The organism is Ruegeria sp. BHSC223, assembly GCF_059613025.1.
The window spans coordinates 55,513-112,799 of sequence record NZ_JBXWRR010000010.1 but is presented as its reverse complement, the minus strand read 5'-3'; the positions used below and the strand labels follow the sequence as shown (position 1 = coordinate 112,799).

Here is a 57,287-nt window from a genome sequence, read left to right as displayed (position 1 = left end):
ATTATTTGGCGGTCCAGAACGACCTGCTGACGCGCGGCCTGTTGCGCACCGACGGGGGCGGCCCCGACACGCCCTATGATGCCGAGGATCTGGAGCGCAACTTCATCAACATCGCCTTCTTCAACGAATATGACAGCGGCGCCGGTCTGCCTACCGGCGGCCGGTCGCAAGGCTTTCTCAGCCGCTGGCCCGGCCCGGTGAAGGTGGGGGTCGAGTTCGGTCCCTCGGTACCGCTCGACCAGCGCGCCAAGGACAAGGGCGCGGTCGAGAACTACGCCGCCCGGCTGGGTCGTCTGACCGGGCACCCGGTCTCGGCGGTGACGCGCGGCGCTAATTTCCACGTCTTCGTGGCCGGGCTGGATGACGGCCCCTTCGTGCAGGAGCGTCTGCGGCATCTGGTGCCAGGCATTCGCGACCAACAGCTTGACCTGTTCGTGAACCTGCCGCGCGATATCTATTGTTTCGTCTTCGCCGCCGCCGAACCCGACCGGCCTTATGGCTATATGCGGGCGGTGGCGCTGATCCGGGCCGAACATCCCGACCTGGTGCGGCTCAGCTGCGTGCACGAGGAGATGGCCCAGGGTCTGGGGCTGGCCAATGACAGCCCGGCGGCACGCCCGTCGATCTTCAACGACGATGACGAATTTGCCCTGCTCACCGATCAGGACGAGAAACTCTTGTCCATGCTCTATGATCCGCGCCTGACGCCGGGCATGAGCGCCGAAGAAGCCCGCCCGGTGATCCGCATCATCGCGCGAGAGAAACTGGGGCTGTCGCTCTGACCCCCACTTGAGAAAGGACCACTCGACATGGGTATATTCGATTTCCTGTCCGGCCAGTTCATCGACGTCATCCACTGGACCGATGACACCCGCGACACGATGGTCTGGCGGTTCGAACGCGAGGGCCACGAGATCAAGTACGGCGCCAAGCTGACGGTACGCGAGGGGCAAGCGGCGGTGTTTGTCCACGAGGGGCAATTGGCGGATGTGTTCACGCCCGGGCTCTACATGCTCGAAACCAACAACATGCCGATCCTAACCACGTTGAACCATTGGGACCACGGGTTCAAATCGCCGTTCAAATCCGAGATCTATTTCGTCAACACGACCCGGTTCAACGACCTCAAATGGGGTACCAAGAACCCGATCATGCTGCGCGACCCGGAGTTCGGACCGACCCGTATTCGCGCCTTTGGCACCTATTCGGCTCGGGTCACCGACCCGGCGCGCTTCCTCTCCGAGATCGTCGGCACCGATGGCGAATTCACCATGGACGAGATCAGCTTCCAGATCCGCAACATCATCGTGCAGGAATTTTCGCGGGTGATCGCGGGTTCGGGCATTCCGGTCCTGGACATGGCCGCCAACACCGCCGATCTGGGCAAGCTGATCGCGGCGCAGGTGGCGCTGCCACTTACTGAATACGGGCTGGAGATGCCCGAATTCTATATCGAGAACATCAGCCTGCCACCCGCGGTCGAGGCCGCGCTCGACAAGCGCACCTCGATGGGTCTGGCGGGCGATCTGGGCAAGTTCACCCAGTATTCGGCGGCCGAGGCGATGACGGCCGCCGCCTCCAACCCTGCCGGTGGTGGGATGGCCGCCGGCCTTGGCGCCGGCATGGGCATGGCCATGGCCCAGCAGATGGCCCAGCCCGGCCCCTGGGGCGCTGCCCCCGCTGCGGCCGCGCCCGCTGCCCCCCCGCCGCCGCCTGTCGAACACGTCTGGCACATCGCGGTCGACGGGCAGATCTCGGGCCCGTTTTCCAAGGCCAAGATGGGCCGAATGGCAACCGAAGGCACTCTGACCCGTGAAACCTATGTCTGGACACCGGGCCAGGACGGATGGAAACGGGCCGAGGATGTACGCGAACTGGCTCAGCTTTTCACTGTTCTGCCGCCGCCGCCACCACCGCCCGGAGCGTGAAGCGACGGAAATCACCGGCTGGTCCGTTGCATCCGGGCATGACTTGTCAGAGGAGCTTCTGAAATGACCTCACGCGCCGCCTACTCTCGTCTTCAGATCGCGCTGCACTGGGTCATCGCGATCCTGATCCTTGCCGCCTGGCTCACGCATGAGAACATGGGTCGCGCCCTGGAAAGCCGGATCAAGTCCGGCGCCACCGGGTTCGAGGGCAACACGCCGCATGTCTGGCTGGGCATCACGGTCTTTGTCCTCGTGCTGATCCGTATCGTGGTACGCCGCGTGCTGGGCGCCCCAGGCCCGCTGCCCGGCTCGACGCCATTGATGGAGATGGCCGCCACCTGGGGTCACCGCCTGCTCTATCTGCTGATGGTGCTGACGCCGGCCTTGGGCGCGGTGGCCTGGAACGCCCATTCCGAAACCGTGGGCGAGCTGCACGAGACGGTAGGAAGCGCCCTGATGCTGGTGGCGCTAGCACATGCGTTGGTTGCGATCTGGCATCAATATGTCAAAAAGGACGGAAGCTTGACCCGGATCACCAGACCACAGGGCTGAGGCATGACCGATCTCCCCCCGCTACCGCCCGGTGCCGCCCCGGCACCGGTGCAGGAACACCGCTTTCCCTGCGCCCAATGTGGCGCCGACTACCGGTTCAATCCGGGCGCGGGTACGCTGGTCTGCGACCATTGCGGCCATACCGAACCCATGAGTGGCAACCCGTGGAAGGGCGCCAGCCTGCGCGAGCTGGATTTCGAGGCCGCCATGGCAAAGGCCCTGCCCGAGGCCGAGATCGAGGAGACCCGCGTCCTCTCCTGCCCCAATTGCGCGGCGCAGGTGGAGTTCGATCCCGACACCCATGCCGCCGAATGCCCATTCTGCGCCACACCGGTGGTGACCGATACCGGCATTCATCGCCATATCAAACCGCGCGGCGTACTGCCCTTCTCTCTGGATGAACGCAGCGCCCACCAAGCCATGATCGACTGGCTGGGCCGTCTCTGGTTCGCACCGAACGGGTTGCGCGACTATGCCCGCAAGGGGCGCCGGATGCAGGGCATCTATGTGCCTTACTGGACGTTCGACGCCGATACCAAATCCAGCTATCGGGGCGAGCGCGGCACCATCTATTACGAGACCCGCACCATGGTGCGCGACGGCAAGACCGTGACCGAACAGGTACCCAAGATCCGCTGGTCACCGAAATCGGGCCGGGTGGCGCGGTTTTTCGACGACGTTCTGGTGCTCGCCTCGCGCTCGCTGCCAAAATCGCACACCGATGCGCTGGAACCCTGGGATCTGGCCGCGCTCGAACCCTACCGGCCCGAATATCTGGCCGGGTTCCGGGCCGAGGGATATACCGTCGACCTCGCCGAGGCGCATGGAGAGGCGCGCGCGCAAATGGCCCGCGTCATCGAACGCGACGTGCGTTTCGATATCGGCGGCGACCAGCAACGCATCCATGCCATCGACACCACGGTGTCGGACGTGACTTTCAAGCATATCCTGCTGCCGGTATGGCTCGCCGCCTACAAGTACCGCGGCGCCACCTATCGGTTCGTGGTCAACGGGCGCACCGGGCGTGTTCAGGGCGAACGCCCCTGGTCGGCGATCAAGATCGTCATTGCCGTGACGCTCGGTCTTCTGATCGCGGTGGCGGTCGGCTACGTGATGGCTCTCAACCAGTAACGCCCCTCATTCCACTTGCCGAAAACATTCCCGCAGGAGGCCGAAGATTTTTCGTCGAAAAATCTTCGGCACCGCAAGGTCCGGCCCGCGCGCACCGCGCGGACCGGACCCACAGGGTCAACCGCGTGAGATCGCGATCTTCTGCGCCACGGCCGGGGCCTCCTTGGCCCGTTTGGGCACGCGGACATGCAGCACCCCGTCCTTCATCGTTGCCTCGGCCTTGCCACCTTCGGCATCCTCGGGAAGGCGGAACGAGCGTCGGAACGCACCGTATTGCCGCTCCGAGAAATACCAGGTGTCGCCCTTCTTCTCTTCATGGGTGCGCTTCTCGCCCCGGATGGTCACGACCCCGTTCTCCACAGACAGTTCGATATCGTCCTCGGACACGCCCGGCAGCTCCATGGCGATGTCATAGGCATTGTCATTGCCCGAGGCCTCTGTCGCGGGGCTGAGCCAATCCGCCAGCCGCGCACCGAAATTGCGGAACGGATCGTAAAGCGACGGCCAGAGGCCAGCGTGATCTGATTTTTCAACCATTGTCGGTCCTCCTTTGATGGTTTGGCCCAATTCTGACACAGCCGCCGTCGCGCCTCCTTGATCCGGCGCAAATTGCCCGCCGATCAGCTTGCGTCCGCCAATGCTCCCGGCCATTGTGCCGGCAAGAGGAGACCTGTCCGATGACCCTGACCGAGCTTGAAGCGCTGCTCAGCGCGCGCCACTCCTGCCGTGCCTTTCGCGCCGATCCGGTGCCGCGCGCCGAAATCGAGCGGATCGTCGCTGCCGCCTGCCGTGTACCCAGCTGGTGCAATGCGCAGCCCTGGCAGGTGACGCTGACCAGCGGGACCGAGACCGATGCCTTTCGCGCCGCGCTGATGAACGAGGCCATGACCGGCACACCCGGACCCGACCTTGCCTTTCCCTCCGGTTATTCCGGCGTCTATCAGGATCGCCGCCGCACCTGTGGCTGGGCGCTTTATGAGGCGGTGGGCGTCGAAAAAGGCGACCGCGCCGGATCGGCGGAACAGATGATGAAGAACTTCTCGCTGTTTGACGCACCCCATTGCGCCATCATCTCCAGCCCGGCCGAGCTGGGTGGCTATGGCGCGATGGATTGTGGCGGTTTTGTCGCGGCCTTTACCCTTGCCGCGCAAGCGCTGGGGGTGGCGACCATCCCGCAAGCCGCCGTGGCCTCTTATGCGCCGTTCCTGCACCGCTACTTCGACATCCCCGAGGATCGGCTGATCCTCTGTGCCATCTCCTTTGGCTATGCCGATACCGAACATCCGGCCAACAGCTTTCGCACCGAACGCGCCGCAGTCGACGAAATCGTCGACTGGCGCGGATAAGGGGCCGCGATGCGTGCCCTGATCCAGAGAGTCTCTCATGCCTCGGTCACTGTTGACGGTGCGGTGGTTGGTCAGACCGGGCCCGGCCTGCTGGTGCTAATCTGCGCCATGGCGGGCGATGGCGAGGCGCAAGCCGACCAGTTGGCCGCCAAGATCGCCAAGCTCCGCATCTTCAAGGATGCGGCGAACAAGATGAATCGCTCGGTCCTGGATATCGGCGGTGGGGCGCTGGTGGTCAGCCAGTTCACCCTGGCCGCCGATACCCGCAGCGGCAACCGTCCGGGTTTCTCCAGCGCCGCCCCTCCTGCCGAGGGCGAGCGGCTTTATGAGTATTTTGCCGCGCAACTGGCGGCACAGGGAGTGCCGGTCGAAACCGGCCGGTTCGGCGCCGACATGAAGGTCGAACTGCTGAATGACGGGCCGGTCACCATCTGGATGGACATATGACACGGGCCTGCGAGCAGGCATTGGCGATATGGCAGGCCGGGGTCGATGCGGTTGGCGGCTATGCCGCCACCCGCGCCGCGCTGGACGACCTGCCCCGCCCCGACCAGATCCTTGCGGTGGGCAAGGCCGCCGCCAGCATGGCGCGCGCGGCGTTCGACCACTTCGGACCGTTGCCCTGTCTGGTGGTCACCAAGGACGGCCATGGCGCCGAGCTGCCCGCCTCTGTCCAGTTGATCGAGGCCGCGCATCCGGTGCCCGACGCCCGCAGCCTGATGGCGGGCCGCGCCCTGCGGCAGGCGGTCGGGGCGATGACCGAGGGCAGTCACCTGCTGTTGCTGGTCTCGGGCGGGGCCTCCTCGCTGGCCGAGGACCTGGTGACGGGCAAGACGCTGGACGATCTGGCAGCGCTCAACCGCGCGATGCTGGCCGAAGGGCTGGACATCACCGCGATGAACGCCCGCAGGCGGCAGATTTCTCGGATCAAGGGCGGCGGACTGCTGGCCGGTTTCAAGGGCAAGCGCGCCGATGTGCTGGCGATCTCGGATGTGCCGGGCGACGACATGATGGTGATCGGCTCGGGCATCGGGGCGCTGCCTGATGCGTACGGTTTTGCCGCCAGCACACGCATCGTCGCCTCGAATTCGGTAGCACGGGCGGCGGCCTGCGATCATGCGCGCGCGCTTGGTCTGAACGTATTGGGCGACGCGGAAACGTTGCATGACGATCTGGCGGCGCTGGTGCCCCGCATCGGGGCGCGGCTGCGGGCGATGCCGCGGGGTGTGCTGGTGCTGGGCGGAGAGCCGACCGTGGTCCTGCCGCCGAATCCGGGTCGGGGTGGTCGCAATCAGGCGCTGGCCCTGGCCCTGGCCCGAGAGATCGCGGGTGACCCCGGACTGGTGGTGGTGGTCGGCGGCACGGATGGCACCGATGGTCCCACCGATGCGGCGGGCGCCATCGTCACCGGCCAAACCTGGGGCAAGGGCGCTGCCGAGGCGCTCACCGCAGCCGATAGCGGCAACTGGCTGGAACGGGTCGGGGCGCTATTGGTCACCGGACCCACCGGCACAAACGTAATGGACCTACTGGTCGCGCTTCGCACCTGAAACGTCGCAATCCAACCCCGCCTTCGGGCGACCGCCTGAGAGAGTTGCGCATGACGCAAAAGAACACCCTGCGCGAGATCGAAGAACTGGCCGATATGGGCATCACCCTGTCCGACGGTACCCGTCTGTCGGCCCGGGTCTGGCGCCCGGTCGATGCGGGTGACGATCCGGTGCCCGCGATCCTGGAATACCTGCCCTATCGCAAGCGCGATGGCACCTGCGCCCGCGACGCGCTGACCCATCCGTGGATGGCCAAGCGCGGCTATGCCTGCATCCGCGTCGACATTCGCGGTAACGGCGACAGCCAGGGGCTGATGGAGGATGAATACACCCAACAGGAACTGGACGATGCCGTCGAGGTGATCCACTGGCTGGCCAAGCAACCCTGGTGCAGCGGCGCCGTTGGGATGATGGGGATCAGCTGGGGCGGGTTCAACTCGCTCCAGGTTGCCGCCATGCAGCCCGAGCCGTTGAAGGCGATCATTACGCTCTGTTCCACCGTCGACCGCTATGCGGACGATATCCATTTCAAGGGCGGGTGCCTGCTCAACGAAAATCTGGGTTGGGGGGCCACGATGTGGTGTTTCTCGTCCCGCCCGCCCGATCCGGCGCTGGTGGGCGATGCCTGGCGCGAGATGTGGCTGGAGCGTCTGCGGGCGCAACCCTTCCTGCCCGAGACCTGGTTGCGGCACCAGACACGCGACGAGTATTGGCAACATGGCTCGATCTGCGAGGATTTCGGCGCGGTCAAAACGCCCACGCTGGCCATCAGCGGCTGGGGCGACAGTTACATGAACACGGTGCCTCATCTGGTCGACAACCTGCAAACGGTGGTCAAGGGCATCAACGGGCCATGGATTCACAAATACCCGCATTTCGCCATTCCCGGACCCCGGATCGGGTTCTTGCAAGAGGCGCTGCGCTGGTGGGATCGCTGGCTGAAGGGCATAGAGAACGGCGTCGAGGATGAGCCCGATTACCGCGCCTATGTGATGGACGGCATTGCGCCCGAGACCAAGAGCCTGTTCCGTCCCGGACGTTGGATCGCGGAACAGACGGGCTCGACCCGCCACTTCCCGATGGAAACCCTGCATCTGAGTGATGACGGGCTGGGACCCAAAGGACCGCTGACCGCGCAGGTCAGCACCCCCTTGCACGCGGGCATGGATTGCGGCGAATACGGGTCGTTCTGGGCCGGGCCGGAGTTGCCTGGCGACCAGCGGCTGGACGATGCGCTGTCGGTCACGTTTGACAGCGCTCCCCTGCCCCAGCGCATGGATATCGTCGGCGCCCCGCGCCTCCGGCTGCGGCTGAGCGCGGACAAACCGCAGGCGCAGATCGCGGTGCGGCTGAACCATGTGCTGCCCGATGGCACCTCGGCCCGGATCACATGGGGCGTGCTGAACCTGACCCATCGCAACAGCCATGCGGCACCGCAGGCGCTGGAGCCAGGGCGGATCTATGACATCGCCTTCGACCTGGATCATATCGGATATCGCGTTCCCGCCGGGCACCACCTCAGGGTGGCAATCTCGTCGTCATACTGGCCGATGATCTGGCCCTCGCCAGAGCGCACCTGCCTGTTTCTGCACGAGGCTGCCATCGACCTGCCGCAGCGGCCGGCAAGCGAGACGGACGAATGGGTCTTTCCGCCCGAAGATGCAGATCCGCCCTGGAAGATACGCACCCTCCGCGAGGAGTCGAACATTCGACGCACCGAGATCGACAAGGCCACCGGCCATGTTCGGCTGAGCATTATCGACGACGCCGGGTTGGTCGAGGACATGGAGCATGGCGCGCGCTCTGGCACCATCGCGCGCGAGGAATGGGTGATTCACCCCGACGATCCGCTTTCGGCACGGGGCTGCTGCCACTGGACGGCGGAAACCGGGCGTGGCGATCTTTCTTTGCGCACCGAAACCCGGTGTGAAATGTGGTCGGATGCCGAGCATTTCCACCTCAAAGCCGCTATAGAGGCGTATGAAAACGACACATTGATATACGAAAACGTCAAGGCCAGCAAAATCCGACGCAACATGCTCTGAGTGCAGGAGAGACCACCGCCCGACATTCCCGCTTGCCCGAAAGGGCGAAATACGCAAACCTTGATTCGTCAGTCAACAAAAACCGCGCAGCCAAAACGCGCGACCACTCAACAGGGGAGAAATCCATGAACGAACAACTCGAACACATGGCCGGCCGGGTCACCGCCGGCAAGATGACCCGCCGCGAATTCATGGGCAAGGCCGCCGCATTGGGCGTGTCGGCCGCCGTGGCCAGCTCGATCTTTGCGCAGGCGGCACAGGCCGCCGACCCGAAAAAGGGCGGCGTGGTCAAGATCGGCTCGGTCGGTGGTGAATCGACCAACTCGCTCGACCCCGCCACCTATGCCAGCCAGGTGCCCTACCACAACGGCCGCCAGTTCGGCGATACGCTGGTCGAAGTGGCCGCAGACGGCTCGATCGAGCATCGTCTGGCCGAAAGCGTCGAGGCCAGCGCCGACGCCAAGACCTGGACCTTCAAGCTGCGTCAGGGCGTGGAATTCCACAACGGCAAGACCATGACCTCGGAAGACGTGCTGAAAACCATGCAGCGCCACTCCAACGAGGATTCGAAATCGGGTGCCCTTGGCATCATGAAGGGCATCGAGTCGATGAAGGCCGATGGCGAGTATTTCTCGGTCACGCTGACCGATGCCAACGCCGACCTGCCCTATCTGATGGCCGATTATCACCTGATCATCCAGCCCGATGGCGGCATGGACGATCCGGGTGCGGGCATCGGCACCGGCCCCTATCAGGTCGAGGTCAACGAGCCCGGCGTGCGCCATGCCTACAAGAAATTCGCCAATTACTGGGGCGATGATGCGCATTTCGACGGTGTCGAGATCCTGGTGATCAACGATGCCACCGCCCGGACCGCTGCGTTGCAGTCGGGCCAGGTGCACATGATCAACCGCGTCGAACCCAAAGTCGCGGGTCTCTTGAGCCGCGCGCCCAACCTGACCGTGCAATCGACCCCGGGCCGGGGACACTATGTGTTCATCATGCATGTGGACAAGGCGCCGTTCGACAACAAGGACCTGCGCCTGGCACTGAAATACGCTATCAACCGCGAGGAGATGGTCGAGAAAATCCTGCGTGGCTATGGTTCGGTCGGCAACGACATGCCGATCAACGCGGCCTATCCGCTGTTCGACAGCTCGATCCCGCAGCGAGAGTTCGACCTGGAAAAAGCGGCCGAGCACTACAAGAAGTCGGGTCACGATGGCTCGCCCATCATCCTGCGTACCGCCGATGGCGCCTTCCCGGGTGCCGTGGACGCGGCGGCGCTGTTCCAGCAGACGGCGGCGCAGGCCGGCATCCCGCTGGAAATCAAGCGCGAGCCCAATGACGGCTACTGGTCCGAAGTCTGGAACGTGCAGCCCTTCTGCGCCTCGTATTGGGGTGGCCGTCCGGTGCAGGACCAGATGTATGCGACCGCCTATCTGTCGACCGCCGACTGGAACGACACCAAGTTCAAGAACGCCGATTTCGACGCCATGCTGATGGCCGCCCGCTCCGAGCTGGATCCGGCCAAGCGCAAGGAAATCTACTCGAAGATGGGCATGCTGCTGCGGGATGAGGGCGGCCTGATCTGCCCGATGTTCAACGATTTCGTCGACGCGGTCAGCAACACCCTGTCGGGCTGGGAAACCGACCCGAACGGCGAGCTGATGAACGGTCAGGTGACCCGCAAACTGTGGTTCTCGTGAGCCACCGGGACACGCAAACATGCACCCCGTCGTGAAACTTGTGTCCCAGCGCCTTGCGCTGGGACTCATGCTCCTCTTTGGCGCTTCGGCCCTGATTTTCGGCCTGACCGAAGCCCTTCCCGGAGACGCCGCGCAAGCCGTCCTGGGACAGTCCGCAACCCCCGAGTCCCTGGCGAACCTGCGCGAGGAAATGGGCCTCGACCGTCCTGCGCTGACGCGCTACTTCGAATGGCTGGGCGGCATTCTGCAAGGTGATCTGGGCAAATCGCTGACCAACAAGCTCGACATTGCCGAATCGGTCGGCAGCCGTCTGGGCAACACGCTATTCCTCGCCTTCTGGGCCGCCATCGTGTCGGTGCCGCTGGCGATCTTCCTGGGTCTGCTGGCCGTGCGCTATCGCAACCGCTGGCCCGACAAGGTGATTTCGGCGGTGACGCTGACCACCATTTCCATCCCCGAATTCCTGATCGGTTACGTTCTGGTCTATTTCATCGCGGTGAAGCTGGGCATGTTCTCGCCGCTGGCGATGATCAATGACAGCATGAGCCTGGGGCAGAAGCTGAACGCCATCGCCCTGCCGGTGATCGTGCTGACCATGGTGGTTCTGGCGCATATGATGCGGATGACCCGCGCCGCCATCCTGAACGTGATGCAATCGGCCTATATCGAGACTGCCGAGCTGAAGGGGCTGACCAACTTCAAGATCATCTATCGCCACGCCTTTCCCAACGCGATCGCGCCGATCGTCAACGTGGTGATGCTGAACCTTGCCTATCTGGTGGTGGGCGTCGTGGTGGTCGAGGTGGTGTTCGTCTATCCCGGCATGGGGCAGTATCTGGTCGATCACGTGACCAAGCGTGACGTGCCGGTGGTGCTGGCCTGCGGGGTCATCTTTGCCGCGATCTATATCGGGCTGAACATGGTCGCCGATATCGTTGCCATTCTGGCCAACCCCAGACTGAGGCATCCGAAATGAAGAACATTCCAATTTCCGCTGCCATCGGCCTGGTCCTGACGGCAATGTATTTCATCGCGGCCATCTTTGCGCCGCTGCTGGCCCCCTATGGCATGGCCGAAGTCGTTGGTGATGTGTGGGAGCCGTCGAGCAGCGAATACCTGCTGGGCACCGACAATATCGGGCGCGACCTGCTGAGCCGGATGATCTATGGCGGGCGCACCACCATCTTTGTCGCCACCATGGCCACCATCCTCAGCTTCACCACCGGGTCGATCCTGGGCTTTCTGGCCGCCGTGCTGGGCGGCTGGGCCGATCAGGTGATGTCGCGCACGGTGGACCTGATCATGTCGATCCCCTCGCTGATCACCGCGCTGGTGGTGCTGGCCATGGTGCCGGTGACCATTCCCGTGCTGATCCTGGTTATGGGCTTTCTCGACGCCACACGTGTCTATCGCCTGGCCCGCGCCGTGGCGGTCGATATCAACGTGATGGACTATGTCGAGGCCGCCAAGCTGCGCGGCGAGGGCCGCGTCTGGGTCATCTTTCGCGAGATCCTGCCCAACGCCCTGTCACCGCTGGTGGCCGAGCTTGGCCTGCGCTTCATCTTCATGGTGCTCTTCATCTCGACCCTGTCGTTCCTGGGTCTGGGCGTGCAACCGCCACTGGCCGATTGGGGCGGCATCGTGAAGGAAAACAAGGATGGCATCGTCTATGGCATCGGCGCGGCGCTTTACCCGGCCGTGGCCATCGCCACCCTGGCCATCTCGGTCAACCTGGTGGCCGACTGGGTGCTGAACCGCACCACATCGCTGAAAGGAGGCCGGGGATGAGCGAACCGCTTCTCAAGGTCCGTGGCCTCAAGATCGGCGCAACCGTCTATCCGCCGGGCGAAAAGCCGCATGACATCGAAATCGTGCACGGGGTCGATTTCGACCTCGAGCGCGGCAAGGTGCTGGGGCTGATCGGGGAATCCGGGGCCGGTAAATCGACCATCGGGCTGGCCTCGATGGCCTATGGCCGCGGCGGTGTGAAAATCACCGGCGGCGAGGTCTGGGTCAACGGGCGCGACATTCTCAAGACTTCGATCAAGGATGTGCGCGGCCTGCGCGGCGGCGAGGTCACCTATGTCAGCCAGTCGGCGGCGGCCTCGTTCAACCCGGCCAAGAAGATCATGGAACAGGTGATCGAGGCGGCGGTGGAACAGAACAAGTTCACCAAGAAAGAGGCCGAGGCGCGCGCGCGCACCCTGTTTGCCAAGCTGGGCCTGCCCGATCCCGACAATATCGGCGAGCGCTATCCGCACCAGGTCTCGGGCGGGCAGTTGCAGCGCTGCATGACGGCGCTGGCGCTGTGCCCCGAGCCTGATCTGGTGGTGTTCGACGAGCCCACCACCGCGCTGGACGTGACCACCCAGATCGACGTTCTGATGGCCATCAAGGAGGCGATCCAGGATACCGGCGTTGCCGCGCTCTACATCACCCATGATCTGGCGGTGGTGGCGCAGGTCAGCGACGACATCATGGTGCTGCGGATGGGCGACATGGTCGAGTACGGCGAGACCGACCAGATCATCAACCGCCCGCAGCAAGAGTATACGCAGGCGCTGGTCTCGGTCCGCTCGATCGAGCATGAGGAGAAACAGCCCACGCCCGACCCGGTGCTGTCGGTCAAGGGCATCTCGGCGCGCTACAAGGGGCTGGCCTTTGACGTGCTGCATGACGTCACCGTCGACCTGCATCCGGGCCAGACCCTGGCCGTGGTGGGGGAAAGCGGCTCGGGCAAGTCGACGCTGGCGCGGGTGATCACCGGCCTGTTGCCCCCGCGCGAGGGCGAGATCGACTTTGCCGGGCGCAAGCTGAGCCGCGATCTGGCCGGGCGTTCGCGCGAGGACCTGCGCGAGTTGCAGATGATCTATCAGATGGCCGACACCGCGATGAACCCGCGCCAGACCGTGGGCACCATCATCGGCCGGCCGCTGGAGTTCTATTTCGGCCTGCGCGGCGCCGAAAAGCGCAAGCGCATCATTGAGTTGCTGGACGAGATCGAGATGGGCGAGACGTTCATCGACCGCTATCCGGCGGAACTCTCGGGCGGTCAGAAACAGCGTGTCTGCATCGCCCGCTCGCTGGCGGCCAAACCCCGGATGATCATCTGTGACGAGGTGACCAGCGCGCTTGACCCGCTGGTGGCCGACGGCATCCTGAAGCTGCTGCTCGACCTGCAAAAGATCGAGGACGTGGCCTATCTGTTCATCACCCACGATCTGGCAACGGTGCGGGCGATCTCGGATTCCATCGCGGTAATGTATCAGGGTCGGGTGGTCCGCTACGGACCCAAGAGCCAGGTGCTGAGCCCGCCGTTCGACGACTATACCGACCTCTTGCTCAGCTCGGTGCCCGAGATGCGCCTCGGCTGGCTGGAAGAGGTGGTCGCCCATCGCAAGATGGAAAGCGCCGGCAACTGAGGCCCTCTCCCTCTCCGCCCGTGCGGCGGAGAGGGAACGCGCCGTTCAGAAGGTCAGCTTGATCCCGCCGATGACCGTGTGCGAGCGCACCCCGTTCACCGCGGTGACGGTGGGCATGATCAACGGCACGAACCCGTCGTTGAACATGTATTCCGCGCCGATCGTCAGATGCGGGTTCAACGCCATCTCCATCCCCAGGATCACCTGATCCATCTTGCGCCAGGCGGTACCCTTGGCGCCCTGGATGCCACGGCTGGCAGCCAGGGAATAGGTCACCGGCTTGCCCAGCAGGCTCGCCCGATAACGCCCCTGTACCGTGGTGGCGTTGACGCTGTGACCGGTGGCGGGCCAGACCTCTTCGGTCTGGGTGAATTCCGCCATCAGGTCGAAATTGCTGCCGCTCAGCGTGGCATTCACGTTATAGGCGCCGTTCCAGCTCCGGTTGATGCCGGTGCCGGGCGGGTGATGCGCGATGGTGCTGTCATAGATGGTACCGCGCAGGTACCCCGCCCCCAGTCTCAGCGACATGTCTCCACCCAGATCGACGCGGTGCGAGGCATTGACCGCGAAATTCTCGTAATCGCCATTGTTCTTGCGGCTGCTGACCACCCGCAACCCGCGATGGGCCGGCAGCAGCGACAGCGCCAGTTCGGTGCGGTCGGTGACATATCCCAGCTCGATCAGGGGATCGTCGCTCTGCGCCCAGAAATAGTGGCTGCTGTGGGTATGGGTAAACGGCGCATAGCTGGCGAAATTTCCGAAATTCACCGTCTTGCGCCCAACTGCCAGATAGAACGGGCTCTGGTTCAGGTCGCCCAGCGCGATCCAGTACTTGCGCAGCTGCGTCGCGTCCTGTCCGGGATATTCAACCTCGGTATACTCGCCCTGCACAAAGGCGGTGACCCAGGGCAGGGTCAGCGTCGCGTTCAGCGAGGCCTCGTTCACCACGCCATAGGTGTCCGAGGTGCCCAGCGTATGGGTGGGCGGCAGGCGCGACAGGATCGGGAACTTGCCCGCTGTATTGGTGCTTTCATGGATGACGCTGCCCAGGAAACGACCGCCCAGATACAGGCGGTAATCCTGCAACGCACCGCTTTGCCGGGCGCGCAGCGCCAGCACCGTCTTGTTGGTCACATTGTCCTGACGGTCGAACATCCGTGCGGAATAATCCGCATCGGTGGACACTGCCTCCGGCACGATGTCATAGCGGCCATCCCAACCCTGCGCGTGAGCGGAAGCTGTGGAAAAAACCATTGAAAAACAAACGGCTGAAATCGCCGCGACATGTCTGACAGGCACTTGGACCCCCATTTTGAACACAACAGAAAATACAGACCCCAATGTTTGGGTATCACGAACTCGTTACCAAGCCAACGGATATGTCCATCCGTCCGGAAACAACCCGCAAGTGTGACGCCGATGCACCGTTTCCGGTCGCGGTCAGACAGGGCTGGATCCGGGGCGAGGGATAGCATTGGATACGGCCGGAGCGCAGAAAGGGAATCGCACATGGACCGCAAGCTTCTTCTCATCATCCTCGATGGCGTCCCTTTTCGGAACTTCCGGCGTTTGTTCGGCAATCTCGAAGGCTGGGTGGACAGTGGCGAGGCACGGATGTGGAAGCTGCGCGCCGTGCTGCCCTCGATCTCGGCCAGTTGCTATGCCTCTATCCATACCGGGGTCAGCCCGCAGGAACACGGCTGCACCGGCAACGGCAACGTGTTCCGGCTGGAACACAAGGATATCTTCAGCCAGGTCCGCGCGGGCGGCGGTGTGACCGGCGCGGTCACCCACAGTTTCTGGTCGCAATTCTTCAACCGCCACCCGTTCGATTATGTGCGCGACATCGAATATGACGAGCCCGACAGCGCCACGATCAACCATGGCCGGTTCCATACGATGACCGGTTACGGTCATGACAACCAGATGACGCCCTCGGATGTGGACCTGTTCGCGACCCTCACCAATCTGTGCCTGCGTTTCGGGCTGACCTATGGCGTCCTGCACACCTGCACGCTGGACAGCATGGGACACCGGTTTCACCACGACTGTACCGAGATGGATCACGCCTGTTTCGTGATGGACGAGATGCTGGCCCCCTTCATCCCGCGCTGGCGGCAGCTGGGCTATGACGTGATCGTCACCGCCGATCATGGCCAGGACGAGCGTGGCCATCACGGCGGGCGCCACCCGTTGCAGCAGGAAACCGCGCTCTACTACTTTGGCGATGCCGAAGGGCCCGACGCCGATACCGTGATCGATCAGCTGCAACTTGCGCCCACCATCCTCAGCCGTCTGGGCGCGCCGGTTGCCGAAACGATGAAGGCAGGGTCTTTCCTGAAATAGCCGGGCGTGTCAGGCTGGCGGTGTTTCGATCAACCGCATAGTCACCGGAGAATTTACGATGCGCCGCCTGCTGTCCCTGCTCTTTGCCCTGCTCTTGCCCCTGCCCGCCCTGGCCGATGACGGCTGTCACGACCTGTGGTTCACTCGCAACCTGATCATGGACCGGGCCGGGTATTGTTTCGGCTCGACGCTGGGTCAAGCGGTGTTCGACAATCGCGGTTGCACCGGAAAATCCGTTAGCCTGGGCGCCGCCGAGCAGCGACTGGTCACGCAGATCCGCGCGCTGGAGCAAAGCCATGGCTGCCGGGTGAACACCGAGCAGCCATGGCTAGATCTGGATGACGTGTTTTGGCGGCAGCAGCTCTGGGTTCTGCCGGTGCGGGACGAGTTCGAAAGCGCCTGTCTGGGCTGGCTGGGACCGGTGATCGCGTTGCGCGCCGGGCCGGGCCATGGCACCGCCCAGATCGGGCAGGTCCTGCCGGGAGACTATGTCGGTTACGCCCATATCCCGGTTGGCGGCTGGACCTATGTCACCACTCATAGCGCCGATTGGCAAATCAAGAGCGGTGGCTGGTTCGACCTGTCGATCCCCGAGCAGTGCCGGGATTTCGCGGGTTGAGCCCGCACCCCCCTCAATCGTAGGGCCAAAGCCCCTGCCCCAGTGCCTCAATCGCCAGGGTGATCCGCTCGAAACTGTCGGCGGCGCGGGTGACACTGGAGCGCGCCCGCAGATAGCCATGCACCAGCCCCTCTTCGTTGATCCAGGCGGCGCGGCCACCGGCAGCGGTGATGGCGGCGCAATAGTCGCGCCCGTCATCGCGCAGCGGGTCGCAATCGGCGGTCACCGCCACGGTGGGTGGCAGGCCTGCGAAATCGCTGTCCGACAGCGGTGCCCAGCCGGGATCGCCCTGGGGCACTGGCCCATCGAAACGGACCGACTGGTAAAAGGCCACATCCGCCGTGCTCAGCATCGGCGCCTCGGCATGTTCGCGGTACGAGGGCGCCTCGGGCCGGGCCGACAGCAGCGGATAGATCAGCACCTGCCCCCAAATCTCGCGGCGCTCCCCACGCAGGCGATGCGTCACGGCAGCCATCAGATTGCCACCGGCGCTGTCGCCCGCCAGCACGATGGGATCGCCGAACTCGGTCTCGGCCCATCCCACAGCCACCAGACAATCATCCAGCTGCGCCGGATGGCGGTGCTCCGGGCAAAGCCGGTAATCGACCGCCACGACGCGATAGCCGGTGCGGGCGCAAATCTCGGCGCAGACATCGTCGTGACTGTCGAGCCCGCCCAGCACAAAGCCACCACCATGAGCATAGACCACGGTGCGCGTGGGCTGTCCCGCCCAGTAGAGCCGCACCGGAACGCCGTTGGCATCACGATCCTCGGCCTGCACGCCCTCGGGACGACCCGCATGAAAGGCGCGGCACATGGCGTCATAGACCTGACGCTGACCCTCGATACTCAGCGAGACCGCATCCTCGGGGTAGCTCTCAGCCGTGCGCCGGACAAAGGCCCACGTTTCGGCATCGAGCAGCCGGTCATAATCTACCGGCTGTCCCTCGCCACTCACTCTGCCCATTCCCAGGGCCGGGTATAGGCGCCCAGCACCTTGGCCACCTCGCCCTCGGTCGCGCCATGTGCCGCAAGCTGCGCCACCAGCCCGCGTTTCTTGTCATCGATCACCGACACCACCCGCGCGGCCGAACCCGCCTCGGTCAAGGCACCGTTATAGACACGCGTGATCGCGTTCTTGCGCAGATCGGGCTTGAACACCTTGCCCACGGCGGTCTTGGGCAGTTCCGGCAGGATGGTCATATGCTTTGGATGGGCGGCGCGTTCATGCACATGCACCTTGCAATATTCCATCAACTCGGCCTCAGTCACCTTGCCGCCCTCGACCAGTTCGACAAAGGCGCAAGGGACCTCGCCGGCATGGGCGTCGGGCTGGCCGATGGCCCCGGCAAAGGCCACCGCCGGGTGACCCAGCAGCGCCTCTTCGATCTCGGCGGGGTCGATATTGTGACCGCCACGAATGATCAGATCCTTGGCCCGACCGGTGATCCACAGATAGCCATCCGCGTCGAAGCGGCCCAGATCGCCTGTGCGCAGGTGGGTGCCGTAGTAGAAGAGATCCTTGTTCTTGTCCTCTTCGGTATAGGTGTGACCCGCATAGACGCCCGGGTTCGAGATGCAGATCTCGCCGATCTCGTCCACCGCGCATTCGACGGGACCATCGGGCGTGCCCTTGATGATCTTGACGTCCGTGTAGGGGAAGGGAATGCCGATCGAGCCGATCTTTTTCTCGCCATCCACCGGGTTACAGGACACCAGACAGGTGGCCTCGGTCAGGCCGTAGCCTTCGATGATGGTGACTCCGGTCGCTTCTTCGAAGCGGCGGAACAGTTCGACCGGCAGCGGCGCCGAGCCGGAAAACGCGGTCTTGACGCTGGAGATATCCGCATCGACCGGGCGCTGCATCTTGGCCGAGATTGCTGTCGGCACGGTGATGATGAACGAGACCTTCCAGCGTTCGATCAGCTTCCAGAAATTGTCGAACACGCCGTCGCCGCGATAACCGGCCGGGGTCGGGAACACCACATGCGCGCCCGAGGCCACCGCCGCCATCACGATGACATGGCAGGCAAAAACGTGAAACAACGGCAGCGGACACATGATGGTGTCCTCTTCGGTAAAGAGAAGCGTATGCCCCAGCCAGCCGTTATAGATCATGCCGGAATATTTGTGCTGCGCCACCTTGGGCATGCCGGTGGTGCCGCCGGTGTGGAAATAGCAGGCCACCCGGTCGCCAGCGGAATCCGCGAATGTCAGCTCGGTCGGATGCTTGCGCATTTCGCGGTTGAAGCTGAGGTAATCGGCGTGGGCCAGATGCTCCTTGTCCGCCATCTTGGGCCGCACCAGCGGCACGATCCAGGATTTGGGCGGTGTCAGGTAGCGGTTCAGATCGACCTCGAGCACGGTGGTCACATGCGGGGCGTGGCGCACCGCCTCGGCCACCTTCTGCGCGATGTCGGTCTTGGGGAAAGGCTTCAGCGTGACCACCACCTTGGCGTTGGTTTCGCGCAGGATCGCCGCGATCTGCTCGGGCTCCAACAGCGGGTTGATCGGGTTGACGATGCCCGCCACCGCACCGGCCAGCATGGTGATCAGCGTCTCGTTGGTGTTGGGCAGCACATAGGCCACCACATCGTTTTCGCCGATGCCAAGGCTGCGGAACAGGTTGGCGGCCTGGTTGACCTTGGACAGAAGCTGCGACCAGGTCAGGGTTTCGGCCTTGTCGGTCGGCCCCGACAACAGCTGATAGCTCATGGCGTTGTGGTTCGGGAACCGTGTCGCGGTCCGCGTCAGCAGCTTGTGCAGCGTGGCGGGAACGTCCCGCGCCTCCCACGGCATTTCGTTTTCGACACGTGCGCGGTCTTCGAGCCCGGCAAACGGCATGAGCAATCCTCCCCAAGGGCCCGTTTCCCGGGCCATTCCATCCTTGATCCCAAGATGCGAAGAAACGCATCCCGGCGCAAGCTGGCGCATAACCGGATGGCGCCGCGAAAGCGCCCGTGACGCAACGGCGAAAAAGAGATGACGTTACGGCCCCGCGACCTTGAAGCAGCCAAACGCAAAGAGGCGGCCCAATGGGCCGCCTCTTCTCCCCCCCAGCCACTTAGTGGTGTCAGACCCGCGGAATTCGCAGCATCTGGCCGGGATAAATCTTGTCGGGGTGGCTCAGCATAGGGCGATTGGCCTCGAAAATCTCGTTGTAGCGGCTGCCCTTGCCCAGCGTCTTTTCGGCAATCGCCCACAGGGTGTCGCCCTTGGCAACCGTGTGAAACACCGGTTCGGCGCTGCCGCCGGTGGTCTGGTCGTCCACGGCGCCGACACCTTCGACATTGCCGACCGCAAGGATGATCTTTTCTTTCAACTCGTCGCTGGCCGCTGTGCCTTGCAGTTTGACCGTATCGCCCTCGACCGAGATCTCGACACCGCTTGCATCCAGGCCCAGTTCCGCGATCTCCTTTTGCAGCGCTTCGGCCTGCGGCTCTTCCTCACCGCCGCCAAAAAGCTTCTTGCCGCTATCCTTCACAAAGCTCCACAGACCCATGCCGTTTCTCCCTCGGTTCCACTTGGCTCCGAGGATGCGCACACGATCAATCAGAGGTAAGGGGAATTATTCGGCCACCAAACCATCGGTGAACTGAAGCCGTGCCAACCGGGCATAGAGCCCACCACCCGCCACCAGCTCGTCATGGGTGCCCTGGGCAACGATTCGGCCCTCTTCCAGGACCACGATGCGGTCGGCCTTTTTCACCGTAGCCAGCCGATGCGCCACGATCAGCGTGGTGCGGTCGGCGCTTAGCCGTTCCACAGCCTGTTGCACCGCGCGTTCACTTTCGGCATCAAGCGCCGAGGTCGCTTCATCCAGCAGCAGGACCGGCGCATCACGCAGGATGGCACGAGCGATGGCGATACGCTGCTTCTGACCGCCCGACAGCATGATGCCTCGTTCGCCGACGAAACTGTCATAGCCCTCCGGCAGTGCGGCGATGAACTCATGCGCGGCGGCGGCGCTGGCGGCTTCCTCGACTTCGGCGTCAGAGGCCGATGGGCGGCCAAAGCGGATGTTCTCGCGCGCGGAGGCGGCAAAGATCACCGGGTCCTGCGGCACCAGCGCCATGTGGCGACGGAATTCGGCGCGCGCCAGCGTGGTCAGGTCCTGCCCATCCAGCAACACCCGGCCCGATTGCGGATCATAGAACCGCTGGATCAGCTGGATCACCGTGGTCTTGCCCGCACCCGACGGCCCGACAAAGGCCACCGTCTCGCCCGGCCGCACGGTCAGGCTCATTCCGTCAAGCGCCACCTGATCGGGCCGCGCCGGATAGCGGAAGGTCACGTTGTCAAAGGCGATCTCGCCCTGAACCGGCAGCGCCATCGCCACTGGCTGCGCGGGATCATTGACGGTATCGTCGGCATTCAGCAGCTCGACCAGACGCTCGGTGGCTCCGGCGGCGCGCTGCAGTTCGCTCCAGATCTCGGAGAGCGCGGCCACAGCGCCCGCCATGATCACCGAATAGATCACGAACTGGATCAACGTGCCCTCGGTCATCACACCGGTGCGCACGTCGTTGGCGCCCATCCAGAGCACCCCGACGATGCCCGAGAAGACAAGGAAGATCACGATCACCGTCAGCACCGCGCGCGTGGCGATCCGGCGGCGCGAGACATCATAGGCGGTCTCGGTCACCTCGGCAAATGCTGCCCGGCTGGCGGTTTCGTTGGTATAGGATTGCACGGTCTGCACCGCGCCCAGCGCCTCGCCCGCGTTGCCGGAACTGGCCGCGATCCAGTCCTGGTTCTCGCGACTGATGGCGCGCAAGCGGCGGCCTAGCACCAAGATCGGCACCAGCACCGCAGGCACCAGAAGCAGCACCAGCCCCGTCAGCTTGGCCGAGGTCAGCAGCATCAGCACCAGACCGCCCGCGAACAGCAGCAAGTTGCGCAGCGCGATCGAGGCCGAGGAACCCAGCACCGACTGGATCAGCGTGGTGTCGGTGGTGATCCGGCTCAACACCTCGCCGGTCATGATGCGTTCGAAGAACTCCGGGCTCATGCCGATCACCCGGTCGAACACCGCCTTGCGGATATCGGCCACCACGCGTTCGCCCAGCCGGGTAACCAGCGCGTAACGGATGCCGGTGCCCAGCGCCAACACCGCTGCAATGCCCAGCGCGGCCAGGAAATAGACATCCAGCAGGTCACCATTTTCGATGCGGAAATTATCGACCACCCGGCGCACCGCCAGCGGCAGGGCCAGCGACATGCTGGCCGTCAGTACCAGCGCCATCAGCGCACCCGCCATCAGTGCCTTGTACGGCTTCATGAAGGGCCAGAGCGCGGAGAGCACGCCAACCTTCTTCGAGCCTGCGCGCTCTTCGCTGGCGACGGGGGCGGTGGTTCTGCGGGCCATGCGTTGCGGTTTCCTGCCTTGGGTCCGGATGCGCCCGGGAATCCAGGCTAGGTCCAGCTTCATGGCGGCGAGAGCCATCAGGGTCAAGCGATCAGCGCGCCCGGACCCCGTAAAAAGGTCCAAATGACGCAATCGAGCTGACATGTCGGGTCTGATGCGTTGGAGCGGGTGGCGGGCGGCGGGGTATCGAACCCGCTTTACCAGCTTAGAAGACTAGCGCTCCAATCTCCCAAAAGAACATAATATCAATGAGATAAAAGACACCTCTGAAATTCTTTGCGGGTAATGTGTCGGAAAAGAATTTCTGGAGCGGGCGACGGGAATCGAACCCGTATCTCTTGCTTGGAAGGCAAGGGTCTTACCATTACACAACGCCCGCTCGGCGCTCACCGGTACTATTCCATTGATTTTCGGGCGTCAAGTTGGGAACGACAAACTCTCTATAGGCTTCGAAAATACCTGCATGTCTTGACCGAACAGCGCAAAAAAAGAGCGCCTGCCAACGAGACTTCAAGCCCCAAGCCCCATTCGAAGGCACCCCCCTGCCCGCCTCAACCGGGTTCCTACTGACGCAGCCTCGGAGGCCAAGGGCCGGCCTTGCCTCACTCAAACCCAATGTCTTGAGACTACCGTCCGGATGGTAGGTCGGCCACTTCCGAAATGTGCGCTTCGCCATGTCGGGGCACTTGCCGACTAGGTCCCTACGGACAAGTCGCCCGATCGAGCGAGGAAGATCGTCGAGACTTGCCGGCTTCAGAAAACCGGGGAACTGGTAGGCGGTTTCCTCGCTCGTGCCATCCGCGGCGATCTCGACCAAGGACAACGCTTTGGGCGAAGGTCGGCTTGCGCCAATCAGAACGCGCGGCCCAGAGCCAAGGCAGGATTGCGAGACTATCAGGATGCCGTCGGCGACACCAGGATAATAGGCAAGGTGATGCCCGCTCAGATAGAGGTCCACACCGTGCCGCACAGAAGGTCGGGCAACTTTGGATCCCCGATCACGTCATCACACCGCTTTTCGGCAACAGCCAGAGCGGCAGGTGGCTGAACAGGACAACAGACTTGTGCCGGCTGGCCTGGCATTCCAGCAGATCGTCGAGCCAGTCGAACTGGTTTTCCGACAGGGCTCCGGTGGTGGTCACGTCCAAGGAACCCAGCAGCACGCCCTGCACTGACAGGGCGTATCGAAAGGGAAAATCGGCCTTGTCCACAAATGTCCCGTCAGGTTGCCTGTCGCCCCAGACCCTGGCAAAATCGCCCGCTCTACCTACAACCCGGGATAGGCAGAAGCATCGTGATTTCCGGGGCTCACTACGAAGGAAATGCCGGCCCTGGCCAAAGGGATCATGACCGAGTCATCGAACGCCGACCGCATGGCGGCAATCTGGTCGCTCGAAAGATGCGGATTGACCTGCTGACCCGCGACCATATCGCCGGTGCTGATGACCAGATCGGGATCAAGCGCCACGATCAGGGCGATCCCGTCGTGGACCGACTTGCCATAACTGGTTGATCCGTAGCAGCCGTTCAGGTCCGAATTCACCGCGATCTTGAACGGCTCACAGCCTTGCTTGAACCAGGACAGTACTGGGTAGATGACGTTCCGCGCCGCCTCAGATTTCCCGTTCGGCTCCAAGTCGATCTACCGGTTTCGCTACTCTTCGATACTTGGCACGAAGATGCTGTCGAAGAACTTGGAGAGAGCATCAAATTCATTCAAGGGCAGAACATGGGCGACATATTGGTCGGGCCGAACGATGATCATGCACCCGTCTGCCCTGTCGATCCCGCGCATCTTATAAATGTCTGCGCCCAGTTTGTGATCGATGCAGAAGACCTTCTCGAAGTCGCGCAGCCCATAGCGCCCTTTTGCAGGCCTGAGAAAGAGGGGCATCTCTTCATAGCTCAAGGTCTTGAAATCCTGTTGGAATATAGCGCGAAGATCGATAAGCGCGTCGATGTCTTCATGCTGGCGCGTGAAGCGCCGGATTGGTGAAGCAAGATCGCTTTCCAGCCAGGCGCAGAGCTGGTGGATCGCGCCGCCTTCGATTCCCACGTCGTTTTGTCCGGCAAAGGCGTAGATGCGCCACCGCCCGTCCGCCTCAGCCACGTGACCCAGTTGTAGCGGCTTGGCATCCGACAGCCGAAGGACCGGCGCCGAATGGAAACGCTTGCCAACGATCTGGCCGGTGGCGAGATGTTGATACGTTGGTTCGGCGGTGATATCCGACGGACCGTAATGAACGGCTAGTCCCCCTGTAAATTCCAGGTTCTCGATGAACTGCTTTTGAAAGCGCGGCATGTCCGAGCCGTCCAGCTCGGACTGTCCTGGAGGGGCACTCATGATCCGCGCCCATTTGTGATCGGTCTCGACCAGGCGCCTCGCTTCTTCGCGTCGCTCGGCAGAGTAGCTGTGTAGCAGCTTCGGGTCCGATCGCCCCGTCAGTACATGTGCCAGCTTCCAACCTAGATTGAAGGTATCGCCCATGGACACGTTCATGCCCTGGCCGGCCTTGGGGCTATGAGTGTGGCAGGCATCTCCGGCAGTGAAGACGCGAGGATTGCGGATTGCCGTCTCATCCTCTGGGACGTCATCGAACTTGTCCGTCAGGCGATGCCCGATCTCGTAGATCGACCACCAGACGACTTCTTTCACGTCAATGGAGTAGGGGCGCATGATCCGGTTCGCGGCGTCGATGATATGATCCGAGGTCAGGTTGCGGTTCGACACCCGCTCATCCGGGTTCAACTTGTCGAGCTCCACGTACATCCGGAACATATAGCCACCTTCGCGCGGGATGATCAGTACGTTGCCTTCGCGCGCGGACTGGATCAGGCATTTCCGGCGCAGGTCGGGAAAGTCCGAATTGGCGAGGATATCCATCACGCCCCATGCCTGATGTGCCGCGTCTCCATGCAGCTTGCCGCCTATCGCCCGGCGAACAGTGCTGCGCGCACCGTCGCATCCGACCACATAATTGGCACGGACCGTGAGCGTATCGCCCGCACTGCCAACTTCGGTCACGCGCTCCAGCGTCGCGGTCACGGGATGGTCGTCGCTGCCGGTATTGATCTGGAGGTCGATAACACGAAGCCCGTAACACGGCTCAAGCCGCGTCGGAGAGTTCTTCATCACATCAAGAAAGAGTTGGTGGACGCGCGCCTGATTGACGATGGTGTGTGGCATCTCGGACTGATCGTCGGCCACGTCCTGAGCAATCCCGACGCGGGTGATGTGGTCGGTGTTGGTTGGATCCGGCTTCCAAAAGGTGGTCTGGTTGACCCAATACGCTTCGCGCTTGACCGTCTCGGCAAAGCCGAATGCTTGAAACATCTCCATCGAGCGCACGTTCACGCCATCGGCCTGACCCTTTTCCATCGGGCCGGGCTTTGGGTCAACGATCATCGTCGTGACGTCCGGAAACCGGGCCAGTTGCGCAGCAAGACAGAGCCCGGCCGGTCCACAGCCGGCAATGAGAACATCGACTGCTTTTGGAATCGCATCGGCTTGCGGCTGATCGAGGCCCGGGGCAGGAGCCTTGATGTCCGGATCCCCCGGCCTAAACCCATCGACATGATATTGCATGGTTTTCCTCCGCACTGGCGCACTCGGCCCCTTTATTAGTATCTATACTCACTATACTGATGGAAAAAAGGTATGCATACATACCTTTTGGGTTAAACTATGATATTCGAACACAGGTCCCATACGATCACTAAGGAAATTCCAAAATTGACCCTCTTCAACATGGCGGGCCATCTGATCCGTCGGCTCAACCAGATGTCCACCAAGGTTTTCTTGAAGCGGATGCAAGAGGCCGGATACGATCTGACCCCTGTTCAGTTCGCCGCGCTTGACGCAGTGTGGTCGAGTCCAGGCCTGGATCAGGCGGGCATCGCGGCCCAAATCGCCTATGACCGCGCGACGATTGGCGGCGTCATCGACAGGTTGGAGCAAAAGGGCCTTGTCTCGCGGACAATCAATGAACGGGACCGGCGGGCGCGTTCTGTGAGGATTACAGACAAAGGCCAACGGATTTACGAAGACATACTCCCGATCGTGGAGCGGTTGCAGACTGAAATCCTGGGTGACCTTACTGTCGGAGAACAAGAGCAGTTTCTTTGTCTGGCGAGAAAAGCCATCTGGTCAGCTTCAACCTCAATATCGGATACCGCAGAGTGATGCAGCCAAATCGAGTTGGTGATTTCCTTTCCAAGCCGGGTTTTGACCAGGACCGTCCATCGCTTGGATTTCCAGTCATAAGATGACTTCGTGTTCAGCGAAAACGTCCAGGAGTCGGCGGTCGCATATATGAGAAACGGCTGCAGGAATGTACTGTTGATCTTGTTTGCGCTGGCGGTGCATCCAGACCCCAGATGTGATTGGCCAGCGCGCCGTAGAGCCGACCATTCTGCTGCTTCAGCGCCACGGCCGTGGGCCCGATGCTCCGCTGTGAACGCGTTGGCACCGCTGGGAAGCAAGAGCACAGGCCTCGCTCCCCAGTTCCACCCGGATGAGGTTGGCGCCTTGCGGTCTCCACACTGTCGCTCAACACTGCAAACCAACCGGAAGATTCCAGATCAAACCGCCCCTAACCGCGGGGGGAGGTCATGCGAGAAGACACGCAAATCGCAGTCGCTTCCTCTGCTTGAGCAAATAGCCAGTATACCACTCCCGCTCAGCAGAGGATCGCTAAGAAATTCATCCGGTGGCACCAAGGCAAGTGTTTTGCGCCAATACCCTCCAGCAAAGGAAGATGAATTGATGGTACGGGCGGCCGGATTTGAACCGGCACGGCCTATACGGCCCAGGCATTTTAAGTGCCATGTGTCTACCATTCCACCACGCCCGCATCTCGTGAATCCGGAAGGGGAGGCCGGCATTGCTGCCGACCGTCAGGTCCAGGTGGAACTCGATAACAAACTTTGGAAAAACAGCAAGGCCAAGGCCCTGAAACTCGTAAGAAACTTTAACCAACCACCGGCCCCAACCGGATCCTCCTCCCTCTAAGCATATAGCGGGACAATCTCAATGTGACGCAGATCACGCTAGGCGAAAAAAGTGGGGATTTCTGGCGTTCAGATGTCTTTTCCCTTGGGTTCAAGCGGCCCGCCAGGGGCGACAAGACCTCGCTCAGGCAGCCAGGGGTTGAGTTCGAGCGCATCGCTGAGCGCCACCCGCGCCTCGTCCAAACGTCCAAGCCCCATCAACGACAGGGCCCGCCCACTCATCGCCGCGATATGGTTTGGCGACAGGGCAAGTGCCCGGTCGAGGTCAACCAGTGCGGCGGCATAGTTCTGGCGCAGATACTGGACAAAAGCGCGCTGGTTATATCCCTCGGCATAGTCGGGGCAGTAAGCGACCAGCCGATCGAATTCATTAAGAGCGCCCAACAAATCCCATGCACGTCGCCGAGACATACCATTGTCGAGGATCGCTTGGGCGGCCTCGTCCGGCGCGTCGGCCCATAGCTCCCACATCCGGTTCGATATGGTGCGCGCATGCATTTCGTTGGGCGCAACGCGGATGTCTTCGATCAGATGCGCGATTTGCTCGGAGTTGTCTGGCGCGGCGGGGCATTCCGACGCCAGTGCGGCTCCGGGGACGAGCAGGAAACAGGCAAGGGCGATATGTCTCATATGCCAATGCTGTCGCAAACGGGCCTCGCGTCAAGTAACGCTTTCGAGCGCGCCCAGCATTCCGGGTTCCTTCACCGCCTCCATCGCGACAAAGGTCGAGGTGCTGGAGACATGCGGCAAGGACGAGATGCGCTCGGCCAGAACAGCGCGGTATTCGGTCATCGAATGTGTCCGCACCTTGAGCAGATAGTCGAAATTCGACGCGATCATATGAGCCTGCTCGACCTCGCCGATGCGGCGCACGGCGGCGTTGAACTCGGCCAGCGCCTTTTCGCGGGTATCGCTGAGCCGCACCTCGACAAAGGCCACGTGATCAAGTCCCAGCCGGATGGGATCGACGAGCGCCCGGTAACCGGTGATGATCCCTGTCGTCTCGAGCCGTTTCAGCCGCGCCTGGGTGGGCGTCTTCGACAAGCCGATTCGCCGCGCGAGATCGGCGACCGAGATGCGCCCATCCGCCGCCAGATGGTTCAGAATCGCCCGATCATAACGATCCAGGTCCGGAAGGTTCATTTGCACTATACGATCCCCTTTTTTTGGTCGATCCGCCTGCGGCTTGGCGATGATAAGGCGAAAGCACCCGTTGTTTCCCAGTAATATACGCCAACTGAACCGGAGGCACCATGACCAACGCCCTGCGCACCCATATCGACAGCCAGACCTATGCCGATCAATCCGCCTTGCTCGATCAACTTGTCGCGCAGGCCGCCCTATCCACCGCCGACCGCGCCGCAATCAGCGCCGCCGCCGCCGGGCTGGTGCGCGATATCCGCTCCAGCACCGCGCCAGGCATGATGGAGGTGTTCCTGGCCGAATATGGCCTGTCCACCGACGAGGGTATCGCGCTGATGTGCCTGGCCGAGGCGCTCTTGCGCGTGCCCGATGCCGACACGATCGACGCGCTGATCGAGGACAAGATCGCGCCGTCGGACTGGGGCAAGCATCTGGGGCATTCCTCGTCCTCGCTGGTCAATGCCTCGACCTGGGCGCTGATGCTGACCGGCAAGGTGCTGGACGAGCGCAAGGCGAGCCCCGTGGGCGCGCTGCGCGGCGCCATCAAGCGGCTGGGCGAACCGGTGATCCGCACCGCCGTTTCCCGCGCGATGAAAGAGATGGGCCGTCAGTTCGTGCTGGGCGAGAACATCCAGGCGGCGATGAAGCGGGCACAGGGGATGGAGGCCAAGGGCTATACCTATTCCTATGACATGCTGGGCGAGGCCGCCCGCACCGAAGCCGACGCCGCCCGCTATCACCTGAGCTATTCGCGCGCCATCGCCGCCATTGCCGAGGCCTGCACCCATGGTGACATCCGTGCCAATCCGGGCATATCGGTCAAGCTGTCGGCCCTGCATCCGCGCTATGAGCTGGCGCAGGAGGCCCGCGTCATGGACGAGCTGGTGCCGCGCCTGCGCGCGCTGGCGCTTTTGGCCAAGGCTGCCGGCATGGGGCTGAACGTGGACGCCGAAGAGGCCAACCGGCTGGCGCTGTCCTTGCAGGTGATCGAGGCGGTGATGGCGGAACCGGCTCTGAAAGGCTGGGACGGGTTCGGCATCGTGGTACAGGCCTATGGGCCGCGCGCCGGGCTGGTGATCGACACGCTCTACGAGATGGCGCAGCGCCACGACCGACGCCTGATGGTGCGGCTGGTCAAGGGCGCATATTGGGATACCGAGGTGAAGCGCGCCCAGGTGGCCGGCGTCGATGGCTTCCCGGTCTTCACGCAAAAGGCGGTGACCGATGTCTCTTACATCGCCAATGCGCGCAAGCTCTTGGGTATGACCGATCGGATCTATCCGCAATTCGCCACCCATAACGCCCATACCGTCGCCGCGATCCTGCATATGGCGCGGGAGGGCCAACCCTTTGAGTTCCAGCGCCTGCACGGCATGGGCGAGACGCTGCATAACCTTGTGCTCACCGCCAACAAGACCCGCTGCCGCATCTATGCACCGGTGGGGGCGCATCGCGATCTCTTGGCCTATCTGGTGCGGCGCCTGTTGGAGAACGGCGCCAACAGCTCTTTCGTCAACCAGATCGTGGACGAGAACGTCCCGCCCGAAGTGGTGGCAGCCGACCCGTTCGAGACCGCGCAAAAACCGGCCAAGCCGCTGAAGCGCGGGCCCGAGTTGTTCGCGCCCGAGCGCCCGAACTCGAAAGGGTTCGATCTGGGCCATCAGCCGTCGCTGGATGCGATCGACGCCGCGCGCGATCCCTTCCGCACCCATCGCTGGCAGGCCGGGCCGCTGTTGGCCGAGGACGCCGCTCCGCAAGCCGAGGAGGCCGTGGTCAACCCCGCCGATCCGCATGACATTCCGGGCAGCGTGGCCGCCGCCAGTGCGGCGGACGCCGAACTGGCGCTGGCCAGCGCCCAGCCGTGGCAGGCCCCTGCCGCCGAGCGCGCCGCCACGCTGAACCGCGCCGCCGACCTTTACGAGGCGCATTATGGCGAGCTGTTTGCGCTGCTGCATCGCGAAGCGGGCAAGACCCTGATGGACGCGGTGGCCGAGCTGCGCGAGGCGGTGGACTTCCTGCGCTATTACGCCGCCAATATCCCCGATGCGGCACCTGCGGGCATTTTCACCTGCATCAGCCCGTGGAACTTTCCGCTGGCCATCTTCTCGGGCCAGATCGCGGCGGCGCTGGCCACCGGCAACGCGGTGCTGGCGAAGCCCGCGCCACAGACCCCGCTGATCGCCCATCGCGCGGTAGAGTTGCTGCACGAGGCCGGGGTACCGCGCGACGCACTGCAACTCTTGCCGGGCGGCCCGGCGGTGGGGGCGGCGCTGACCTCGGATGCGCGGGTTTCCGGCGTGGCCTTTACCGGCTCGACCGCGACGGCGCAGAAGATCCGCGCCGCCATGGCCTCACATATGCGCCCAGGCACGCCGCTGATCGCGGAGACCGGAGGGCTGAACGCAATGATCGTCGATTCCACCGCGCTGCCGGAACAGGCGGTGCAGGCGGTGATCGAAAGCGCGTTCCAGTCGGCGGGCCAGCGCTGTTCGGCGCTGCGCTGCCTCTACCTGCAAGAGGATATCGCCGAGGACGTGCTGACAATGCTCAAGGGCGCGATGGATGCGCTGAACCTGGGCAACCCCTGGGCGCTGTCCACCGACAGCGGCCCGGTGATCGACGAGGCCGCACGCCAGACCATCGCCGACCATGTGGCGCGTGCGCGGGCCGAGGGACGGGTATTGAAGGAACTGGCCCTGCCACCCGAGGGCACGTTCGTGGCCCCCACCCTGATCAAGGTTTCCGGCATCGAGGCCCTGGAGCGCGAGATATTCGGCCCTGTGCTGCATGTCGCCACCTTCCGCTCGGACGAGCTGGACCAGGTGATCGGGGCGATCAACGCCACCGGCTATGGTCTGACCTTTGGCCTGCAGACCCGGATCGACGACCGGGTGCAGCATGTGACCGAGGCGGTGCATGCGGGCAATATCTATGTCAACCGCAACCAGATCGGCGCCATTGTCGGCAGCCAGCCCTTTGGCGGCGAGGGACTGTCGGGCACCGGACCCAAGGCGGGCGGACCGAACTACATGGCGCGGTTCTGTGCGCCGGACCGGCAGCAGGCGGCGGCAGACTGGGCCGCGCCGATGGCCACCCTGCCCCGCGCGACCGGCACGCCCGCGCCGGTGCGGACGCAAAGCCTACCCGGCCCGACCGGCGAATCGAACCGGCTGAGCGAGATGGCGCGCCCGCCGCACCTCTGCCTCGGGCCCACGCCCGAGGCGGTCGCGGCGCAGGCGCAGGCGGTCGAGGCGCTGGGCGGCACCGCGATCCGCGCCACCGGTTCACTGGCGGCGGAAGCTCTGGAAACGGTTGAGGGGATTTCAGGCGTGATGTGGTGGGGCGATGAGGAGACAGCACGCTCCTATGAGCTGGCCTTGTCGCGCCGGTCCGGTCCGATCCTGCCGCTGATCCCCGGCCTGCCCGACCGGGCACGGGTGCTGGCCGAACGCCATGTCTGCGTCGATACCACCGCCGCGGGCGGCAATGCCGCGCTGCTGGGTGGCATGGGCTAAGGCAGGGAGCGCTCCCGCCTGCCGCCGGATCTTGCGATCCGCGGCAGTTGGGCCGGGCGCGCCGCTGACGGGGCGCGCCCGGCGCCTCTTGACCTCTGCCGCGTTTGCCCGCAGCGTCGCGGGATGTTCCCGATCCGCGATCACAACCCCTCGGGCCGAACGCCCTTTGTCGTCTACCTGCTGCTGGCGGCCAATATCGGGATTTTCCTGACCACTCTGGGCATCATGGAGGATCCCCGGCTGGTCAGCCGCTTTTACTATGACTATGCGATCATCCCGGCCCGCATCTCGGACGGGGACGGGTGGCTGACTCTGGTCACTTCGGTCTTTCTGCATGGCGGCTGGATGCATCTGGGCGGCAACATGCTGTTTCTGTGGATCTTCGGCGACAATCTCGAAGACGAGATGGGGCATCTGGGCTTTGCCTTGTTCTACCTTGCCGCAGGGATTGGGGCCGGGCTGATCCATGTTCTGAGCGGCCCTGAGTCTCTGGTTCCAACCATCGGAGCCTCGGGCGCGATTGCCGGGGTGATGGGGGGCTATCTGCTGCTGTTTCCGCGTGCGCGCGTCGATATCCTGCTGATCCTGTTCGTCTATTTCCGCATTTTCACGATCCCAGCCTTCGTGATGCTGGGGGCCTGGTTGGGGTTCCAGTTCCTGGGCGGGTTCAGTTCGAACCCGGATACCGGTGGCGTCGCCTATTGGGCGCATACGGGCGGTTTCGCAGTGGGGTTGGTGCTGACGCTACCGCTTTGGCTGAAGCGTGGCGGGCGCGGATTCTGGCAGCGTACCGAGGGCCACCCGCCGCATCCCGAGCAAAAATACCGCCTGTCTCCCAGCCGAATCCCGAAGATACCGCGCAGGTGAGCGCCACGAACGCAAAAACCCGGCCATTGGCCGGGTTCAAGATTTTTCGACGAAAAATCTAGGTCGCGACCTAGCCGCGGATCACCTTGGCGAATGGATCGAAGATATTGCCGTTGGCGCAGATCACCTCACCGCTGTCGAGGATCGAGTTTTCAGGATCGAGCGCCTCGACCAGGCCGCCCGCTTCCTTGACGATGATGATCCCGGCAGCCATGTCCCAGGCATTCAGGCGCCGTTCCCAGAACCCTTCGTAGCGGCCCGCCGCCACATAAGCCATGTCGAGGGCCGCCGAACCCCAGCGCCGTACGCCGGCGCAGACCGGCATCAGCCGCGCCAGATCCTGAAGCGTCAGCGGCAGGTCGGCGCGCCCGCCAAAGGGCAGGCCGGTGGCAAAGATCGACTCGATCATCCGGTGGCGACCCGACACCCGGATACGCTGATCGTTCATCCAGGCGCCTTCGCCCTTTTCGGCAAAGAACATCTCGTCCTTGGCGGCGTCATAGATGACACCGGCGACAACCTTGCCCTTGTGCTCGAGCGCGATGGAGATCGCCCAATGCGGCAGCCCGTGCAAGAAGTTGGTCGTTCCGTCCAGCGGATCGACGATCCAGCGGCGCGTGGGGTCCTCGCCCTCTTCCGAACCGCCCTCTTCGGCCACCCAGCCATAGGTCGGGCGGGCATTGCGCAGCTCTTCCTTGAGGATCGCCTCGGCGGCGATATCGGCCTTGGACACAAAATCGCCCGCGCCCTTCATCGACACTTGCAGGTTCTCGACCTCGCGGAAATCCTTCACCAGCGACCGGCCTGCCTTGCGGGCGGCTTTGATCATGATGTTGAGGTTCGCACTGCCAATCATCGGGGAGCTCCTGTTCGGTCAAGCCGCGCGTATACTCGCGCGGGCGCGACTTGCCAAGGGGCTCTCTGTGCAAGGCGGTTGCCATACCGGTGCATGGCGCCGCGTCATCGGCTCGGCACGGTTTGCAGCCCCCGAGCGGCACTCTAGACTGTTTCCGAGCAAAGGAGCCCTCCCATGACCGACTGCATGTACCGCATCGCCCTCGCCAGCCGCCCGACCGGCGCGCCCGAGGCCGCCAATTTCTCGTATGAAGAAGCGCCCGTCCCCGCTCCCGGCCCCGGCGAGGTGCTGGTACGCGTCCATTACATGTCGCTCGACCCCTATATGCGGGGCCGTATGGACGATGCCAAATCCTATGCCGCGCCGGTGCCCATCGGTGGCACGATGGAGGCCGGTGGCGTGGGCGAGGTGATCGCCTCGAACGACCCGGGGTTTGCGCCGGGCGATTTCGCCTTCGGCATGTTCGGCTGGGCGACACATGGCGTGCAGCCCGCGAAGATGCTGCGCAAGATCGACCCCAAGGTGATGCCGATCACCACCGCGCTGGGCGTGCTGGGCATGCCGGGGTTTACCGGCTGGTTCGGGTTGATGGAGCATGGTCGACCCAAGGCCGGTGAAACGCTGGTGGTGGCCGCGGCCACCGGGCCGGTGGGCTCGATGGTGGGTCAGGTCGCGCGCCTGGCCGGGCTGCGCACGGTGGGCGTCGCGGGTGGAGCCGACAAGTGCCGCATCGCCACCGAGACCTTTGGCTTTGACGCCTGCCTGGATCACCGCGCTTTCGAGACGGCGGCGGATCTGCGCCGGGCGCTGGCCGCAGAATGCCCGGACGGGGTCGACATCTATTTCGAGAATGTCGGCGGCAAGGTGCTGGAGGCCGTATTGCCGCTGATGAACAACTTTGGCCGTATCCCGATCTGCGGCATGATCAGCTGGTACAATGCCGGTGGCCTGGGCGCGGGCGCGACGGACCCCGGACTGACCGGTCCGGCAATCTGGCGCTCTATCCTGGTCAAGTTCCTTTCCGTGAACGGCTTCATCATCTCGAACCATTTCGGCCGCTACCCGGCCTTCCTGTCCGAGGTAGCCCCAAAACTGGCCAACGGCGAGATCCGCTATCTCGAGGACGTGGCAGAAGGGCTGGAAAACGCGCCTGCCGCCTTCATGTCCATGCTCAAGGGTGGAAATACCGGCAAACAGATCGTCAAACTGATCTGACCGAGAGCCTGAATGGCGTATCGGCGTTGCGCGCTACTGGCTTTGAAGCTTGCGCGCCTCGCTGCGGGCCAGTCCAACCAGTTCCTGAACGAATGGCTTTTCCAGATCCTCGCTGCGCACCGCCGCGTAGAGCCGCCGGGTGATACCCGTGTCGGTCAGCGGGCGGGTGACATAGTCCGAGCTGTATTTCACCTCGCGCACCACCCAGTCGGGCAAGACGGACACGCCCCGGTTCGACGCAACCAGCAGCAGAATCACCGCCGTCAGCTCCACCTGGCGCACCTGTGCCGGTTCCACCCGCGCCGGGATCAACAACTGGCTGAAAACGTCCAGCCGCGTGCGCTCCACCGGATAGGTGATCAGCGTCTCACCCCGGAAATCCTCTGCCTCGATCCAGGGCTTCGACGCCAGAGGATGGGTCGAGGCGGCCACAAAGACCGGGTTATAGTCGAAAAGCTCGACAAACTCGACACCGGCGATCTCTTCGGGGTCCGAGGACACCACCAGATCCACCTCTTCCTTTTGTAGCGCCGGCAGCGCGTCAAAGGCGAGTCCGGGGCGAATATCCACATCCACATCAGGCCAGTTCTTGCGAAATGCCTCGAGCACCGGAAACAGCCATTCGAAACAGGCATGACATTCGATGGCGATATGCATCCGACCCGACCGCCCGTCACGCAGCGACGAAAACTCGGCCTGCATCGCCTCGACCTGCGGCAGGATCTGCTCGGCCAGCCTGAGCAGGCGCATCCCCGCCGCCGACAGTCTCATCGGCTTCGACCGCCGCACGAACAGCTCCACCCCGGCCTGATCCTCCAACCCCTTGATCTGATGGCTCAGGGCCGACTGGGTGATGTTCAGCTGATCGGCGGCGCGGGCCAGCCCGCCGCAATCATGGATCGCCTTGATGGTCCGCAAATGCCGGAATTCGATATGCATCCTAAAGTTTCGCTCATGTTGTTCTTGAGTATTATGAAGTTGTCTCACAATGCTGCAAGTGCGACAAGAGGCGAAACATCGCCCTTTGCGCAGGATGACCGCCCAAATGACCGCCCCCCAGATTTCCTTCGAATTCTTCCCGCCGAAAAACCTCGAAGCCTCGTTCCGGCTCTGGGATACGGTGCAGGTGCTGGCGCCACTGGCCCCCCGTTTCGTCTCGGTGACCTATGGCGCCGGCGGCACCACCCGCGAGCTGACCCGCGACGCGGTGGCCACGCTGCACAAATCCTCGGGCCTCAACGTGGCGGCCCACCTGACCTGCGTGCAGGCCAGCCGCGAGGAAACGCTGGCCATTGCCGACAGTTTTGCCCGGGCCGGTGTCACCGACATCGTCGCCCTGCGCGGCGACCCGCCGCAGGGCGCGGGCCGCTTCACCCCGCATCCCGGCGGTTTTGCCAATTCGGTGGAGTTGATCCAGGCCCTGGCCGAAACCGGCAAATTCGCCATCAGGGTCGGCGCCTACCCGGACATCCACCCCGAAGCCGCCAGCGCCCAGGCCGACATTGACTGGTTGAAGGCCAAGCTGGACGCAGGGGCGGATGAGGCGCTGACCCAGTTCTTCTTCGAGGCGGACACCTTCTTCCGCTTCCGCGACGCCTGCGCCAAGGCAGGCATCGACAAGCAGATCACCCCCGGCATCCTGCCGATCGAGAACTGGAAAGGCGCGCGCAACTTCGCCCGCCGCTGCGGTACCCATATCCCGGCATGGGTCGAGGACGCCTTTGACAAGGCCACCCGCGACGGGCGCGAGGATCTGCTGGCCACCGCCATCTGCACCGAGCTCTGCTCGGAGCTGATCGAGGGCGGCGTCGACAAGCTGCATTTCTACACGCTGAACCGCCCCGAACTGACCCGCGATGTCTGCCACGCGCTTGGCGTCACCCCCAAGGTAGCGCTCCAGAACGTCGCGTAACGGTTGAGCATCCCGCGGCCCCTGATAGCGTTCCTCCGACCCTGAACCGGAGGAACGCGCCATGACTTTCGCCAACGGACCCGAAGACCTGCTGGGACCGGCCGACATGGCCAATATCTCCGGGCTCGACTTCATGCAGGGCATCCTCGACGGCCGCCTGCCCGCCCCGCCCATCGCGCGCACCATGGGCTATCACCTGCACACGGTCGCCGAAGGCCGCGTCGCCTTTCGCGGCACGCCGACCTTCGATGTCTGCAACCCGCTTGGCGCCGTGCATGGCGGCTGGTACGGCACCCTGCTCGACAGCGCCATGGCCTGCGCGGTGCAGACGATGGTGCCCCAGGGCGCGGCCTATACGACGCTGGAATACAAGATCAACATCATCCGCTCGATCCCGACCGGAACCGAGGTCGAATGCGTAGGCATCGCCGATCACGTCGGCCGCTCCACCGGCGTCGCCCATGGCGAGATCAGGGGCGTCGAGGACGACCGCCTCTATGCCACCGGCTCGACCACCTGCATCGTCCTGAATATCCCACGCGGTTGAATTCGAGTATTTGTGACCAGAAAGAAGCGGCACCCCCGCCTCTTCATTTCGCCGAAAATACTCCCGCCGGAGGCATCCGACATCTCAACCCGTTGCCGACCGGCACGCATTGCGCGGCCTCACAACGAACACCCGCCCGAGGCGGCGGCACGCCGCCGAGATATCGTCTTGCGCCGCAGGCGCGCTATCTGGCAGAAGTCCGCTCAGCCGTAACTGCGTGAGCGCAGGTAGGGGGCCGGCAAACCGGTGGGCAGCGCGTCGCCGGTCACGCTTTCATGCAACCGCTCGCTGGGGTCACGGCCGACGGTGCGGGCCGAGCGTAGCAAAAATATCTTGCCCCAGCCGTTCCAGGTGCCCACCGAAGGCGCGTTGGGATCGGTGGGAAAGCGCGCGCGCCAGCCCTCGGGCAGCGGCAGGCCAAGATTCTCTGCCCGCTCCAGCATCCAGACCAGCGAGAGATTGGCCAGCGGCCGGGCGCGCTCATCCCCGCCCAACTGCCCGCCCACATCGCCATGCGTGCCACGGAACCAGACCTGCTCCACATGGCCACGGAATTCGGGCTTGCAGTCCCACAGGATCGGCTCGAACACGTCGCGTGTCTCGTTCAGCGCCAGCGCGTGATAGCCATGGCGCACGCTACGGCCCAGATGGTGGCTGTGAAAGGCGTGCCGCTGTTCCGACAGGCGCCACAACACCGGCAGTCGCAGGCCCAGCGCCTTGACCGTGTCCCAGACCCCGACCATTTCGATCATCACGTCCCGGTGACAGTAGAGGTCGCGAAACACCTGTGCATGCGGTCCCTGGACGTCGCATTCATAATGGCGATAGGCCTGCCGGATATTGCGGACGGTGGCATGTTCGGACTTCAACAGTCCCACCATGTCGATCACCCCGGCCAGGCTGCGCACCGCATAGGCGCCGCGTGAATATCCCAGCAGAAAGATCCGGTCGCCCGGACGATAGCGCGAGGCGAGATAGCCATAGGCCCGCCGGATCTGGCGGTTCAGCCCCCGGCCCATCATCACGTCGGGCGTGGTGCGCCAACTGGTCCACTGCACCCCGGCCTCGTAAAACACCGAAACCTGCGCCCCCATCTCGCACATCAGCCGATAGGTCTGTCCCGCATGGGTCTCGCGCCCCGGCTCCAGCGTCGACATGGTCCCGTCGAGGATGATCACATGGGTCTGCGGTCCCCGCTGGCGCACCTCGCCAGAATGGGCGGCGCTGAGCGGCCGCCCGAGCCATCCCAGTAACTTTCTACTCAGCCGCGACAGGTTCAGCATTCAGCAATTCCCAAAGCCTGAGAGGGGTAAAGGGCATATCTGTCTGCCTCACCCCCCGATCCCAGATCGCATCCTGCACCGCGTTCGCAATCGCGGCCAATGCGCCGACCGTACCGGCCTCGCCACAGCCTTTCATCCCCATCGGGTTGGCTGTCGACGGCACCGGCACCGAGGTAAACCCGATGATGGGAACCTCGCTTGCGCGTGGCAAGGCATAGTCCATGAACGATGCCGTGAGCAGCTGCCCCTCGTCGTCATGCACCACGTGTTCGCAAAGCGCCTGGCCGATCCCCTGCGCCACCCCGCCATGAACCTGTCCCTCGGCAAGCAAGGGATTGATCAGGTTTCCAAAATCGTCCCAGACCCGGTAACGGTCCACATGGGCATGACCGGTTTCTGGGTCGATCACTATCTCGGCAAGATGCGCGCCGTTGGGATAGGACCGCCCCGGCAGTTTGGCCCGCGCGGCATGGCGCAGAAGGTCCTTGCGCCCGTCGGCCCGCGCCATGGCAGCGGCCTCCAGCAGCGAGGGCGTCAGGTTCGAGCCGGGCGCCCGAAAGGTTTCATCGTCAAATATCACCGCGCTCTCCTCAACCCCCATCTTGCCCGCGAGAAAGGGCGTGAATGCGGCAACCATGCGTTCAACTGTGGCCAAAGTCGCATTGCTTTGCACCGTAACCGAACGCGAGCCGCCGGTACCGCCGCCCTGCGCGATGCGGTCGCTGTCGCCCTGCACGACCCGGATTCGGTCCATCGGCAGGCCGGTCTGGTCGGCCAGAAATCGAGCATAGACAGTCTCGTGCCCCTGCCCGTTCGATTGTGTGCCGACCATCAGGTCCACGGTGTCATCCTCGTTGAAAGCGATCTCCGCGCCTTCGGAAGGATCGCCCAGAATGCTTTCGATATAGTAACACACTCCGATCCCGCGCAGCAGGCCGCGCACAGCATCGTTATCCCGGCGTACGCTGAAGTCCTGCGCTTCGGCCTCAGCGAGCCGCAGCAGGCGGTCGAAATCGCCCACGTCATAGGTCTCGCCCGTCGCGGTCTTGTAGGGGAACGCCTCAGGCCGGATGAAGTTGCGGCGCCGGATCTCCCAGGGGGTGACCCCCAACTCGCGCGCGGCCCGGTCCATGACCCGCTCCAGCACATAGATCGCCTCGGGCCGGCCAGCCCCGCGATAGGCATCGACCTGGGTCGTGTTGGTATAGTACCCCTCGACCTGCAACCAGGCGGTCTGGATGTCATAGACCCCGGTCAACACGCGCGAGAACAGCTGGGTCTGGATAGCCTGCCCGAAATGGCTGTTATAGGCGCCCAGATTGCAGCGGGTGCGCACCCGGTAGGCCGTGATGCGCAGATCGGCGTCAAAGGCCAGTTCCGCCAGCGAGGTCAGGTCGCGACCATGATTGTCACTCAGCATCGCCTCGGTCCGGTCCGACATCCAGCGCACCGGTCGGTTCAGCACCCGTGCCGCATGGGCGACGGTGAAATATTCGGGGTATGGCATCGCCTTCATGCCGAACCCGCCCCCCACATCCGGGGTAGTCACCCGCAGATCCTCGGACGCGATGCCCAGCTTCTCTACCAGTTGCGCCTTCATCCCCCAGACACCCTGGCCGCCATAGGCGAAATGCAGTCGCCCCTCGACCATCTCGGCGTAACAGCCGCGCGGCTCCATCGAGTTGGTGATGACCCGGTTGTCGTCGACCTGCAACCCGACCACATGTGCTGCGCTGGCAAAGGCCGCCTCGGTTGCGGCCTCGTCGCCCAGCCCCCAATCAAAGGCACGATTCTCGGGAGCCTCCGCGTGGATCGCCGGGCCGCCCGGGCCCACGTCGGTTATCACCGGAAGGTCGCGGATATCCATGCCCATCGCTTCGATCGCGTCGCGGGCCTGATCGGCGGTTTCGGCCACCACCATCGCCACCGCCTCGCCCACGAAACGTACGTGGTCGCGCGCCAGCATCGGCCGTTCCGGCGCCGCACCCTGACTACCATCGCGATTGGCCATGGTGGTGCCGCTCAGCCCCACCTTGACCCCTGCCGCTTCGAGATCGTCCAGTGTCAGCACCAGATGCACGCCCGGCATCTCGCGCGACGCGCCCAGGTCCAGATCGAGGATTTCACCATGTGCCACCGGCGAGCGAAAGAACATCGCCACCAGCGCATCACCCGGAACCAGGTCGTCGACATACCGGCCCTGGCCGGTCAGAAAGCGTTGGTCCTCGATCCGCGTAACCGGCTGGCTTTTGCCGAATTTTTCCATTGCTTTCCCCTTCGCCCGCATTCCGCTTCACCCGAGACTAGCCTGTGACCACGGCTTGTCCAGTCGCCCGGCGATACCGCAGAGTGCGCCTCTGAGCCATACACCAGTGGTACCACGCTCAAGCGCGTGGATTTGTGCACGCAAAAGGCCTATAAGCGTGCATGTGCAGCTGGAACCCGGATGAGTGTTTCACCTTCGCCGCCCCGTTGGACAGCGGGCGCGAGGCCCGACACAGTGTGCATGTCAAAGGCTCCGGTCCGCCCATCCTGCTGTTGCAGGAACTGCCCGGTATCGGCCCCGAGACACTGGCGCTGGCCGACCGCCTGATCGCGGCGGGGTTCACCGTCTACCTGCCACATTTCTTCGGAACCTTCGGCAAGACCACGCTTGTAACCAACGCCGCGCGCCTGTTCTGTGTCCGTCGCGAGTTCAACATGTTTCTCAGGGGCCGACAAAGCCCGGTTGCCACGTGGATGCGCGCCCTTGCCCGCCATATCCGCGACCGGCAGGGCGTGCCGGGCATCGGCGTGATCGGCATGTGCCTGACCGGCAGTTTCGCCCTGGCCCTGATGGCCGATGACGCCGTTCTGGGTGCCGTGGCCAGCCAGCCGGCCCTGCCCGTTTTCGGGGGCGACGCGCTGCCTATGAGCGAGGCCGACATTTCCGGTGCCCGCGCGGGCATGTCCGCCAAGGGGCCAGCCCTGGGCATGCGTTACCGCGACGACAAGATGGCCCCCGCAAGGCTGATGCGGAACCTAGAAACTGCGTTTGGCGACGGGCTGGACACGGTCGAGTACCCGGGCACCCAACATTCCCTTTTGACGCTGCATTTTCACCAACCGGCCTATGCGCGGGTCGAAACCTATTTCCGCGAGCGGCTGGGCGCCTGATCAGGCCCTCCTCCCAGATGATCCAGGAGCCAAGAGCGGAACTGCCGCGCAGGCCTGCGCAACCGCGCGCGATCCTCGCAGACCAGATGATAGCGTTCCAGCCCCGGCGTCTCGACCCCGGGCAGGCAGCGCACCAGCCCATGCCGCGCCATGAGCGTGTCGCTGGCAGGTGCCCGCGCCAGCGCCAGCCCGACCCCTTCGGCCGCCAGCGCCGCCGCCATCACCGTGTTGTCGACAAACAGGAACTGCCCCGCCGCCGGTGACAGGCGCAGCGCCTCGAAGAGGCGCAACCACCCCGCCCGATGCGCTGAAACGTCGATCAGCCGATGCCGCAACAGGTCCTCCGGGCGGGTAATCCCAGCCGCCAGATCGGGATGCGCCACGGGATACAGCCGCTCGCCCATCAGATCGTCCGCCTGCCCGCCAAACAGAGCCGGGTTGCCGAACACGATCTGCATATCCGCCACCGAACCCTGGAAATCGGCCACGTCATTGCCGGTACTCAAGCGCAGATCGACACCGGGATATGCCGCCATGAACCCGCCCAGCGCCGGGGCCAGCACGCCCTGGGCAAAGAGCAGGATCGAGCGGACATAAACGATCTGCTCACCACCGCCCCCGAACAGCCCCGCCGTCGTGGTCTCAAGCATCAACAGCGACTGCTGCACACCGGGCAGATAGGCCCGCCCCCTCTCGGTCAGAACCACCGAATGCGCCCGCCGCTCGAACAGCGCCACGCCCAGATGCCCCTCCAATGCCTTGATCTGCTGGCTGACGGCGGCCGCCGACATGTTGAGCTGCGCCCCCGCCCGGGCAAAGCTCTGCGTCCGCGCCGCCGCCTCGAAGACACGCAACCAGTTGAGCGAGGGGATCCGCGATACCATGACCACAAGGCTAAGCTGAACTTACCCTGACCGGCAAGACTTACCGCTCTGAACCGCGCCGCACCACCGCTACCCTGCCGGAAACGCGACCAAAGGAAACCCCGATGCCCAGCCCCATTCCCACCACGAACGGCCAACTCTCTGCCGAGCAGACCGCGCAATACTGGCAGAACGGCTTCCTGCACCCGTTGCAGGTGATGCCCGAGGATGAGGCCGCCGCCCTGCGCGCCGAACTGGAACAGATCGAGCGCGACTGGCTCTCCGCCGACCTGCCGCTACCGCTCAACATGTACAAGCGCGTGAATGCCCATGTTGTGATGCCGCTCGCCGCCCGCATCGCCCGCGACCCGCGCATCCTCGACCTGGTCCAGGGCGTGCTTGGCCCCGACCTCCTGGTCTGGTCGGCCGAGTTCTTCATCAAGGAACCGCGCACCACCCATGTGGTCGGCATGCACCAGGACCTGACCTATTGGGGCATGGGCGAAACCCCCGACCAGGTGACCGCCTGGCTGGCGCTGTCGCCCGCGACGGTGGAAAGCGGCTGTATGGATTTCGTGGCGGGCAGCCACAAGAACCCGATACTGCCCCATACCGATACCTATTCCGAAAACAACCTTTTGTCGCGAGGACAGGAGATCGCCGTCGACGTGGCCGAGGCCGACAAGACCCATATCGAACTCGCGCCGGGCCAGATGTCGCTGCACCACGGGCTGACCATCCACGGCTCCGGCCCCAACCGCTCGGACGACCGCCGCATCGGCATGGCGATCCGCTATCTCAACCCCAATGTGAAACAACTGGTGGCCGAACGCGACTATGCCATGCCTGCGCGCGGCACGGACAGTTCGGGCAATTTCATCCCCGTCGACGCGCCCGCGCGCCTCTTTGCACCCGAGGCGCTGGCGCTCTACGAGCGCATCCGCGCCGACCAGGCCAAGGCCCTGGCCCAGGGCGCCAGCAGCGCGGTGCCGCTCTACCAGACAGCCGGATAACCCCCGACGCCGCGCCCAACCCCACGGGTGCGCCATTTGAGTATTTGTGACCAGAAAGAAGCAGCAAACGAAGCGCCCCGATCCGGCGGCCGTCCGTCCGCAAGGGGATAATCCTGCCGCGGGACAGGGGCGGCTTCTTCCTGGTGCGGTCATCGGCTCTCCAGCCTGTACCGCCCCGCCAGCCTGCGGCGATTCTGGTTAACAAAGACTTGCCGCTTCTTTCTGGTCAAAAATACTCATTTCCGCCCCCTCCACCCGCGATCCGGCCCGAAGCAACAAGAAATCGCCGCCTGCCGCCTTTTCCTTCGCCTCGCCTTTGGGTAATTGATCCCTCGATTGACCGAAGGGATCCCCACGATGGCGATGGAAAAGACATTCGACGCGGCCGAGGCCGAGGCCCGCATTACCAAGGCCTGGGAAGAGGCCGGCGCCTTCAAGGCGGGCGCCAACCGTTCGCGTGACGAAAGCTTCACCATCATGATCCCGCCGCCCAACGTGACGGGCGCGCTGCATGTGGGCCACGCCTTCAACAACACGCTCCAGGACATCCTGATCCGCTGGCACCGGATGCGCGGCTTCGACACGCTCTGGCAGCCCGGTCAGGACCATGCGGGCATCGCCACCCAGATGCAGGTGGAAAAGATGCTGGCCGCGACGGGGCAGCCCTCGCGCCGCGAACTGGGCCGCGAGGAATTCCTCAAGAAGGTCTGGGAGTGGAAGGGCCAGTACGGCGGCACCATTGTCGATCAGCTCAAACGCCTCGGCGCCTCCTGCGACTGGTCGCGCAATGCCTTCACCATGGCGGGCGCGGCCGGCGACCCGCGCACCGGCCATGAAAATTCGCCGAATTTTCATGATGCGGTGATCAAGGTCTTTGTCGACATGTACAACAAGGGCCTGATCTATCGCGGCAAGCGTCTGGTCAACTGGGACCCGCATTTCGAGACCGCGATCTCGGACCTCGAGGTCGAGAATATCGAGGTCGCGGGCCATATGTGGCACTTCAAATACCCGCTCGCGGACGGCGCCACCTATACCTATGTCGAGAAGGACGAAGACGGCAACATCGTGCTCGAGGAAGAGCGCGACTATATCTCCATCGCCACCACCCGGCCCGAGACCATGCTGGGCGACGGCGCGGTGGCCGTGCACCCCTCGGACGAGCGCTATGCCCCCATCGTGGGCAAGCTCTGCGAAATCCCCGTGGGCCCCAAGGAGCACCGCCGCCAGATCCCGATCATCACCGATGAGTACCCGGACAAGGATTTCGGCTCGGGCGCGGTCAAGATCACCGGCGCGCATGATTTCAACGACTATGCGGTGGCCAAGCGTGGCGGCATCCCGCTTTACCGCCTGATGGACACGCGCGGCCAGATGCGGGCCGACGGTGCGCCTTATGCCGAAGAGGCAGGCAAGGCGCAGGACTATGCGCGCGGCAAGGACTTCACCGAAAACGAGATCGACGTGATCAACCTGGTTCCCGACCACCTGCGCGGGCTCGACCGGTTCGAGGCACGGGCGAAAGTGGTCGAAGAGATCACCACCGAGGGTCTCGCCGTGATGACCCGCGCCGACGACCCGCGTCTGGGTTCAACCGCATTGAAGCCCGATCAGGAAGGTGCAGACAAGCTTGTGCCGCTGGTCGAGGCCAAGCCCATCATGCAGCCCTTTGGCGACCGCTCCAAGGTGGTGATCGAGCCGATGTTGACCGACCAGTGGTTCGTCGACGCCGAAAAGGTCGTGGGCCCCGCTCTGGACGCGGTGCGCGACGGCACGGTCAAGATCATTCCTGAATCGGGCGAAAAGACCTATTACCACTGGCTGGAAAACATCGAACCCTGGTGCATCTCGCGCCAGCTCTGGTGGGGACACCAGATCCCGGTTTGGTATGGGCCGACTAAAGAAGAAATCGACGCTTACCCATCGGTGAAAGGAGGCAAGAAGCGCTTTTGCGCAGCGAACGAAGCCGAAGTTACGCTTCAGGCGAAAGCCTACTATGGAGAAGATGTCGACGTTTCTTTCTACCCGAATGGAACCTCAGGGGAAATGTCGGGGTTTGGCTTCGACGGAACTAGGCTTTCTGAAGTTAGCCTCTCCCGAGATCCCGACGTGCTCGACACCTGGTTCTCCTCCGGCCTCTGGCCCATCGGCACGCTGGGCTGGCCCGAGGATACCGACGAGATGCGCCGGTACTTCCCGACCTCGGTCCTGATCACCGGCTTCGACATCCTGTTCTTCTGGGTCGCCCGGATGATGATGATGCAGCTTGCGGTCGTGAACGAGGTGCCGTTCCACACCGTCTATCTGCACCAGCTCGTCCGCGACGAGAAGGGCAAGAAGATGTCCAAGACCACCGGCAACGTCATCGACCCGCTGGAGATCGTCGACGAATTCGGCGCCGACGCCCTGCGCTTTACCAATGCGTCCATGGCGGCGATTGGCGGCGTGCTGAAACTGTCGAAAGAGCGGATCACCGGCTATCGCAACTTCACCACCAAGCTGTGGAATGCGGTCCGCTTTGCCGAAATGAACGAGGTCTTTACCGACGCCGTGCCGCAGCTGAGCGCCGCCGAGCTGGCGCCGAAGGCCGCCGTCAACCGCTGGATCATCGGCGAAACCGCCCGCGTGCGCGAAGAGGTGGACGCGGCGCTGGACAGCTACCGCTTCAACGACGCGGCCAACGCGCTTTATGCCTTTGTCTGGGGCAAGGTCTGTGACTGGTACGTCGAACTCTCCAAACCCCTGTTGCAGGGCGAAGACACCGAGGCCCAGGCCGAGACCCGCGCCACCATGCGCTGGGTGATGGACCAGTGCCTGGTGCTGCTGCACCCGATCATGCCCTTCATCACCGAGGAGCTTTGGGGGCTGACCGCCGAACGGGCAAAGATGCTGGTGCATGCCGACTGGCCCACCTACAAGGCCGCGGATCTGGTCGATGACGCCGCTGACCGCGAGATGAACTGGGTGATCTCGGTGATCGAGAACACGCGTTCCGCCCGCGCCCAGATGCGCGTGCCTGCCGGCCTCTATGTGCCCATGATCGTGACGGAAATCGACGATCACGGACAGGCCGCCTGGGAACGGAACGAAGCGCTGATCAAGCGTCTGGCGCGGATCGACAGCCTGACCAAGGCGGATGTCATGCCCAAGGGCTGCATCTCGATCGCGGCCCCTGGCGCGGCCTTTGGCCTGCCGCTGGCCGAGATCATCGACATCAGCGCCGAGAAGGAACGTCTGGAAAAGGCCAAGGGCAAGCTCGCCAAGGAGTTGGGCGGCCTGCGCGGACGTCTCAACAACCCCAAATTCGTGGAATCTGCTCCCGACGAGGTGGTTGAAGAGGCGCGCGAGAACCTTGCCGCCCGCGAAGAGGAAGAAGCCCGGATCGACGAGGCGTTGGCGCGTCTGGCGGAACTGGGTTGAGCCTTTCACTTCGCTCCAAATACTCATGAAAACGCCCCCGCCGATGTCGCAACCGGCGGGGGTTTTTGCTAGGCTCCGCTCATGCTGAACAGCCTGCGTACCCTGATCGAACGCCAGATCCTCAAAGCCCGCGCCGAGGGCAAGCTCTCGGGTCTCGAAGGCGAGGGCAAACCCCTGCCCGACCGCTCCAACGAGGCGACGGGCGACCCGGCGGTTGCCGCCGGGTTCCGGATCATGGCGCAGGCGGGCGTCCTGCCCGAGGAGTTTGTTATCAAAAAACAACTGGATGAAGCGCGGGCGGCCTATTCCGGGTTGACCGATCCGGACGCCCGCAAGGCCGCCATGGCAAGGATCGCCGACCTAGAAATGCGCTACAGCATGGCCCGGGACGCGCGGCGCGCCTTCCTGAAATAGCAGGGCGCGATTTCGCATTTTCCATGTATCATCGCTGGGACGGGTGAAGGAATTGCGACGGGGGACCCGGTCATGGAACGCCGGCTTTGCGCCATTTTGGCCGCCGATATGGCAGGCTACACGCGTCTGATGGAGCGCAACGAAAGCGATGTTCTGGGGCGTCAGAAACTCTATCGCCGCGAGTTGATCGACCCCGCCATCGCGCAGGCGGGTGGCCAGATCGTCAAGACGACCGGCGATGGCATGCTGACGCGCTTTGACACCGCGCAGGCCGCCGTGCGCTGTGCGCTGGAGATCCAGCAGGCCATGCAGCAGCGTGAGGCCGACACCCCGCGCAAGGAGCGCATCCAGTACCGCATCGGAATCAATATCGGCGATATCCTTCTGGAAGACGGGGACATCTTCGGTGACGGGGTGAATGTCGCGGCCCGGTTGGAGGCGATTTCGGAACCTGGCGGGATTTGTATCTCGGACATCGTACACCAGATTACGCAGGATCGGATAGCAGAGCCGTTCACCGATCTCGGATTGCAGAAGGTCAAGAACATCACACGCCCGATCCGTGTCTGGCAATGGGTGCCGGACCGTAGCCGGGACAACAGCCCCGATACCGCCCGTTCACAGGCCCAGCACGTGTCGTTCTGCATTGCGGGGGACGGCACACAACTGGCATGGGCGCGGATCGGCAAAGGGCCGAGTGTCCTGAAGGCACCCAACTGGCTCAACCATCTCGACTATGAATGGCGCAGCCCCGTCTGGGGGCCGTTCCTGGAGCAGATGTCGCACAGATGCGATCTTGTCCGCTTCGACCAACGCGGCAACGGGCTTTCCGATCGGGACCCGGCCGAGATTTCCGAGGACGCGATGATCTCGGACATCGGCAGCATCGTCGAGGCGGCTGGCCTGAACCGGTTCGTGCTCTTCGGTATCTCGCAGGGCTGCGCATTCTCTGTGCGCTATGCCGCTGAAAATCCGGAAAAAGTTTCTGGCCTGGTGCTGGTCGCGGGCTATCTCAGAGGCGCGTTCATGCGCAATTCACCCGAACAGTCGGCCCTGTCCGAGGCGACAAACGTTCTCATCCGCGAAGGCTGGGGATCACCCAACCCGGCCTATCGGCACCTGTTCACCGAAAGCATGATGCCGGATTCCACCGAGGCGCAGAAATCCAGTTTTGACGAGTTGCAGCGGGTCTCATGCTCGCCGGATGTGGCGGCCCGGATCAATACGATGAACGCCTCGGTCGAGGTTTCAGACTATGCATCCCGAATCCAGGCTCCAACACTGGTTCTGCACTCCGAAGGCGACCGGCGCGTGCCTGTGGCCGAGGGGCGCAGGATGGCGGCGCTGATCCCCGGCGCGCGCTTTGTTACCCTGCCTGGAAACAACCATGCCCTCATTGATGGCTCACCCGCACTGGATTTGTTCCTTTCGGAATTCTCGGCCTTTCTGGCAGAGATTGTCGAAAGTTGAGAGGGAAGATTGGCGGATGCCCTCGTCTCACCGCACATGGTGAGACCCCGCTTGGGAGTGCAGCAGGCAGAAATGGAAAGCACGCCGATGCGCAGGTCAATTCCTGAAAGGAATTGGCACAAATCCTCGACGAGGATTTGTCTTCAGACTTTCGCGAAAGTCTGAACCCGCTACTTGAAGACTGGTGCGCGCCCTTGCATCTGGGCCGCGATCACTTCCATCTGATCCGGCTTGCCGATCAGCTGCGCCTGTTCGTGCGATTCCGCAAGCAAGACATCGGTTCGCTGTTCCGATTCAGCAAGCTCGATCAGACGCTTGGCGGACCGTATCGCTGACGGGCTCTTGCCCGCGATCTCTTGCGCCAGCGCTGTGGCCTCGGCCAGCGGATCATCGGCCAGTTCTGTCACCAGCCCCCACTCGGCAGCTTTGGCGGCCCCGATGGACCGCGCGGTATAGGTGAGCAGACGCAGCACATCCGAGCGCACCAGTTGCGGCAACAGAACCATGCCGCCCATATCCGGGATCAGGCCCCATTTCATTTCCAGCACGGACAGTTTCGTATCCGGTGCGGCAATGCGGATGTCCGCCCCCAGCGCGATCTGTAACCCGCCGCCATAGACCGCCCCATGCAACGCCGCGATCACCGGCACCGGCACCCGGCGCCAGACCATCGCTACCTCCTGGAACGCATTGGTGTCGCCGTGGCTGCGCGGCATCAGCATCTCGACCGGGTCTTGTCCGGCAAAGGCCGCGAAATTCGCCACATCAAGCCCCGCGCAGAAGCTTTTGCCTTCGCCCGACAGCACCACCGCCCGTGCGTCCGAGGCCGCAACCTCTTGCCCTGCCGCGATGATCGCCTGAAACATCGCCTGATCCAGCGCATTCATCTTGTCGCCGCGCGTCAGGGTGACAAATGCGATATGGTCCTTGTATTCGACAGATACGCGCGCCATCGGGGCCTCCATTCCTGTTTGGAGCCAGACTGCCCGCTCTTGTGTCCAAGCGCCAGCGGGACGTGGGGGCAGATCAGGGCAGGTCCGCGGCCTTCATGCGCGCATAACCGGGGCTGTCCAGCGTCATGACATAGAATATCTCGCCCACCTGCTTGCCACCGGTGGTGATGCCCAACCGGCCATCGGGGTCCTGCACCGTACGCAGGATGCGCCCCTCTCCGTCGAACTGGATCAGCATGCCGCGATGGATCGGCGCGGGTCGTACCTTGGGCCCCAATCGCCAGACCACCTTGCGCAGGAAGGGGTAAGGCATCAGCGCCTCGGCAGGCACGCGCGGGCTGGCAAAGGCCAGCCAATAGGTGCCGTCGCCCTGTGCCTCGAGATTGTCGGGATAGCCCGGCAGGTTTTCCAGGAACACCTCGGTCTGGCCCACCTTTTCGCCCTTGAGCCACAGCCGGTGCACCCGCGCCCGCCCGGTTTCGTTGATCAGCAGGAAGTCCTCGTCCGGCGAGAGGGCAACGCCGTTGGTATAGACAAAACCGGTGGCGATCTTTTCGACCCTGCCGTCGGGCGTGCGCCGCGCGACATATCCGGTATCGGACTGTTCCCAGACGGTCATCACCGAAGTGGGCTTGGTGCCGCCCAGCGTCCGGGGATCGAACCGGTCGGTGGAGTTCGAGAAATAGAGGGTTCCGTCGCGCCCCAGATCCAGCTGGTTGGCATAGATCACCGGGGCACCGTCGATCCGGTCCACCACGGTCTCGACCTTGCCGGGTGCTGTCCAGCGCAGGACGCCCCGGAAACTGTCCGCGATGTAAAGCGCGCCGTCCGGTCCCGCCTTGAGGCCCAGCGGCCGCCCGCCCAGCCGGTCGACCAGCTCCGGCACCGCGCCGTCGATGCGATAGAGATTGCCCGCAAGCGACGTCGTATAGACCGTGCCGTCCGGCATCACGGCCAGATCCTCGGGGCCGATTTCACCGTCGGGGAGCGGCACGAATTCGGCCTTGTCCAGAACCCGGTTCTCGGCGAAATCACCGGTGAAACCGGGGTTTTCCGGCGGGTGATAGGCCACGGGCGCCACCGGAACGGGCCAGAACAACAGATAGCCAAGGCCAGCGAGCAACAGGATCAGAACGTAACGCATGGGCACCTCTTTGCACTTGGGCGCACCATGCGAGGCGGGGCCAGCAAAGGCAAGTCTTGCCCGGCACCGCGGCTTGCGCTTATGTGGCGCGCATGACCGGACCTCGATACACCCAGCTTGCCCAATCGCTGCCCGCCACCGTGCCCTTTGTCGGCCCCGAGACACAGGAGCGTCAGCGCGGCGCGCCCTTTGCCGCCCGGCTGGGCGCGAACGAGAATATCTTTGGCCCCTCGCCCCGCGCCATCGAGGCGATGCAGCGGGCAGCGTCTGAGATCTGGATGTATGGCGACCCGGAAAACCACGACCTGCGCGCGGCGCTTGCGGCGCATCACGGGGTTCAGCCCGACAATATCGTGGTGGGCGAAGGGATCGACGGCCTTTTGGGCTACCTGGTGCGCCTGATGGTGGGTCCGGGCGATCCGGTGGTCACGTCCGAAGGCGCCTATCCCACCTTCAACTATCACGTGGCGGGCTTTGGCGGGGTGTTGCACAAGGTGCCCTATGCCGGCGATCACGAGGATCCGCAGGCGCTTTTTGCCAAGGCGGCCGAGGTGGGGGCCAAGCTGGTCTATCTCGCCAATCCCGACAATCCGATGGGCAGTTGGCTGAAGGGCGCCGATATCGTGGCCGCGATGCAGGCGCTGCCCGAGGATACGCTGTTGGTGCTGGACGAGGCCTATGTGGAATGCGCCCCCGACGGCACCGCCGTTCAGGTCGATGCCGATGATCCGCGCCTGATCCGCATGCGCACCTTCTCCAAGGCCTATGGCATGGCGGGCGCGCGGGTGGGCTATGCGCTGGGGGCGCCAGAGCTGATCGCGGCCTTCAACAAGGTGCGCAACCATTTCGGCATGAACCGCGCGGCCCAGGCCGGGGCGCTGGCGGCGCTGGCCGATGGTGAATGGCTTGCGCATGTACAGACAGAGATCGCGACAGCCCGCACGCGCCTTGGTGAAATCGCGCGCGAAAACGGACTGATACCGCTGCCGTCGGCCACCAATTTCGTGACCATCGACTGCGGCAAAGATGGCATCTTTGCAAAATGCGTTCTGGATAACCTGGTCGCATCTGGCATCTTTGTACGGATGCCCTTTGCCGAGCCACACAATCGCTGCATCCGCGTCAGTTGCGGACCAAGGGCCGATCTGGACGCGTTTGCCACCGCCCTGCCCGCCGCCTTGGCGGCGGCACGCCGCTGATCGCAACGGATTTACCTGACATTCAGGCAATTTGCCCTAAACTGCGGATCATGGATGAACGCGGCATCGGGCGTGCGCCCGACTACACAATCCCTGCCCTGGTCATGCTCGGGGTGAACCTGACCTGGATCCTGATACTGGTCTGGGCGCTCTGGGGCTTTGGCGCCGCATTGCTGCTGGCGGCGCTCGTTCACCATGGCATCACACGGCTGGCCGTACGGATGCGCTGAACCGCGCTTAGCCCCCGGCAAGGACCTGAGCCGCCGCCTCCAGCGCTCCGGCGCCGCGCGGAACGTCCAACGCCTGCAATCCGGCCTCGATCCCGCCGAGAAGTCCCATGACCATCTGCCCGTTCAAATGCCCCATATGGCCAAGGCGAAAGAACTTGCCATAACCCGGATCACCCGGCGGGGCCATGCCCAACCCGATGCCCAGCGTCAGGCCCAGATTGACCTCTGTCCATTCCCGCAGCGCCGCGCCCTTGCCGCTGTCCAGTCTCAAGGCAGTCACCGCATGACTGCGATAAGCCGGGTCGGCAACATTCATCACCAGATCGCCGCCCTCGGCCCAAACCGTGCAGGCAGCCCAGACCGCCCGCGCCAGCACCGCATGACGGGCCCAGACCTGTTCGATCCCCTCGGCATGGATCATGTCGAGCGCCGTGCGCAACCCATACAGGTGATGGGTCGGCGCAGTACCACCGAAATGCTGGTAGAATTCGGCTGGGTTGGCGCGCGGCACCCAGTCCCAGTAGCGCGATACACGCGGCATGGATGCCCGCTTCTCGGCCGCCTTTTCGCTAAAGAAAACAAAACCAAGCCCCGGCGGCACCATCAGACCCTTCTGGCTGGCGGTCACGGTCACATCAACGCCCCAGCCATCCATTTCGAACACGTCGCACCCCAGCGACGCGATGCAATCGGCCATCAGAAGCGCCGGATGCCCCACCTCGTCCAGAACCGCCCGCAGCCCGGCGATGTCATTGCGGATCGAACTCGAGGTATCCACGTGCACCGCCAGCACCGCCTTGATCCGGTGCGCGGTATCGGCCTTCAGCGCCTCGGCGATCCGGCCCAGATCCCAAGGCGCGGATTTGCCAAAGTCGATGATCTGGCATTCGGCGCCCAGCCCCTCGGCCATCTCGGCCCAGCCATGAGAGAACCGTCCCGAAGCAGGAACCAGCACCACCTCGCCCGGCGCGATCACGTTTGACAGGGCCGCCTCCCAGGCGCCGTGGCCGTTGCAGATGTATATGGCCGCGTGGTGTTCGGTTTGCACCACCCGGCGCAGATCGGCCATCAGCCCCGGCATCATCTCGACCAGTTCGCCGGCATAGATATTGGGCGCGGCGCGATGCATGGCGCGCAGCACAGCATCGGGCATCACCGAGGGCCCCGGTATCGCCAGATACTCGCGCCCCTGCGCAAGAGAGATATTGCCGGTCATGTCCATGCCTCTTGTGTGCGTTGGGCACACCCTAGCCAGCGGTTGCTTGGCGTCAATCCACCCGGCGCGACGCAGCCAGCGCCGGGGCGATTATGCAGAGCATCTCGAACAGGATCGACGCCGCCAGGAAGGCGGTTCCGCCGCTGCCATCAAAGGGCGGCGACACCTCGACCAGATCGGCACCCGCGATGTTCACACCCGCGAGTTCCCGAACAACCTGCAAGGCCTGAAAGGCGTTTGGCCCGCCAACCTCTGGCGTGCCGGTCCCAGGGGCATAGGCCGGGTCGACGAAATCGATATCATAACTGACATAGGTCGGACCGGTGCCGGCGATCTGCCGCGCCTCGGCCATCACATCCTTGAGACCGCGATCGAAAAGCTCCTCGATGGTGACTATTCGTATGCCTTGCTCGGCGGCAAACGCGCGATCCTCCGAATCGTAGGCGGTGCCGCGAATGCCGATCTGGATCATCCGGGCCGGGTCCAGCAGCCCCTCTTCGACAGCGCGGCGGAACGGTGTTCCATGGGTATACATCGAGCCGCCGAAATAGGAATGAAAGAGGTCAGTGTGGCTGTCGAAATGGATCAGCCCCAGAGGCGCGTCAGCCGCCAGTGCCCGCAAGACCGGCAGGGTGCACAGGTGGTCGCCGCCGACACAGACAGGCAGGATACCCGCCTTGTGCACGCGCGTCACCGCCTTGGTAATCCGGTCCATAGCATCCGACAGGTCAGCCGGGTTGGGCGGCACGTCGCCCAGATCAGCACAGTTGACCGTTTCGAACGGGCGCACACCGCTGACCCCGTGTTGCGCGCGGATCATGGTGGACATGTCACGCACCTGCCGTGGTCCGTGGCGCGGGCCGGGGCGGTTGGTGGTTCCGGCATCCCAGGGCAGGCCGATCAGGCCAATATCGACCTGTGGCAGGCGTGGATCGTCCAGACCGATCATCGGCAAACGCATGAAACTGGCGATACCCGCGAACCTTGGCAAATCGAATCCCGAAACCGGTTGAAACCCTGTCTCTGCCATCCTTAGTCCTTTCCCGGATCAACCTCTTTGACCAACACCCTGCCCGGATGCGCCGCCGGGTCAAGCGGCGCAATGCTTGCGCCACGGCGGTCTCCTGCTTAAATGGGCCGACCATGACACGCGATCTGTCCCCCCTCCCCCGACCAAAGGCCCAACCATGAGCGCAAAACCGATGTCGTCGCGCGAGCTGGTGGGCTGGCTCTGGCAGAACTATCTGAAAAGCCGGATGGGCCTTTTGGGCCTCGCCTTTCTGTTCATGCTGCTCGAAGGCTCGATGGTCGGCGCGATCAGCTATATGATGCAGCCGATGTTCGACGAGATTTTCGTCAACGGCAACGGCGATGCGCTGGTCTGGGTCAGCCTCGCCTTTCTGGTGATCTTCTCGCTGCGGGGCCTGGCCAGCGTCGGGCAAAAGGTGCTGCTGGCGCGCATCTCGCAGGAAACCGCCGCGCATCTGCGGTTCGACCTGCTCAAACGGCTGATCCGGCAGGATACCGCTTTTCACCAGACCCATCCGCCCGGCTTTCTGATCCAGCGGGTGCAGGTGGATGTGGGCTCGGTCAACCAGGTCTGGCAGGTGATCATCACCGGCGCGGGCAAGGATCTGGTCTCGCTGGTGGTTCTGATCGGGGTGGCGGTCAATGTCGACCTGATCTGGACGCTGGTCATGCTGGTGGGCGTTCCGATCGCCTTTCTGCCCATTGCCATGGCACAGCGCTATGTCCGCAAAAAGGCCGCGCTGGCCCGCGATCAGGGCGCGACGCTGGCAACCCGGCTGGACGAGATTTTCCACGGCATCGTGCCGATCAAGCTGAACGCGCTGGAGCGCTATCAGCTCGACCGGTTCGATGGCCATATGAAGACCTATGTCCGCTCCGAGGTGCGCGCGTCTTTCGGCACCGCCTCGATCACCGGGCTCGTGGACGTCATGGCCGGTCTCGGCTTCATGGGCGTGCTGCTTTACGGCGGGGCCGAGATCATCGCCGGGGAAAAAAGCGTCGGCCAGTTCATGAGCTTCTTCACCGCCATCGGGCTCAGCTTTGACCCGATGCGGCGGCTGGCTTCGATCTCGGGCACCTGGCAGGCGGCGGCGGCGGCGCTGGAGCGGATCAAGGACCTGCTCGACGCGCCCATCCTGTTGTTGTCGCCGCCGAAACCGGTGGCCGCGCCCTCGGGATTGCCCACGATCCGTCTTCAGGATGTGTCGCTCTCCTATGGTGATGCGCAGGTGCTGCGCAACCTGTCACTCGACGCCGAGGCGGGCAAGACCACCGCATTGGTGGGTGCATCGGGGGCGGGCAAATCGACCATCTTCAACCTGCTCACCCGGCTGGTCGATCCGCAATCGGGCAGGGTCACAGTGGGCGATGTGGCGGTTGGCGACATGTCTCTGGAAAAGCTGCGCAGCCTCTTTTCAGTGGTCACGCAAGAGGCGCTCTTGTTCGACGAAACCCTGCGCGAGAATATCCTGCTGGGGCGTACCGACGTCAGCGAGGCGCGGCTGCAAGAGGTGCTGGATGCCGCCCATGTCTCGGATTTCCTGCCCAAACTGGAACACGGGCTCGACACGCTGGTGGGGCCACGCGGCTCGGCCTTGTCCGGAGGGCAGCGGCAACGGGTGGTGATCGCCCGCGCCCTGTTGCGCGACACGCCGATCCTGCTGCTGGACGAGGCGACCTCGGCGCTCGATGCGCAATCGGAAAAAGTGGTGCAGGCGGCGCTGGATCAGCTCTCGGGCGGACGCACCACGCTCGTTATCGCGCACCGTCTCTCCACCATCCGCAACGCCGACAAGATCGTGGTGATGGAGCGTGGCGAAGTTGTGGACGAGGGCAGTCACGAAGACCTGCTGGCGCGCGGCGGCATCTATGCCGATCTCTATCGTCTGCAATTCGAAGGCGGCAAGGAGTTGGTGGACCCGATCGGCGCCGCCGCCCAGCAACGGCCCAGCACCGACGAGACGCAGCGCAGCTCCGGCTGGTACCGTCGCCTCATGTCCCGCATTCTGGGCTGATTGCGCGCTTCGCATTTCTTCTGTTCGAAAATACCTCGGGGGAGTCGCGCCCGCGCGACGGGGGCAGAGCCCCCGACTTACGTCCTCACCGCTCTAGCGCCTTGCTGCGAGTTCTGCTGCGAGCCAATCCAGATACTCCCGGATCGCTGCCTCGTCCCGCTTGCAATAGGACCATTTCAGGTGCCTCCGCACCGTTATGAAACCTGCCTGTTTCAGCAGGTCCAGGTGCCTGCTGGCCGTTGGCTGCGCAATGTCGAGCGCCTTGGCGATCATCGTCATGCACACCCCGAACTCTGCCGGATCCGCCGACCATTGATCCGCAAAATGCCGCTGCGGTTCCGCCAGTAGCTGCAAAACCTTCAGTCGCGGCCCGCTGGCCATGGCCCTGATTTGAATTGACCTGTCCATGGCTTCCAATCATATAGTTAGTTAGCTAAATGTAAATGTGAGATATGGTCATGCTGGATCTTCCCCATATGTCGATCATCGAAGGCGCCGCTATTCGCTGGGGAAAGACCGGGAACGGCCCTCCGTTGGTTGCCATCCACGGCACACCGTTTTCCTCGCAAGTCTGGCGCAGGATCGTGCCTTACCTGACGCACCATAGGACGGTCTATTATTTTGATCTGGCCGGTTATGGTCAGTCCGAAATGCGTGAAGGGCAGGATGTATCGCTGGCGGTTCAGAACAGGGTCCTGGCCGGCCTGTTCCGGGAATGGGACCTGGACCGCCCCGATGTTCTGGCCCACGATTTTGGCGGCGCAACGGCATTGCGTGGCTCCTTCCTCGATGGTCTGCGCT

General features: G+C 63.7%; 50 protein-coding genes and 2 tRNA genes (1 of these 52 running past the window's edge). 29 read left to right on the top strand and 23 right to left on the bottom strand.

Features of this window, described 5'->3' with window-relative positions; genetic code table 11:
* From AC2FNY_RS15360 to AC2FNY_RS15345, 4 genes are all read left to right on the top strand, one after another.
* On the top strand, positions 1–782 hold a 782-nt coding region (locus tag AC2FNY_RS15360), incomplete at its 5' end, for a DUF2927 domain-containing protein (protein WP_496802985.1).
* 27 nt (positions 783–809) lie between these two features.
* Entirely contained in the window at positions 810–1,928 is a 1,119-nt protein-coding gene (locus tag AC2FNY_RS15355; protein WP_234165953.1) for an SPFH domain-containing protein, read from the top strand.
* A gap of 63 nt (positions 1,929–1,991) precedes the next feature.
* Positions 1,992–2,480 (top strand): cytochrome b, encoded by a 489-nt coding sequence (locus AC2FNY_RS15350; protein WP_496802984.1) that lies wholly within the window; start codon positions 1,992–1,994, stop codon positions 2,478–2,480.
* 3 nt (positions 2,481–2,483) lie between these two features.
* Positions 2,484–3,611, top strand: coding sequence for a TFIIB-type zinc finger domain-containing protein (locus AC2FNY_RS15345; RefSeq protein ID WP_496802983.1), 1,128 nt, complete (start codon positions 2,484–2,486; stop codon positions 3,609–3,611).
* Positions 3,612–3,728: 117 nt separating this feature from the next.
* Here the strand turns inward: AC2FNY_RS15345 and AC2FNY_RS15340 are convergent, their stop codons facing one another.
* Positions 3,729–4,148 carry an Hsp20/alpha crystallin family protein gene (locus AC2FNY_RS15340; protein WP_234139694.1) on the bottom strand — a complete coding sequence of 140 codons (420 nt, stop codon included), beginning with the start codon at positions 4,146–4,148 and terminating at the stop codon, positions 3,729–3,731.
* Positions 4,149–4,288: 140 nt separating this feature from the next.
* On the opposite strand from AC2FNY_RS15340, the gene AC2FNY_RS15335 reads away from it, so the two are divergent.
* The 8 genes from AC2FNY_RS15335 to AC2FNY_RS15300 all read left to right on the top strand — a co-directional run bounded on the left by AC2FNY_RS15335 (position 4,289) and on the right by AC2FNY_RS15300 (position 13,683).
* Entirely contained in the window at positions 4,289–4,957 is a 669-nt protein-coding gene (locus AC2FNY_RS15335; RefSeq protein ID WP_234165951.1) for a nitroreductase, read from the top strand.
* 9 nt (positions 4,958–4,966) lie between these two features.
* On the top strand, positions 4,967–5,404 hold the full coding sequence (gene dtd / locus AC2FNY_RS15330; protein WP_234139692.1) for a D-aminoacyl-tRNA deacylase: 438 nt from the start codon (positions 4,967–4,969) through the stop codon (positions 5,402–5,404).
* Positions 5,401–6,507 (top strand): glycerate kinase type-2 family protein, encoded by a 1,107-nt coding sequence (locus AC2FNY_RS15325; protein ID WP_496802982.1) that lies wholly within the window; start codon positions 5,401–5,403, stop codon positions 6,505–6,507. The genes dtd and AC2FNY_RS15325 overlap by 4 nt, the downstream gene beginning before the upstream one ends.
* 50 nt (positions 6,508–6,557) lie before the next feature.
* Positions 6,558–8,552 carry a CocE/NonD family hydrolase gene (locus AC2FNY_RS15320; protein WP_496802981.1) on the top strand — a complete coding sequence of 665 codons (1,995 nt, stop codon included), beginning with the start codon at positions 6,558–6,560 and terminating at the stop codon, positions 8,550–8,552.
* Between the two features lie 125 nt (positions 8,553–8,677).
* Positions 8,678–10,261 carry an ABC transporter substrate-binding protein gene (locus AC2FNY_RS15315; RefSeq protein WP_234165948.1) on the top strand — a complete coding sequence of 528 codons (1,584 nt, stop codon included), beginning with the start codon at positions 8,678–8,680 and terminating at the stop codon, positions 10,259–10,261.
* 19 nt (positions 10,262–10,280) lie between these two features.
* The gene (locus AC2FNY_RS15310; RefSeq protein ID WP_234139688.1) at positions 10,281–11,237 is read left to right on the top strand and encodes an ABC transporter permease; all 957 of its coding nucleotides are present in this window, start codon (positions 10,281–10,283) and stop codon (positions 11,235–11,237) included.
* Positions 11,234–12,049, top strand: a complete 816-nt coding sequence (locus AC2FNY_RS15305) for an ABC transporter permease (protein WP_234139687.1) — start codon at positions 11,234–11,236, stop codon at positions 12,047–12,049. Before AC2FNY_RS15310 ends, AC2FNY_RS15305 begins: the two co-directional genes overlap by 4 nt.
* The gene (locus AC2FNY_RS15300) at positions 12,046–13,683 is read left to right on the top strand and encodes an ABC transporter ATP-binding protein (protein ID WP_496802980.1); all 1,638 of its coding nucleotides are present in this window, start codon (positions 12,046–12,048) and stop codon (positions 13,681–13,683) included. Before AC2FNY_RS15305 ends, AC2FNY_RS15300 begins: the two co-directional genes overlap by 4 nt.
* Before the next feature lie 45 nt (positions 13,684–13,728).
* On the opposite strand, the gene AC2FNY_RS15295 is transcribed toward AC2FNY_RS15300, so the two are convergent.
* Positions 13,729–14,937 carry a hypothetical protein gene (locus AC2FNY_RS15295; RefSeq protein WP_496802979.1) on the bottom strand — a complete coding sequence of 403 codons (1,209 nt, stop codon included), beginning with the start codon at positions 14,935–14,937 and terminating at the stop codon, positions 13,729–13,731.
* 255 nt (positions 14,938–15,192) lie between these two features.
* Between AC2FNY_RS15295 and AC2FNY_RS15290 the strand changes: the two genes are divergently transcribed.
* Together AC2FNY_RS15290 and AC2FNY_RS15285 are read left to right on the top strand one after the other, a co-directional pair.
* Positions 15,193–16,029 (top strand): alkaline phosphatase family protein, encoded by an 837-nt coding sequence (locus AC2FNY_RS15290; protein ID WP_496802978.1) that lies wholly within the window; start codon positions 15,193–15,195, stop codon positions 16,027–16,029.
* 58 nt (positions 16,030–16,087) lie between these two features.
* Complete coding sequence (locus tag AC2FNY_RS15285; RefSeq protein WP_496802977.1) at positions 16,088–16,648, top strand: DUF4453 domain-containing protein; 561 nt, start codon at positions 16,088–16,090, stop codon at positions 16,646–16,648.
* Positions 16,649–16,661: 13 nt separating this feature from the next.
* Here the strand turns inward: AC2FNY_RS15285 and AC2FNY_RS15280 are convergent, their stop codons facing one another.
* From AC2FNY_RS15280 to AC2FNY_RS15245, 8 genes are all read right to left on the bottom strand, one after another.
* Positions 16,662–17,615, bottom strand: a complete 954-nt coding sequence (locus tag AC2FNY_RS15280) for an alpha/beta hydrolase (protein ID WP_496802976.1) — start codon at positions 17,613–17,615, stop codon at positions 16,662–16,664.
* On the bottom strand, positions 17,603–19,492 hold the full coding sequence (locus AC2FNY_RS15275; RefSeq protein ID WP_234144733.1) for an acyl-CoA synthetase: 1,890 nt from the start codon (positions 19,490–19,492) through the stop codon (positions 17,603–17,605). Before AC2FNY_RS15275 ends, AC2FNY_RS15280 begins: the two co-directional genes overlap by 13 nt.
* A 229-nt stretch (positions 19,493–19,721) precedes the next feature.
* Entirely contained in the window at positions 19,722–20,150 is a 429-nt protein-coding gene (gene lysM / locus AC2FNY_RS15270) for a peptidoglycan-binding protein LysM (protein ID WP_496802975.1), read from the bottom strand.
* A gap of 66 nt (positions 20,151–20,216) precedes the next feature.
* On the bottom strand, positions 20,217–22,016 hold the full coding sequence (locus tag AC2FNY_RS15265) for an ABC transporter transmembrane domain-containing protein (RefSeq protein WP_496802974.1): 1,800 nt from the start codon (positions 22,014–22,016) through the stop codon (positions 20,217–20,219).
* A gap of 305 nt (positions 22,017–22,321) precedes the next feature.
* Positions 22,322–22,395: transfer RNA gene (locus AC2FNY_RS15260), tRNA-Gly, on the bottom strand.
* Between the two features lie 619 nt (positions 22,396–23,014).
* Positions 23,015–23,227, bottom strand: coding sequence for a metallophosphoesterase family protein (locus AC2FNY_RS15255; RefSeq protein ID WP_234139679.1), 213 nt, complete (start codon positions 23,225–23,227; stop codon positions 23,015–23,017).
* A 56-nt stretch (positions 23,228–23,283) separates the two neighbouring features.
* A complete protein-coding gene (locus tag AC2FNY_RS15250) occupies positions 23,284–23,652 on the bottom strand; it encodes a metallophosphoesterase (protein ID WP_496802973.1) in 369 nt (122 codons plus the stop codon).
* Between the two features lie 18 nt (positions 23,653–23,670).
* Entirely contained in the window at positions 23,671–25,602 is a 1,932-nt protein-coding gene (locus tag AC2FNY_RS15245) for an FAD-binding monooxygenase (RefSeq protein WP_238905103.1), read from the bottom strand.
* Between the two features lie 147 nt (positions 25,603–25,749).
* On the opposite strand from AC2FNY_RS15245, the gene AC2FNY_RS15240 reads away from it, so the two are divergent.
* Entirely contained in the window at positions 25,750–26,199 is a 450-nt protein-coding gene (locus tag AC2FNY_RS15240) for a MarR family winged helix-turn-helix transcriptional regulator (RefSeq protein ID WP_234139676.1), read from the top strand.
* 583 nt (positions 26,200–26,782) lie between these two features.
* Here the strand turns inward: AC2FNY_RS15240 and AC2FNY_RS15235 are convergent.
* The 3 genes from AC2FNY_RS15235 to AC2FNY_RS15225 form a co-directional block, all read right to left on the bottom strand.
* Positions 26,783–26,869: transfer RNA gene (locus AC2FNY_RS15235), tRNA-Leu, on the bottom strand.
* A gap of 226 nt (positions 26,870–27,095) precedes the next feature.
* Entirely contained in the window at positions 27,096–27,656 is a 561-nt protein-coding gene (locus tag AC2FNY_RS15230; RefSeq protein ID WP_234139675.1) for a tetratricopeptide repeat protein, read from the bottom strand.
* 30 nt (positions 27,657–27,686) lie between these two features.
* Complete coding sequence (locus AC2FNY_RS15225) at positions 27,687–28,169, bottom strand: Lrp/AsnC family transcriptional regulator (RefSeq protein ID WP_496802972.1); 483 nt, start codon at positions 28,167–28,169, stop codon at positions 27,687–27,689.
* 110 nt (positions 28,170–28,279) lie between these two features.
* Here AC2FNY_RS15225 and putA point away from each other — a divergent pair, with 110 nt between their 5' ends.
* Both putA and AC2FNY_RS15215 read left to right on the top strand, forming a co-directional pair.
* Entirely contained in the window at positions 28,280–31,684 is a 3,405-nt protein-coding gene (gene putA, locus AC2FNY_RS15220) for a bifunctional proline dehydrogenase/L-glutamate gamma-semialdehyde dehydrogenase PutA (RefSeq protein ID WP_496802971.1), read from the top strand.
* Positions 31,685–31,807: 123 nt separating this feature from the next.
* Positions 31,808–32,551: a rhomboid family intramembrane serine protease gene (locus tag AC2FNY_RS15215; protein WP_496802970.1), complete on the top strand. Its 744-nt coding sequence runs from the start codon at positions 31,808–31,810 to the stop codon at positions 32,549–32,551.
* 70 nt (positions 32,552–32,621) lie between these two features.
* Here the strand turns inward: AC2FNY_RS15215 and AC2FNY_RS15210 are convergent, their stop codons facing one another.
* Positions 32,622–33,407 (bottom strand): inositol monophosphatase family protein, encoded by a 786-nt coding sequence (locus AC2FNY_RS15210; RefSeq protein WP_234165939.1) that lies wholly within the window; start codon positions 33,405–33,407, stop codon positions 32,622–32,624.
* Between the two features lie 174 nt (positions 33,408–33,581).
* Here AC2FNY_RS15210 and AC2FNY_RS15205 point away from each other — a divergent pair, with 174 nt between their 5' ends.
* Entirely contained in the window at positions 33,582–34,622 is a 1,041-nt protein-coding gene (locus tag AC2FNY_RS15205; RefSeq protein ID WP_496802969.1) for an NADP-dependent oxidoreductase, read from the top strand.
* Positions 34,623–34,655: 33 nt separating this feature from the next.
* Here the strand turns inward: AC2FNY_RS15205 and AC2FNY_RS15200 are convergent, their stop codons facing one another.
* Positions 34,656–35,561: a LysR family transcriptional regulator gene (locus AC2FNY_RS15200; protein WP_496802968.1), complete on the bottom strand. Its 906-nt coding sequence runs from the start codon at positions 35,559–35,561 to the stop codon at positions 34,656–34,658.
* Between the two features lie 106 nt (positions 35,562–35,667).
* On the opposite strand from AC2FNY_RS15200, the gene metF reads away from it, so the two are divergent.
* Both metF and AC2FNY_RS15190 read left to right on the top strand, forming a co-directional pair.
* Positions 35,668–36,534: a methylenetetrahydrofolate reductase [NAD(P)H] gene (gene metF, locus AC2FNY_RS15195; RefSeq protein ID WP_234139668.1), complete on the top strand. Its 867-nt coding sequence runs from the start codon at positions 35,668–35,670 to the stop codon at positions 36,532–36,534.
* A 61-nt stretch (positions 36,535–36,595) separates the two neighbouring features.
* Entirely contained in the window at positions 36,596–37,081 is a 486-nt protein-coding gene (locus AC2FNY_RS15190) for a PaaI family thioesterase (protein ID WP_496802967.1), read from the top strand.
* A gap of 203 nt (positions 37,082–37,284) precedes the next feature.
* On the opposite strand, the gene AC2FNY_RS15185 is transcribed toward AC2FNY_RS15190, so the two are convergent.
* Positions 37,285–38,364, bottom strand: a complete 1,080-nt coding sequence (locus AC2FNY_RS15185; protein ID WP_496802966.1) for a T6SS phospholipase effector Tle1-like catalytic domain-containing protein — start codon at positions 38,362–38,364, stop codon at positions 37,285–37,287.
* Positions 38,339–40,630 (bottom strand): xanthine dehydrogenase family protein molybdopterin-binding subunit, encoded by a 2,292-nt coding sequence (locus tag AC2FNY_RS15180; protein WP_496802965.1) that lies wholly within the window; start codon positions 40,628–40,630, stop codon positions 38,339–38,341. The genes AC2FNY_RS15185 and AC2FNY_RS15180 overlap by 26 nt, the downstream gene beginning before the upstream one ends.
* 161 nt (positions 40,631–40,791) lie before the next feature.
* On the opposite strand from AC2FNY_RS15180, the gene AC2FNY_RS15175 reads away from it, so the two are divergent.
* The gene (locus AC2FNY_RS15175) at positions 40,792–41,520 is read left to right on the top strand and encodes a dienelactone hydrolase family protein (protein WP_234139665.1); all 729 of its coding nucleotides are present in this window, start codon (positions 40,792–40,794) and stop codon (positions 41,518–41,520) included.
* Here AC2FNY_RS15175 and AC2FNY_RS15170 read toward each other — a convergent pair.
* On the bottom strand, positions 41,493–42,404 hold the full coding sequence (locus AC2FNY_RS15170) for a LysR substrate-binding domain-containing protein (RefSeq protein WP_496802964.1): 912 nt from the start codon (positions 42,402–42,404) through the stop codon (positions 41,493–41,495). The genes AC2FNY_RS15175 and AC2FNY_RS15170 overlap by 28 nt on opposite strands.
* 104 nt (positions 42,405–42,508) lie before the next feature.
* Between AC2FNY_RS15170 and AC2FNY_RS15165 the strand changes: the two genes are divergently transcribed.
* From AC2FNY_RS15165 to AC2FNY_RS15150, 4 genes are all read left to right on the top strand, one after another.
* Positions 42,509–43,396, top strand: a complete 888-nt coding sequence (locus AC2FNY_RS15165) for a phytanoyl-CoA dioxygenase family protein (RefSeq protein WP_496802963.1) — start codon at positions 42,509–42,511, stop codon at positions 43,394–43,396.
* 357 nt (positions 43,397–43,753) lie between these two features.
* Entirely contained in the window at positions 43,754–46,816 is a 3,063-nt protein-coding gene (locus AC2FNY_RS15160; RefSeq protein WP_496802962.1) for a valine--tRNA ligase, read from the top strand.
* 81 nt (positions 46,817–46,897) lie between these two features.
* Positions 46,898–47,230: a DnaJ family domain-containing protein gene (locus AC2FNY_RS15155; RefSeq protein ID WP_496802961.1), complete on the top strand. Its 333-nt coding sequence runs from the start codon at positions 46,898–46,900 to the stop codon at positions 47,228–47,230.
* Positions 47,231–47,302: 72 nt separating this feature from the next.
* Complete coding sequence (locus AC2FNY_RS15150; RefSeq protein ID WP_496802960.1) at positions 47,303–48,700, top strand: alpha/beta fold hydrolase; 1,398 nt, start codon at positions 47,303–47,305, stop codon at positions 48,698–48,700.
* Positions 48,701–48,870: 170 nt separating this feature from the next.
* Here AC2FNY_RS15150 and AC2FNY_RS15145 read toward each other — a convergent pair whose 3' ends face one another.
* Both AC2FNY_RS15145 and AC2FNY_RS15140 read right to left on the bottom strand, forming a co-directional pair.
* Positions 48,871–49,653: a crotonase/enoyl-CoA hydratase family protein gene (locus AC2FNY_RS15145; protein ID WP_496802959.1), complete on the bottom strand. Its 783-nt coding sequence runs from the start codon at positions 49,651–49,653 to the stop codon at positions 48,871–48,873.
* Positions 49,654–49,726: 73 nt separating this feature from the next.
* A complete protein-coding gene (locus AC2FNY_RS15140; RefSeq protein WP_496802958.1) occupies positions 49,727–50,797 on the bottom strand; it encodes an SMP-30/gluconolactonase/LRE family protein in 1,071 nt (356 codons plus the stop codon).
* Between the two features lie 92 nt (positions 50,798–50,889).
* On the opposite strand from AC2FNY_RS15140, the gene AC2FNY_RS15135 reads away from it, so the two are divergent.
* Together AC2FNY_RS15135 and AC2FNY_RS15130 are read left to right on the top strand one after the other, a co-directional pair.
* Positions 50,890–51,996 (top strand): pyridoxal phosphate-dependent aminotransferase, encoded by a 1,107-nt coding sequence (locus tag AC2FNY_RS15135; RefSeq protein ID WP_496802957.1) that lies wholly within the window; start codon positions 50,890–50,892, stop codon positions 51,994–51,996.
* 50 nt (positions 51,997–52,046) lie between these two features.
* On the top strand, positions 52,047–52,226 hold the full coding sequence (locus AC2FNY_RS15130) for a hypothetical protein (RefSeq protein ID WP_234139658.1): 180 nt from the start codon (positions 52,047–52,049) through the stop codon (positions 52,224–52,226).
* A 7-nt stretch (positions 52,227–52,233) separates the two neighbouring features.
* Here the strand turns inward: AC2FNY_RS15130 and AC2FNY_RS15125 are convergent, their stop codons facing one another.
* Positions 52,234–53,442: a pyridoxal-phosphate-dependent aminotransferase family protein gene (locus AC2FNY_RS15125; protein ID WP_496802956.1), complete on the bottom strand. Its 1,209-nt coding sequence runs from the start codon at positions 53,440–53,442 to the stop codon at positions 52,234–52,236.
* Positions 53,443–53,494: 52 nt separating this feature from the next.
* Positions 53,495–54,472: an agmatinase gene (gene speB, locus AC2FNY_RS15120; RefSeq protein ID WP_234216843.1), complete on the bottom strand. Its 978-nt coding sequence runs from the start codon at positions 54,470–54,472 to the stop codon at positions 53,495–53,497.
* Between the two features lie 157 nt (positions 54,473–54,629).
* Here speB and AC2FNY_RS15115 point away from each other — a divergent pair, with 157 nt between their 5' ends.
* Positions 54,630–56,486: an ABC transporter ATP-binding protein gene (locus AC2FNY_RS15115; RefSeq protein ID WP_496802955.1), complete on the top strand. Its 1,857-nt coding sequence runs from the start codon at positions 54,630–54,632 to the stop codon at positions 56,484–56,486.
* Between the two features lie 93 nt (positions 56,487–56,579).
* Here the strand turns inward: AC2FNY_RS15115 and AC2FNY_RS15110 are convergent, their stop codons facing one another.
* On the bottom strand, positions 56,580–56,894 hold the full coding sequence (locus AC2FNY_RS15110; RefSeq protein ID WP_496802954.1) for an ArsR/SmtB family transcription factor: 315 nt from the start codon (positions 56,892–56,894) through the stop codon (positions 56,580–56,582).
* A gap of 50 nt (positions 56,895–56,944) precedes the next feature.
* Between AC2FNY_RS15110 and AC2FNY_RS15105 the strand changes: the two genes are divergently transcribed.
* Positions 56,945–57,287: the start of an alpha/beta fold hydrolase gene (locus AC2FNY_RS15105; RefSeq protein ID WP_496802953.1), read on the top strand. The gene runs 470 nt beyond the window's last position; only the first 343 of its 813 coding nucleotides appear in the window; it begins with the start codon at positions 56,945–56,947; its stop codon lies beyond the right edge, outside the window.

Coding starts and splice junctions, on each gene's coding strand:
- AC2FNY_RS15320 (WP_496802981.1), top strand. CDS start 6,558: ATGACGCAAAAGAACACCCTGCGCGAGATCGAAGAACTGGCCGATATG.
- AC2FNY_RS15325 (WP_496802982.1), top strand. CDS start 5,401: ATGACACGGGCCTGCGAGCAGGCATTGGCGATATGGCAGGCCGGGGTC.
- AC2FNY_RS15300 (WP_496802980.1), top strand. CDS start 12,046: ATGAGCGAACCGCTTCTCAAGGTCCGTGGCCTCAAGATCGGCGCAACC.
- AC2FNY_RS15290 (WP_496802978.1), top strand. CDS start 15,193: ATGGACCGCAAGCTTCTTCTCATCATCCTCGATGGCGTCCCTTTTCGG.
- AC2FNY_RS15245 (WP_238905103.1), bottom strand. CDS start 25,602: ATGCAATATCATGTCGATGGGTTTAGGCCGGGGGATCCGGACATCAAG.
- AC2FNY_RS15335 (WP_234165951.1), top strand. CDS start 4,289: ATGACCCTGACCGAGCTTGAAGCGCTGCTCAGCGCGCGCCACTCCTGC.
- AC2FNY_RS15155 (WP_496802961.1), top strand. CDS start 46,898: ATGCTGAACAGCCTGCGTACCCTGATCGAACGCCAGATCCTCAAAGCC.
- AC2FNY_RS15125 (WP_496802956.1), bottom strand. CDS start 53,442: ATGACCGGCAATATCTCTCTTGCGCAGGGGCGCGAGTATCTGGCGATA.
- AC2FNY_RS15225 (WP_496802972.1), bottom strand. CDS start 28,169: ATGAACCTTCCGGACCTGGATCGTTATGATCGGGCGATTCTGAACCAT.
- AC2FNY_RS15205 (WP_496802969.1), top strand. CDS start 33,582: ATGACCGACTGCATGTACCGCATCGCCCTCGCCAGCCGCCCGACCGGC.
- metF (WP_234139668.1), top strand. CDS start 35,668: ATGACCGCCCCCCAGATTTCCTTCGAATTCTTCCCGCCGAAAAACCTC.
- AC2FNY_RS15230 (WP_234139675.1), bottom strand. CDS start 27,656: ATGAGACATATCGCCCTTGCCTGTTTCCTGCTCGTCCCCGGAGCCGCA.
- AC2FNY_RS15190 (WP_496802967.1), top strand. CDS start 36,596: ATGACTTTCGCCAACGGACCCGAAGACCTGCTGGGACCGGCCGACATG.
- putA (WP_496802971.1), top strand. CDS start 28,280: ATGACCAACGCCCTGCGCACCCATATCGACAGCCAGACCTATGCCGAT.
- lysM (WP_496802975.1), bottom strand. CDS start 20,150: ATGGGTCTGTGGAGCTTTGTGAAGGATAGCGGCAAGAAGCTTTTTGGC.
- AC2FNY_RS15165 (WP_496802963.1), top strand. CDS start 42,509: ATGCCCAGCCCCATTCCCACCACGAACGGCCAACTCTCTGCCGAGCAG.
- AC2FNY_RS15265 (WP_496802974.1), bottom strand. CDS start 22,016: ATGGCCCGCAGAACCACCGCCCCCGTCGCCAGCGAAGAGCGCGCAGGC.
- AC2FNY_RS15345 (WP_496802983.1), top strand. CDS start 2,484: ATGACCGATCTCCCCCCGCTACCGCCCGGTGCCGCCCCGGCACCGGTG.
- AC2FNY_RS15280 (WP_496802976.1), bottom strand. CDS start 17,615: ATGGGCAGAGTGAGTGGCGAGGGACAGCCGGTAGATTATGACCGGCTG.
- AC2FNY_RS15140 (WP_496802958.1), bottom strand. CDS start 50,797: ATGCGTTACGTTCTGATCCTGTTGCTCGCTGGCCTTGGCTATCTGTTG.
- AC2FNY_RS15115 (WP_496802955.1), top strand. CDS start 54,630: ATGAGCGCAAAACCGATGTCGTCGCGCGAGCTGGTGGGCTGGCTCTGG.
- AC2FNY_RS15315 (WP_234165948.1), top strand. CDS start 8,678: ATGAACGAACAACTCGAACACATGGCCGGCCGGGTCACCGCCGGCAAG.
- AC2FNY_RS15145 (WP_496802959.1), bottom strand. CDS start 49,653: ATGGCGCGCGTATCTGTCGAATACAAGGACCATATCGCATTTGTCACC.
- AC2FNY_RS15340 (WP_234139694.1), bottom strand. CDS start 4,148: ATGGTTGAAAAATCAGATCACGCTGGCCTCTGGCCGTCGCTTTACGAT.
- AC2FNY_RS15130 (WP_234139658.1), top strand. CDS start 52,047: ATGGATGAACGCGGCATCGGGCGTGCGCCCGACTACACAATCCCTGCC.
- AC2FNY_RS15185 (WP_496802966.1), bottom strand. CDS start 38,364: ATGCTGAACCTGTCGCGGCTGAGTAGAAAGTTACTGGGATGGCTCGGG.
- AC2FNY_RS15350 (WP_496802984.1), top strand. CDS start 1,992: ATGACCTCACGCGCCGCCTACTCTCGTCTTCAGATCGCGCTGCACTGG.
- AC2FNY_RS15135 (WP_496802957.1), top strand. CDS start 50,890: ATGACCGGACCTCGATACACCCAGCTTGCCCAATCGCTGCCCGCCACC.
- AC2FNY_RS15200 (WP_496802968.1), bottom strand. CDS start 35,561: ATGCATATCGAATTCCGGCATTTGCGGACCATCAAGGCGATCCATGAT.
- AC2FNY_RS15160 (WP_496802962.1), top strand. CDS start 43,754: ATGGCGATGGAAAAGACATTCGACGCGGCCGAGGCCGAGGCCCGCATT.
- AC2FNY_RS15110 (WP_496802954.1), bottom strand. CDS start 56,894: ATGGACAGGTCAATTCAAATCAGGGCCATGGCCAGCGGGCCGCGACTG.
- AC2FNY_RS15150 (WP_496802960.1), top strand. CDS start 47,303: ATGGAACGCCGGCTTTGCGCCATTTTGGCCGCCGATATGGCAGGCTAC.
- AC2FNY_RS15305 (WP_234139687.1), top strand. CDS start 11,234: ATGAAGAACATTCCAATTTCCGCTGCCATCGGCCTGGTCCTGACGGCA.
- AC2FNY_RS15310 (WP_234139688.1), top strand. CDS start 10,281: ATGCACCCCGTCGTGAAACTTGTGTCCCAGCGCCTTGCGCTGGGACTC.
- dtd (WP_234139692.1), top strand. CDS start 4,967: ATGCGTGCCCTGATCCAGAGAGTCTCTCATGCCTCGGTCACTGTTGAC.
- AC2FNY_RS15175 (WP_234139665.1), top strand. CDS start 40,792: ATGTGCAGCTGGAACCCGGATGAGTGTTTCACCTTCGCCGCCCCGTTG.
- AC2FNY_RS15215 (WP_496802970.1), top strand. CDS start 31,808: ATGTTCCCGATCCGCGATCACAACCCCTCGGGCCGAACGCCCTTTGTC.
- AC2FNY_RS15170 (WP_496802964.1), bottom strand. CDS start 42,404: ATGGTATCGCGGATCCCCTCGCTCAACTGGTTGCGTGTCTTCGAGGCG.
- AC2FNY_RS15285 (WP_496802977.1), top strand. CDS start 16,088: ATGCGCCGCCTGCTGTCCCTGCTCTTTGCCCTGCTCTTGCCCCTGCCC.
- speB (WP_234216843.1), bottom strand. CDS start 54,472: ATGGCAGAGACAGGGTTTCAACCGGTTTCGGGATTCGATTTGCCAAGG.
- AC2FNY_RS15355 (WP_234165953.1), top strand. CDS start 810: ATGGGTATATTCGATTTCCTGTCCGGCCAGTTCATCGACGTCATCCAC.
- AC2FNY_RS15210 (WP_234165939.1), bottom strand. CDS start 33,407: ATGATTGGCAGTGCGAACCTCAACATCATGATCAAAGCCGCCCGCAAG.
- AC2FNY_RS15180 (WP_496802965.1), bottom strand. CDS start 40,630: ATGGAAAAATTCGGCAAAAGCCAGCCGGTTACGCGGATCGAGGACCAA.
- AC2FNY_RS15275 (WP_234144733.1), bottom strand. CDS start 19,492: ATGCCGTTTGCCGGGCTCGAAGACCGCGCACGTGTCGAAAACGAAATG.
- AC2FNY_RS15295 (WP_496802979.1), bottom strand. CDS start 14,937: ATGGTTTTTTCCACAGCTTCCGCTCACGCGCAGGGTTGGGATGGCCGC.